Annotated in this window: 52 protein-coding genes, 2 tRNA genes and 1 pseudogene (1 of these 55 running past the window's edge); 37 read left to right on the top strand and 18 right to left on the bottom strand. The window is 67.0% G+C overall.

From position 1 onward, the window contains the following. Window positions 1-399: 399 nt before the first annotated feature. The 4 genes from ileS to ndk all read left to right on the top strand — a co-directional run bounded on the left by ileS (window position 400) and on the right by ndk (window position 6,070). Window positions 400-3,681 (top strand): isoleucine--tRNA ligase, encoded by a 3,282-nt coding sequence (ileS, locus tag AC5RVG_RS12780; protein ID WP_494014098.1) that lies wholly within the window; start codon window positions 400-402, stop codon window positions 3,679-3,681. Window positions 3,682-3,695: 14 nt separating this feature from the next. Beyond that, window positions 3,696-5,048 (top strand): bifunctional folylpolyglutamate synthase/dihydrofolate synthase, encoded by a 1,353-nt coding sequence (locus tag AC5RVG_RS12775; protein ID WP_494014097.1) that lies wholly within the window; start codon window positions 3,696-3,698, stop codon window positions 5,046-5,048. Between the two features lie 8 nt (window positions 5,049-5,056). Further along, window positions 5,057-5,578: a DUF4233 domain-containing protein gene (locus tag AC5RVG_RS12770; RefSeq protein WP_494014096.1), complete on the top strand. Its 522-nt coding sequence runs from the start codon at window positions 5,057-5,059 to the stop codon at window positions 5,576-5,578. Window positions 5,579-5,653: 75 nt separating this feature from the next. Next, window positions 5,654-6,070, top strand: a complete 417-nt coding sequence (gene ndk / locus AC5RVG_RS12765) for a nucleoside-diphosphate kinase (RefSeq protein WP_493977451.1) — start codon at window positions 5,654-5,656, stop codon at window positions 6,068-6,070. A gap of 126 nt (window positions 6,071-6,196) precedes the next feature. On the opposite strand, the gene AC5RVG_RS12760 is transcribed toward ndk, so the two are convergent. Further along, window positions 6,197-6,871, bottom strand: a complete 675-nt coding sequence (locus AC5RVG_RS12760) for a vitamin K epoxide reductase family protein (protein WP_494014095.1) — start codon at window positions 6,869-6,871, stop codon at window positions 6,197-6,199. Window positions 6,872-7,265: 394 nt separating this feature from the next. Between AC5RVG_RS12760 and AC5RVG_RS12755 the strand changes: the two genes are divergently transcribed. From AC5RVG_RS12755 to AC5RVG_RS12700, 12 genes are all read left to right on the top strand, one after another. Beyond that, window positions 7,266-11,099, top strand: coding sequence for an Rne/Rng family ribonuclease (locus tag AC5RVG_RS12755; protein ID WP_494014094.1), 3,834 nt, complete (start codon window positions 7,266-7,268; stop codon window positions 11,097-11,099). Window positions 11,100-11,585: 486 nt separating this feature from the next. Beyond that, window positions 11,586-11,894: a 50S ribosomal protein L21 gene (gene rplU / locus AC5RVG_RS12750; RefSeq protein ID WP_493977453.1), complete on the top strand. Its 309-nt coding sequence runs from the start codon at window positions 11,586-11,588 to the stop codon at window positions 11,892-11,894. Window positions 11,895-11,949: 55 nt separating this feature from the next. Beyond that, a complete protein-coding gene (gene rpmA, locus AC5RVG_RS12745; protein ID WP_136785451.1) occupies window positions 11,950-12,210 on the top strand; it encodes a 50S ribosomal protein L27 in 261 nt (86 codons plus the stop codon). A 125-nt stretch (window positions 12,211-12,335) separates the two neighbouring features. Beyond that, window positions 12,336-13,886: a GTPase ObgE gene (gene obgE, locus AC5RVG_RS12740; RefSeq protein WP_494014093.1), complete on the top strand. Its 1,551-nt coding sequence runs from the start codon at window positions 12,336-12,338 to the stop codon at window positions 13,884-13,886. Further along, on the top strand, window positions 13,876-15,009 hold the full coding sequence (proB, locus tag AC5RVG_RS12735; RefSeq protein WP_494014138.1) for a glutamate 5-kinase: 1,134 nt from the start codon (window positions 13,876-13,878) through the stop codon (window positions 15,007-15,009). Before obgE ends, proB begins: the two co-directional genes overlap by 11 nt. Before the next feature lie 82 nt (window positions 15,010-15,091). Beyond that, window positions 15,092-16,408, top strand: a complete 1,317-nt coding sequence (locus AC5RVG_RS12730) for a glutamate-5-semialdehyde dehydrogenase (protein ID WP_494014092.1) — start codon at window positions 15,092-15,094, stop codon at window positions 16,406-16,408. A 123-nt stretch (window positions 16,409-16,531) separates the two neighbouring features. Then, on the top strand, window positions 16,532-16,765 hold the full coding sequence (locus AC5RVG_RS12725; protein WP_493999865.1) for a hypothetical protein: 234 nt from the start codon (window positions 16,532-16,534) through the stop codon (window positions 16,763-16,765). A gap of 45 nt (window positions 16,766-16,810) precedes the next feature. Continuing rightward, window positions 16,811-17,455 (top strand): nicotinate-nucleotide adenylyltransferase, encoded by a 645-nt coding sequence (gene nadD / locus AC5RVG_RS12720; protein ID WP_494001261.1) that lies wholly within the window; start codon window positions 16,811-16,813, stop codon window positions 17,453-17,455. 34 nt (window positions 17,456-17,489) lie between these two features. Then, window positions 17,490-18,953 (top strand): hypothetical protein, encoded by a 1,464-nt coding sequence (locus tag AC5RVG_RS12715; RefSeq protein ID WP_494014091.1) that lies wholly within the window; start codon window positions 17,490-17,492, stop codon window positions 18,951-18,953. A gap of 40 nt (window positions 18,954-18,993) precedes the next feature. Beyond that, a complete protein-coding gene (rsfS, locus tag AC5RVG_RS12710; protein ID WP_493999863.1) occupies window positions 18,994-19,380 on the top strand; it encodes a ribosome silencing factor in 387 nt (128 codons plus the stop codon). 142 nt (window positions 19,381-19,522) lie between these two features. After that, a tRNA-Ala gene (locus AC5RVG_RS12705) sits at window positions 19,523-19,595 on the top strand. A 71-nt stretch (window positions 19,596-19,666) separates the two neighbouring features. Beyond that, window positions 19,667-19,739, top strand: a tRNA-Ala gene (locus tag AC5RVG_RS12700). 229 nt (window positions 19,740-19,968) lie between these two features. Here the strand turns inward: AC5RVG_RS12700 and AC5RVG_RS12695 are convergent. Continuing rightward, entirely contained in the window at window positions 19,969-20,892 is a 924-nt protein-coding gene (locus tag AC5RVG_RS12695) for a LysR family transcriptional regulator (RefSeq protein ID WP_493999862.1), read from the bottom strand. A 633-nt stretch (window positions 20,893-21,525) separates the two neighbouring features. Here AC5RVG_RS12695 and nrdH point away from each other — a divergent pair. The 5 genes from nrdH to AC5RVG_RS12670 all read left to right on the top strand — a co-directional run bounded on the left by nrdH (window position 21,526) and on the right by AC5RVG_RS12670 (window position 26,359). Beyond that, a complete protein-coding gene (gene nrdH, locus AC5RVG_RS12690) occupies window positions 21,526-21,768 on the top strand; it encodes a glutaredoxin-like protein NrdH (protein ID WP_127513743.1) in 243 nt (80 codons plus the stop codon). Between the two features lie 31 nt (window positions 21,769-21,799). Next, window positions 21,800-22,282, top strand: a complete 483-nt coding sequence (gene nrdI / locus AC5RVG_RS12685) for a class Ib ribonucleoside-diphosphate reductase assembly flavoprotein NrdI (protein WP_494014090.1) — start codon at window positions 21,800-21,802, stop codon at window positions 22,280-22,282. Between the two features lie 17 nt (window positions 22,283-22,299). Then, the gene (gene nrdE, locus AC5RVG_RS12680; protein ID WP_494014137.1) at window positions 22,300-24,420 is read left to right on the top strand and encodes a class 1b ribonucleoside-diphosphate reductase subunit alpha; all 2,121 of its coding nucleotides are present in this window, start codon (window positions 22,300-22,302) and stop codon (window positions 24,418-24,420) included. A 166-nt stretch (window positions 24,421-24,586) separates the two neighbouring features. Beyond that, window positions 24,587-25,564, top strand: coding sequence for a class 1b ribonucleoside-diphosphate reductase subunit beta (gene nrdF, locus AC5RVG_RS12675; RefSeq protein ID WP_493999860.1), 978 nt, complete (start codon window positions 24,587-24,589; stop codon window positions 25,562-25,564). A gap of 225 nt (window positions 25,565-25,789) precedes the next feature. Then, entirely contained in the window at window positions 25,790-26,359 is a 570-nt protein-coding gene (locus AC5RVG_RS12670; protein ID WP_494014089.1) for a hypothetical protein, read from the top strand. Between the two features lie 76 nt (window positions 26,360-26,435). Here the strand turns inward: AC5RVG_RS12670 and AC5RVG_RS12665 are convergent, their stop codons facing one another. Then, on the bottom strand, window positions 26,436-27,068 hold the full coding sequence (locus AC5RVG_RS12665; protein WP_494014088.1) for a hypothetical protein: 633 nt from the start codon (window positions 27,066-27,068) through the stop codon (window positions 26,436-26,438). A gap of 456 nt (window positions 27,069-27,524) precedes the next feature. Here AC5RVG_RS12665 and AC5RVG_RS12660 point away from each other — a divergent pair, with 456 nt between their 5' ends. Next, window positions 27,525-28,145, top strand: coding sequence for a hypothetical protein (locus AC5RVG_RS12660; RefSeq protein ID WP_494014087.1), 621 nt, complete (start codon window positions 27,525-27,527; stop codon window positions 28,143-28,145). 44 nt (window positions 28,146-28,189) lie between these two features. Here AC5RVG_RS12660 and AC5RVG_RS12655 read toward each other — a convergent pair whose 3' ends face one another. From AC5RVG_RS12655 to AC5RVG_RS12645, 3 genes are read right to left on the bottom strand one after another with little or no spacing between them, the layout of a single operon-like run. Continuing rightward, window positions 28,190-28,477 carry a hypothetical protein gene (locus tag AC5RVG_RS12655; protein WP_494014086.1) on the bottom strand — a complete coding sequence of 96 codons (288 nt, stop codon included), beginning with the start codon at window positions 28,475-28,477 and terminating at the stop codon, window positions 28,190-28,192. 34 nt (window positions 28,478-28,511) lie between these two features. Beyond that, window positions 28,512-28,934: an arsenate reductase ArsC gene (locus tag AC5RVG_RS12650; RefSeq protein ID WP_494014085.1), complete on the bottom strand. Its 423-nt coding sequence runs from the start codon at window positions 28,932-28,934 to the stop codon at window positions 28,512-28,514. Between the two features lie 34 nt (window positions 28,935-28,968). Continuing rightward, on the bottom strand, window positions 28,969-29,643 hold the full coding sequence (locus AC5RVG_RS12645; RefSeq protein ID WP_494014084.1) for an arsenate reductase/protein-tyrosine-phosphatase family protein: 675 nt from the start codon (window positions 29,641-29,643) through the stop codon (window positions 28,969-28,971). A 46-nt stretch (window positions 29,644-29,689) separates the two neighbouring features. Between AC5RVG_RS12645 and AC5RVG_RS12640 the strand changes: the two genes are divergently transcribed. Both AC5RVG_RS12640 and AC5RVG_RS12635 read left to right on the top strand, forming a co-directional pair. After that, window positions 29,690-30,430: an aquaporin gene (locus tag AC5RVG_RS12640; RefSeq protein ID WP_494014083.1), complete on the top strand. Its 741-nt coding sequence runs from the start codon at window positions 29,690-29,692 to the stop codon at window positions 30,428-30,430. A 38-nt stretch (window positions 30,431-30,468) separates the two neighbouring features. After that, window positions 30,469-30,653: pseudogene (locus AC5RVG_RS12635) on the top strand (ArsR/SmtB family transcription factor); the annotation flags it as partial. Between the two features lie 28 nt (window positions 30,654-30,681). Here AC5RVG_RS12635 and AC5RVG_RS12630 read toward each other — a convergent pair. From AC5RVG_RS12630 to cmtR, 3 genes are read right to left on the bottom strand one after another with little or no spacing between them, the layout of a single operon-like run. Then, window positions 30,682-32,937 (bottom strand): PEP/pyruvate-binding domain-containing protein, encoded by a 2,256-nt coding sequence (locus AC5RVG_RS12630; protein WP_494014082.1) that lies wholly within the window; start codon window positions 32,935-32,937, stop codon window positions 30,682-30,684. Between the two features lie 29 nt (window positions 32,938-32,966). Continuing rightward, the gene (locus AC5RVG_RS12625) at window positions 32,967-33,635 is read right to left on the bottom strand and encodes a cation efflux transmembrane domain-containing protein (RefSeq protein WP_493999854.1); all 669 of its coding nucleotides are present in this window, start codon (window positions 33,633-33,635) and stop codon (window positions 32,967-32,969) included. Beyond that, on the bottom strand, window positions 33,632-33,985 hold the full coding sequence (gene cmtR, locus AC5RVG_RS12620; RefSeq protein WP_493999853.1) for a Cd(II)/Pb(II)-sensing metalloregulatory transcriptional regulator CmtR: 354 nt from the start codon (window positions 33,983-33,985) through the stop codon (window positions 33,632-33,634). The genes AC5RVG_RS12625 and cmtR overlap by 4 nt, the downstream gene beginning before the upstream one ends. A 432-nt stretch (window positions 33,986-34,417) precedes the next feature. Between cmtR and AC5RVG_RS12615 the strand changes: the two genes are divergently transcribed. After that, window positions 34,418-35,035, top strand: coding sequence for a hypothetical protein (locus tag AC5RVG_RS12615; protein WP_494014081.1), 618 nt, complete (start codon window positions 34,418-34,420; stop codon window positions 35,033-35,035). Between the two features lie 93 nt (window positions 35,036-35,128). Here the strand turns inward: AC5RVG_RS12615 and AC5RVG_RS12610 are convergent, their stop codons facing one another. Both AC5RVG_RS12610 and AC5RVG_RS12605 read right to left on the bottom strand, forming a co-directional pair. Continuing rightward, window positions 35,129-35,497 carry a cupin domain-containing protein gene (locus AC5RVG_RS12610; protein ID WP_493999851.1) on the bottom strand — a complete coding sequence of 123 codons (369 nt, stop codon included), beginning with the start codon at window positions 35,495-35,497 and terminating at the stop codon, window positions 35,129-35,131. Between the two features lie 92 nt (window positions 35,498-35,589). Then, entirely contained in the window at window positions 35,590-36,663 is a 1,074-nt protein-coding gene (locus tag AC5RVG_RS12605) for a DNA polymerase IV (RefSeq protein ID WP_493999850.1), read from the bottom strand. A 249-nt stretch (window positions 36,664-36,912) separates the two neighbouring features. Between AC5RVG_RS12605 and AC5RVG_RS12600 the strand changes: the two genes are divergently transcribed. Beyond that, a complete protein-coding gene (locus AC5RVG_RS12600) occupies window positions 36,913-37,101 on the top strand; it encodes a hypothetical protein (RefSeq protein WP_494014080.1) in 189 nt (62 codons plus the stop codon). 57 nt (window positions 37,102-37,158) lie between these two features. Here AC5RVG_RS12600 and AC5RVG_RS12595 read toward each other — a convergent pair whose 3' ends face one another. Together AC5RVG_RS12595 and AC5RVG_RS12590 are read right to left on the bottom strand one after the other, a co-directional pair. Further along, entirely contained in the window at window positions 37,159-37,413 is a 255-nt protein-coding gene (locus AC5RVG_RS12595; protein ID WP_493999848.1) for a hypothetical protein, read from the bottom strand. Between the two features lie 107 nt (window positions 37,414-37,520). Beyond that, the gene (locus AC5RVG_RS12590) at window positions 37,521-38,420 is read right to left on the bottom strand and encodes a ribonuclease Z (RefSeq protein WP_493999847.1); all 900 of its coding nucleotides are present in this window, start codon (window positions 38,418-38,420) and stop codon (window positions 37,521-37,523) included. Between the two features lie 194 nt (window positions 38,421-38,614). On the opposite strand from AC5RVG_RS12590, the gene AC5RVG_RS12585 reads away from it, so the two are divergent. Continuing rightward, on the top strand, window positions 38,615-39,220 hold the full coding sequence (locus AC5RVG_RS12585; protein ID WP_493999846.1) for a DnaJ family domain-containing protein: 606 nt from the start codon (window positions 38,615-38,617) through the stop codon (window positions 39,218-39,220). Window positions 39,221-39,227: 7 nt separating this feature from the next. On the opposite strand, the gene AC5RVG_RS12580 is transcribed toward AC5RVG_RS12585, so the two are convergent. Continuing rightward, window positions 39,228-39,851: a uridine kinase family protein gene (locus AC5RVG_RS12580; RefSeq protein WP_494014079.1), complete on the bottom strand. Its 624-nt coding sequence runs from the start codon at window positions 39,849-39,851 to the stop codon at window positions 39,228-39,230. A 152-nt stretch (window positions 39,852-40,003) separates the two neighbouring features. On the opposite strand from AC5RVG_RS12580, the gene AC5RVG_RS12575 reads away from it, so the two are divergent. Together AC5RVG_RS12575 and moaA are read left to right on the top strand one after the other, a co-directional pair. Further along, window positions 40,004-40,783, top strand: coding sequence for a lipoate--protein ligase family protein (locus tag AC5RVG_RS12575; protein ID WP_494014136.1), 780 nt, complete (start codon window positions 40,004-40,006; stop codon window positions 40,781-40,783). Between the two features lie 59 nt (window positions 40,784-40,842). Beyond that, window positions 40,843-41,952, top strand: coding sequence for a GTP 3',8-cyclase MoaA (moaA, locus tag AC5RVG_RS12570; protein WP_493999843.1), 1,110 nt, complete (start codon window positions 40,843-40,845; stop codon window positions 41,950-41,952). 141 nt (window positions 41,953-42,093) lie between these two features. Here moaA and AC5RVG_RS12565 read toward each other — a convergent pair whose 3' ends face one another. The 3 genes from AC5RVG_RS12565 to AC5RVG_RS12555 all read right to left on the bottom strand — a co-directional run bounded on the left by AC5RVG_RS12565 (window position 42,094) and on the right by AC5RVG_RS12555 (window position 44,230). Next, entirely contained in the window at window positions 42,094-42,723 is a 630-nt protein-coding gene (locus AC5RVG_RS12565; protein WP_494014078.1) for an MBL fold metallo-hydrolase, read from the bottom strand. Then, the gene (locus tag AC5RVG_RS12560; protein WP_493999841.1) at window positions 42,720-43,808 is read right to left on the bottom strand and encodes an S-(hydroxymethyl)mycothiol dehydrogenase; all 1,089 of its coding nucleotides are present in this window, start codon (window positions 43,806-43,808) and stop codon (window positions 42,720-42,722) included. Before AC5RVG_RS12560 ends, AC5RVG_RS12565 begins: the two co-directional genes overlap by 4 nt. Before the next feature lie 164 nt (window positions 43,809-43,972). Next, window positions 43,973-44,230: a glutaredoxin domain-containing protein gene (locus AC5RVG_RS12555; protein ID WP_127512700.1), complete on the bottom strand. Its 258-nt coding sequence runs from the start codon at window positions 44,228-44,230 to the stop codon at window positions 43,973-43,975. A gap of 169 nt (window positions 44,231-44,399) precedes the next feature. Between AC5RVG_RS12555 and AC5RVG_RS12550 the strand changes: the two genes are divergently transcribed. The 8 genes from AC5RVG_RS12550 to pdxS all read left to right on the top strand — a co-directional run bounded on the left by AC5RVG_RS12550 (window position 44,400) and on the right by pdxS (window position 54,356). Beyond that, the gene (locus tag AC5RVG_RS12550) at window positions 44,400-45,107 is read left to right on the top strand and encodes an SOS response-associated peptidase (protein ID WP_494014077.1); all 708 of its coding nucleotides are present in this window, start codon (window positions 44,400-44,402) and stop codon (window positions 45,105-45,107) included. Between the two features lie 140 nt (window positions 45,108-45,247). Further along, window positions 45,248-45,682, top strand: a complete 435-nt coding sequence (locus AC5RVG_RS12545) for an SRPBCC domain-containing protein (protein ID WP_494014076.1) — start codon at window positions 45,248-45,250, stop codon at window positions 45,680-45,682. A 258-nt stretch (window positions 45,683-45,940) separates the two neighbouring features. Continuing rightward, entirely contained in the window at window positions 45,941-46,255 is a 315-nt protein-coding gene (locus AC5RVG_RS12540; protein ID WP_493977563.1) for a DUF6504 family protein, read from the top strand. 99 nt (window positions 46,256-46,354) lie between these two features. Then, window positions 46,355-49,948, top strand: coding sequence for a DNA polymerase III subunit alpha (locus AC5RVG_RS12535; protein ID WP_494014075.1), 3,594 nt, complete (start codon window positions 46,355-46,357; stop codon window positions 49,946-49,948). Window positions 49,949-50,104: 156 nt separating this feature from the next. Further along, on the top strand, window positions 50,105-52,117 hold the full coding sequence (gene thrS / locus AC5RVG_RS12530) for a threonine--tRNA ligase (protein WP_493999837.1): 2,013 nt from the start codon (window positions 50,105-50,107) through the stop codon (window positions 52,115-52,117). 2 nt (window positions 52,118-52,119) lie between these two features. After that, window positions 52,120-52,698 (top strand): HIT family protein, encoded by a 579-nt coding sequence (locus AC5RVG_RS12525; RefSeq protein WP_493999836.1) that lies wholly within the window; start codon window positions 52,120-52,122, stop codon window positions 52,696-52,698. A gap of 7 nt (window positions 52,699-52,705) precedes the next feature. Then, window positions 52,706-53,317, top strand: a complete 612-nt coding sequence (gene pgsA / locus AC5RVG_RS12520; protein ID WP_493999835.1) for a phosphatidylinositol phosphate synthase — start codon at window positions 52,706-52,708, stop codon at window positions 53,315-53,317. Between the two features lie 124 nt (window positions 53,318-53,441). Then, window positions 53,442-54,356, top strand: coding sequence for a pyridoxal 5'-phosphate synthase lyase subunit PdxS (gene pdxS / locus AC5RVG_RS12515; RefSeq protein WP_494014074.1), 915 nt, complete (start codon window positions 53,442-53,444; stop codon window positions 54,354-54,356). A gap of 88 nt (window positions 54,357-54,444) precedes the next feature. On the opposite strand, the gene AC5RVG_RS12510 is transcribed toward pdxS, so the two are convergent. After that, window positions 54,445-56,298, bottom strand: the 3' portion of a protein-coding gene (locus AC5RVG_RS12510) for a M3 family metallopeptidase (protein ID WP_494014073.1). It continues 195 nt past the right edge of the window; the window shows 1,854 of its 2,049 coding nt (coding positions 196-2,049); the start codon falls outside the window, past its right edge; it ends in the stop codon at window positions 54,445-54,447.

Below are 56,298 nucleotides of genomic sequence, written 5' to 3'. Positions count from 1 at the left end.
GCGCATGAGGGGCGCAAAGGCGCGTCGGCCAACCACGGGACGAATACGACATCCGCGAACAAAGCCGGCTTTTCGCCCGCGTTTCGACAGCCGCGCCGCCGGGGCCGTAAACTTGAGTCATCAGCGCTGACCCGGCCATCACCGGTGAGCTTCCGGAAGAACAGCCCAGGCCAACATCTTGGGCCCAGTAGAACCGGACGGGTATGCCCGTCACAGCAGCGAATGAGTGGCTGTCCCTTTGCGCCGGTTCCGGCGTATCAGGCCGGCAAGTGAGGTGGTACCGCGGGTTCCGCCCCGGCAGCACGGTGAGGCTTTTCAGCCGCACCGGAGGCACCGGAGCAGGGCACGTCCTCGCAGAAGTACCCACACTTGCCGAGCTGTCTTTCCAGGATGACGAACATGCCACAGATCTATCCCAAGGCTTCCACCGCCGGCGCTGCCGCTGCCGAAAGCTCGCCTAAGTTCCCCGAGATCGAGGAGCTGGTGCTCAAATACTGGCAGCAGGACGGCACCTTCCAGGCCTCCGTCGATGCCCGCGACGCCGGCAGCGACGGCAGCAACGAGTTCGTCTTCTACGACGGCCCGCCCTTCGCCAACGGCCTGCCGCACTACGGCCACCTGCTCACCGGGTACGTCAAGGACCTGGTGGCCCGTTACCAGACCCAGCGCGGCCACAAGGTGGAGCGCCGCTTCGGTTGGGACACGCACGGGCTGCCGGCCGAGCTGGAAGCCATGAAGCAGCTGGGCATGACGGACAAGCAGCAGATCCTGTCCATGGGCATCGACAAGTTCAACGACGCCTGCCGCACCTCCGTGATGAAGTACGCCGACGAATGGCAGAACTACGTCACCCGCCAGGCCCGCTGGGTGGATTTCGAGAACGACTACAAGACGCTCAACGTCGAGTACATGGAGTCGGTCCTCTGGGCCTTCAAGCAGCTGCACGAAAAGGGCCTGACCTACCAGGGCTTCCGCGTGCTGCCGTACTGCTGGCGGGACGAGACGCCGCTGTCCAACCACGAGCTGCGGATGGACGACGACGTCTACAAGATGCGCCAGGACCAGACGGTCACGGTCACCTTCCCGATCCGCGCCGACGGGTCGGACAACGCGCTGGCGGCGGAGCTTGCCGGCGTCAACGCGCTCGCCTGGACCACCACGCCGTGGACGCTGCCCACCAACGCAGCCCTCGCCGTCGGGCCCGAGATCAGCTACGCGGTGCTGCCGGCCGGCCCCAACGGGACGCAGGCCGCGGGGGAGAAGTTCCTGGTCGCGGAGGACCTGCTGGGCTCCTACGCCAAGGACCTGGGGTACGACGACGCCGCTGCCGCCACCGAGGCGGTGGCGGCCCGGTACGTGGGGGCCCAGCTGGCCGGGCTGCGCTACGAGCCGCTCTGGGACCACTACGCGGACGCCGCGAAGTGGGGCACCGGCAACGCCTGGCAGATCGTCGTGGCCGACTACGTGACCACCACCGACGGCACGGGCTTGGTCCACCAGGCGCCGGCGTTCGGCGAAGACGACCAGAAGGTCTGCGAAGACAACGGCATCCCCGTGATCGTCTCCGTGGACGAGGGCGCCAAGTTCCTGCCCTACTTCGCCGAGGGCCCGCTGGCCGAAATCGCCGGCGTGCAGGTGTTCGAGGCGAACAAACCGATCACCCGGGTGCTGAAGTCCGACGGCCGGCTGGTCCGCCAGGCCAGCTACGAGCACAGCTACCCGCATTGCTGGCGCTGCCGCACGCCGCTGATCTACCGCGCCATCTCCTCCTGGTACGTGGAGGTCACCAAGTTCAAGGACCGCATGGTCGAGCTGAACCAGCAGATCAATTGGATCCCGGAAAACGTCAAGGACGGCCAGTTCGGCAAGTGGCTGGAGAACGCCCGCGACTGGTCCATCAGCCGCAACCGCTTCTGGGGTTCGCCCATCCCGGTGTGGGAATCGGACAACCCGGACTACCCGCGCCGCGAGGTGTACGGCTCGCTGGCCGAGCTGGAGGAAGCGTTCGGCACCCTGCCGCGCAACCACGACGGCGAGGTCGACCTGCACCGCCCGTACATCGATGAGCTGGTCCGGCCCAACCCGGACGACCCGACCGGCCAGTCCATGATGCGCCGCGTGGAGGACGTGCTCGACGTCTGGTTCGACTCCGGTTCGATGCCCTACGCCCAGGTGCACTACCCGATGGAGAACAAGGACTGGTTCGACAGCCACAACCCGGCCGACTTCATCGTGGAGTACATCGGCCAGACGCGTGGCTGGTTCTACACCATGCACGTGCTCGCGACCGCGCTGTTCGACCGCCCGGCCTTCCGCAACGTGATCAGCCACGGCATCGTGCTCGGCTCCGACGGGCAGAAGATGTCCAAGAGCCTGCGCAACTACCCGGACGTGTCCGAGGTCCTGGACCGCGACGGCTCCGACGCCATGCGCTGGTTCCTGATGGCCTCCCCGATCCTGCGCGGCGGCAACCTGATCGTCACCGAGCAGGGCATCCGCGACGGCGTCCGCCAGGTGATGCTGCCGCTGTGGAACGTGTGGCACTTCTTCAAGCTCTACACCAACTCCGCGAACAACGGGGCAGGCCATGACGCCGTCTCCGTCCTCGGCGATACCGAACGGATCAAGGGCATGGAGTCCCTGGACCAGTTCATCCTGGCCAACACCGGGGACCTGGTCCGCGACATGACGGTCGCCCTCGATGCCTACGACGTCTCCGGCGCCTGCGACGCGCTGCGCGAGTACCTGGACACCCTGACCAACTGGTACGTCCGCCGCTCCCGCCAGCGGTTCTTCGACGAGGACCGCGACGCGTTCGACGTGCTCTACACCGCGCTGGAGGCAGTCTGCCGCGTGGCGGCCCCGCTGCTGCCGCTGGTCACCGAGGAGATCTGGCGCGGGCTGACCGGCGGGCGTTCGGTCCACCTGACCGACCTGCCCGACGCCGGCGAGTTCCCGCAGCTGGCCGAACTCGTGGAACTGATGGACGCCACCCGGCAGATCTGCTCCTCCGGCTCGAGCCTGCGCAAGGCCGCGAACCTGCGCGTGCGGCTGCCGCTGGCCTCGCTGACCGTGGTGGTGCCGGGCGCCGAGCGGCTCTCCGGCCAGTACGCCGTGATGATCCAGGACGAGCTGAACATCAAGTCGGTCCGGTTGATCGACGCCGCCGACGCCGCCCCGGAAGAGTTCGGCATCTCGCAGAAGCTGGTGGTCAACGCCCGTGCGGCCGGCCCGCGGCTGGGCAAGAACGTGCAGCAGGCCATCAAGGCCGCCAAGTCCGGTGACTGGTCGGTGGACGACGCCGGCGCCGTCACCGCCGGGGGACTGCTGCTCGAGCCGTCGGAGTACTCCCTGGAAACCGTCGTATCCGGGGACGCCGCGGCCGGCGCGGCGGTCACCATGCTGCCCGGCGGCGGGTTCCTGGTGCTGGATACCACCGTGACCGCCGAACTGGAGGCCGAAGGCGTGGCCCGCGACTACGTGCGCACCATCCAGCAGGCACGCAAGGATGCCGGATTGGTGGTCAGCGACCGCATCCGCACCACGGTGACGGCGGACCAGTCCGTCCTGGACGCGCTGACCCTGCACCAGGGGTTGGTCACGCAGGAAACCCTCACCGTGGACCTGGTCCTGGTGGCCGGGGACGGCGACGCCGTGTCCGTGGAAAAAGCCGGATCCTGAAGGGACACCAAACCATGAGTGATGAATTCGGCGTCGAGAGCGTCTACGCGGAACTGCTGGGCCGCGCCCCGGAAAACAAGATGGAACCGCGCATGGAACCGCTGTTCCGGGCGATGGACATCCTCGGCGAACCGAACAAGGCCTTCGCCAGCATCCACCTGACCGGCACGAACGGCAAGACGTCCACGGCCCGGATCATCGAGGCCGGGCTGCGGGCGCACGGACTGCGGACCGGCCGCTACACCAGCCCGCACCTGTCCAAGGTGACCGAACGGATCAGCATCGACGGCGAGCCCGTTGCCGACGAGACGTTCGTGCGGGTCTGGGACGAAATCCGGCCGTACCTGGAAATCGTCGACCAGGAACTGGACGCCGAGGGCGCGCCCCGGTTGACCTATTTCGAGTGCGTGACCATCCTGGCCATCGCCATCTTTGCCGACGAGCCGGTGGAGGTGGCGGTGATCGAGGTTGGCCTGGGCGGCATCACCGACGCCACGAACGTGGTGGACGGCCAGGTCTCGGTGATCACCCCGATCTCGCTGGACCACACCGACCTGCTCGGCGACACCACCGAGGACATTGCCCGGGAGAAGGCCGGGATCATCAAGCGCGGCGGCTACCTGGTCAGCGCGGCCCAGCCACTGGACGCAGCCCAGGTGCTGCTGGAACAGGCGCGGGACCTTCAGGTGCCCTTCCGCTTCGAAGGCGTGGAGTTCGGCGTCGAGTCCCGCAAGGTCGCCGTCGGCGGCCAGCAGCTGACCATCAACGGGCTGGCAGGCCGCTACCAGGACCTGCTGCTGCCCCTGCACGGCGCGCACCAGGCCCAGAACGCGGCGGTCGCCGTGGCCGCGCTGGAAGCGTTCCTCGGCGGCGGCGAAAAGGAACTCAACGTGGAAGTCCTGCGCGAGGCGTTCCTGGAGGTGACCTCGCCGGGCCGGCTGGAAGTAGTGCGCACAGCGCCGACGATCATCGTGGATGCCGCCCACAACCCCGACGGGATGAAGGCCAGCGCGCAGGCCATCCTGGAGGCGTTCAACTTCACGAAGCTCATCCCGGTGGTCGGCGTCCTGCAGGAAAAGGACGCCGTCGGCCTGCTGGCACAGCTGCGCGAGCAGCTCAGCGACCTCACCGACGAAATCTGCGTCACCGAGTCCAACTCACCGCGGGCCATTCCCGCCGAGCAACTGGCCGAGGATGCCATGGCCGCCGGTTTCGCCGAGGACGCCGTGCACATCGCGCCCCGGCTCGACGACGCGATCGAATGGGCCGTCGGGCGGGCCGAAGCCGACAACGACCTCGCCGGCGGCGTGCTGATCACCGGGTCCATCACCCTGGTCGCCGACGCCCGCATCCTGCTAGGAAAGTAACAAGATCCATGGCCAAACTGACCAAAGCCCAGCGCGAGTGGCGTCCGGACATGCCGAAGAAACGGCGCTCGATCAAGACGATGTTCGCCTCCACCGTGCTGCTGCTGGAAGCCTTCGTCGCCTTCTTCGCCACGCTGGTGGTGTTCGGGCTCTACCGGGACGACGTGCCGCCGGCGCTGATCCTCGGGCTCGGGATCGGCCTGAGCGTCCTGCTCGTGCTCTGCTGTGCCCTGCTCCGCCGCCCGTCCGGCTACGCCATCGGCTGGGCGATGCAGGTGCTCCTGATCGCCACCGGCATCGTCGAACCGGTGATGTTCGTCGTCGGCGTGCTGTTCGCGCTGTCCTGGTGGTACGCCGTGCGCACGGGCGGCCGGCTGGACCGTGAGAACGCGCAGCGCGACGCGGAACAGGCGGAATGGGAACGCCGGCATGGCACGGGGGCCGGCACCGGGGACGCCTCCGCGGCCGGCGCCGCGGAGGGAACCGCCGGTGGCCCGGAGGCCGGCACCGCGGACGACGCCGGGCGCTGACCTGCGCTGCCCGCGCGTCCCGTTAGGATTGAACGGGGTTTTCGGAGCTAATCGTGAAGCGAATGAGGAGAAATTGTGAGCGTTGAACGCACACTGGTACTGGTCAAGCCTGACGGCGTGTCCCGCGGTCTCACTGGCAGCATCCTGGCCCGCATCGAGGCCAAGGGCTACACGCTGGTCGAACTGAAGCTGGTCAACGCCACCCGCGAACTGCTGGAGCAGCATTACGAAGAGCATGTCGGCAAGCCGTTCTACGAGCCGCTGGTCGAGTTTATGCTCTCCGGCCCGGTCGCCGCCGCCGTGTTCGAGGGACACCGGGTGATCGAGGGCTTCCGGTCGCTGGCCGGGACCACCGACCCCACCACCGCCGCCCCCGGGACGATCCGCGGCGACTTCGGCCGCGACTGGGGCGTGAAGGTGCAGCAAAACCTCGTGCACGGCTCCGACTCGCCCGAGTCCGCCGCGCGCGAGATCGGGATCTGGTTCTCCTAGACCCCCCTGAAGCAGCAGAGGCCGCGGCCCCCGACGGGGACGCGGCCTCTGGTTTATCCGGGTTCAGCCCTGGAAGGCAATCGCGGCGAGTCCAGGCTGTCCGGCAGCCAGGGAAGGCCGTCCCGGTCAGCCCAAAAAGGCGTCGATGAAGGCCAGGAAGATCGACCCGGCGGTCACGATCCACAGCAGGGCGGTCAGGGTCCAGGCCCAGCTGCCGGCGAAACGGACCACCGCCGCGGGCGCCTTGATCACGCCGTGCGCCAGGTTCCGCGCCGTCGTGTGCACCAGCATCGGGATCATGGCGGCCCACACGCCCATGCAGTACAGGCACAGGATGTGGATGTCGTAGAGCGCCTGGCTCCACAACCAGACGACGAAGACGAAGCCCAGCGTGACGCCGGCCTGCAGTCCCATCCAGTACCACCGGCGGAACCGCGCCCCCGCAAGGATTGCCACCGCCGTCGTGATGGGAACCGCGAAGGCGACGATCCCGATCAGCGGGTTGGGGAAGCCGAAAAGCCCGGCCTGCCAGTGCAGGAACACCTTGCCGCAGGAGACCCACGGGTTGATGTCGCAGCTGGTCACATGGCCCGGATTTTCGTAGGTGGCCAGCCGCTCCAAAACCAGGATGCCGGACATGATCCAGCCGACAACACCGGTGGCCAGCAGCAGCCACGCGAAGGGTTTCTCCCGGGCAACGCCGGGAACCCCGCTGTCCGGGAGTTGGCCGGGCGCTGTCGCGGCCGGGGGTGTGGAGGTCTGCGCGTGGGTCTGCACCGTGTTCCTCGGGCTAGGGGGCATGTGGCTCGATTCTACGCCGGAGAGAACGCCCATTACTCACTAAATCGCACCCGGTGTGAGAGAATGATCGTGGCTAACAGCAGCCCCACATGCTGCTGTTGGTCCAGCGACAGGCTTCCAGGTCCGTCGGCGACGCTTCCCGAACAAGGAGCCCATCAATCCGGATGGGCGCTGGGAATCCGCCGGGCGGCCCTGCCGGTGAAGAGAAGGTTACGGCAGACGGAAAAGCGCCGCTGGTCCCCGGGTGTGCCGCGCCCCACGTGATGGCGCGAGCTCGGGTGATACCAAGACGACTTTCGGTGTCGGGCAGCCCAAGGCACCCGTATACCCGGCTACATGCCCCCAAGGGCACCGGGATGTGGCCGGTGCCGCAAGGGTTGGAGCACAACTTTAAATGGACAATGAACAGGTAATTCCCGCTACCTCCTCTCCGGTCGACGCGCCGGAGGTACCAGCCAAAAAACCGCCGCGGCCCCGCCGCAAGCCCACTGTGTCCGCACCGTCGCAGGACCAGTTGGACGTTGAACTGCCCGCAGCGGCGCACACCGGCCCCAACAACGACGGCGATGCCTCCGCCGCTTCCCCCGCGGCCACGGCGTCCGACGCCGCGATAGCCGCCGGGGAACAGCCGGCAGGGGAGCAGCCCGCAGGCCAGGACTCCGCAGGCGGCCAGCCCGCCGAGGCCGCTCCGGCGACCACCCGGGCCCGCCGGCCGCGCAAGACAGCCGCCCAAAAGGTTGCCGAAGCGGCGGCCGCCCAGGACGCTCCGACGGAAGATGCCGCCGCGGCGGAGGCGGGCACCGTCCCCGCAGCCGCCGGTGAACCCGACGCCGACCAGCCGGGCGAAGAAGCGCCGCCCGCCAAGACCCGCACGCGCCGGCCGCGCAAGACCGCCGCCGACAAGGCCGCCGAAGCCGCCGCACAGGAAAGCGTTCAGCAGGACGGCGCCGATGCGCAGCCGGCCGCCGAACCCGCCGAAGTCGAAGGCGTCTTGGCCGCCGAACCCGCCGAAGCCGAAGGCGTCCTGGCCGCCGGAGAAGCGGCCGAGCCCGCCGAACAGCTGGCCGGCCGACGTCGCACCGCCGCCACCCGCACCCGCCGCAGCACCAAGGCCCAGGCCACCGCGGCAGCAGCCGCCGAACTGACCGTCGCCGAAGGCGAAGCCCCGGCCACTACCCCCGCCACCACCGCACCCGCCGCCACGCAGGGCACCCCGGTGGCGGCCGACGGAGACGCCGCCCAGGCCGTCGCCGGACACACCGCCGGGACGGAAACCGAAGCCGGAAGCACGGCAGGGGAGCAGCCCGCAAAGGCGCCCGCCCGCCGTCGTCGTTCCACCGCGGCCGCCGCCCCTGCTGTTGAGGAAGCCCCTGCTGTTGAGGAAGCCCCTGCTGTTGAGGAAGCCCCCGCCGCCACGGAGACGGCGCAGGCCGCGCCCGAAGCGGAGCAGTCCGCCGCCGGGGGAGACCCGGCCGAAGAAGCCTCCGCCGAGGCGGGACTCGGCGCCGATCCCTTCACAATCCCCTCCTCGCCGGTTTCCCTGCTCTTCCACGCCCCGGACCTGTCCGCCGTCGCTGCCAAGCCCGAACCGGCCGCCGCCGCCGGCGAGTCGGACGAGGACGACGAGGACGGCGGGCGTCGCCGCAGCCGACGCAACCGCCGCGGCCGCACCCGCAACCGCTCCGAGGCCGAAACCGGCAGCGACGAGGCCGGCAGCACCGAAGAAAGCGACGCGGCCGCCGAAGCCGCTGACGAGGGTGCCGCAGGGGAGAAGGACGGCGTGACCTCGCGTCGCCGCCGCCGTCGCCGCCGCGGGGATGCCGATCTTGAACTCACCGGCGGTGCCGACGACGACCCGCCCAACACGGTCACCCGGGTCCGGGCACCGCGGCCGATCACCGAGACCGCCCCCAGCAACAAGGTGGCCTCGGTCAAGGGGTCCACCCGGCTGGAGGCCAAGAAGCAGCGCCGGCGCGAATCGCGCGAGACGGGCCGCCGCCGCCAGGTCATCACCGAGGCCGAATTCCTGGCCCGCCGCGAATCCGTCGACCGCCAGATGGTGGTCCGCCAGCGCGATGACAGGATCCAGATCGGCGTGCTCGAAGACGGCGTGCTGGCCGAGCACTTCGTGTCCAAGACCCAGCAGGACTCGTTGATCGGCAACGTCTACGTGGGCAAGGTGCAGAACGTGCTGCCCAGCATGGAGGCGGCCTTCATCGACATCGGCCGCGGCCGCAACGCCGTGCTCTACGCCGGCGAGGTCAACTGGGACGCGGCACACCTCGACGGGCAGCCGCGCCGGATCGAACTCGCGCTCAAGTCCGGCGACTCGGTCCTGGTGCAGGTCACCAAGGACCCGGTGGGCCACAAGGGCGCCCGCCTGACCAGCCAGATTTCGCTGCCGGGCCGCTTCCTGGTCTACGTGCCCGGCGGCTCCATGACCGGCATTTCCCGGAAACTGCCCGACGTGGAACGCAACCGGCTGAAGAAGATCCTGAAGGAACATGTTCCCGACGGCGCCGGCGTGATCGTCCGCACCGCGGCCGAAGGCGCCAGCGAAGAAGAGCTGATGAACGACATCAACCGGCTGCGGGCGCAGTGGGAGGGCATCGAATCGCGTGCCGGGTCCACCAAGACGCTGGCACCGGAGCTGCTCTACGCCGAGCCGGACCTGACCATCAAGGTGGTCCGCGACGTGTTCAACGAGGACTTCTCCAAGCTGGTCGTCTCCGGCGAAGAAGCCTGGGACACGATCGAGGCCTACGTGACCTATGTGGCCCCCGACCTGGTGGACCGGTTGGAGAAGTGGACGTCGGAGACGGACATTTTCGCCGCCCAGCGGATCGACGAGCAGATCCACAAGGCGCTGGACCGGAAGGTCTTCCTGCCCTCCGGCGGTTCCCTCGTGATCGACCGCACCGAGGCCATGACCGTGGTGGACGTCAACACCGGCAAGTTCACCGGCTCCGGCGGCAACCTGGAAGAAACCGTCACCAAGAACAACCTGGAAGCGGCCGAAGAGGTGGTCCGCCAGCTGCGGCTGCGTGACATCGGCGGCATCATCGTCATCGACTTCATCGACATGGTGCTGGAGTCCAACCGCGACCTGGTGCTGCGCCGGCTGGTGGAATGCCTGGGCCGCGACCGGACCAAGCACCAGGTGGCCGAAGTGACCTCGCTGGGCCTGGTCCAGATGACGCGCAAGCGCATGGGCACAGGGCTGCTGGAAGTCTTCGGCGAGCAGTGCGAGCATTGCGCCGGCCGCGGCGTGATCACCCACGATGAGCCGGTGGAACACCGCCGCCCCGCCGCGGCTACCGAGCACCACCAGGTCCGCATCGAGAAGCGCTCCGAACGGCAGTCGCGCAGCGAGAAGCGCCGCAACCGCGGCCAGGGCGGGCAGGAGACTGCCGCCGAAGCCCCGGCCGCCGTGGGCCATGACGACGACGCCGAGCGCCGGGCCAAGGCCGAGGCCGCCCGCGCGGCACTGGCCACGATCGCCGCCGCCGCGCACGCCGCCCACGAGGCGGAAGAGCACCCGGAGACGGCCAAGGCCAAGCAGCAGGGCGGCGAACAACCCGCCGGCGCCGGCAAGCCCGAAGCGGCGGCGGCCGGTACGCCCGCCGGAGCGTCGGGCCAGCCCTCCGGGCGCAAGCGCAGGTCGCGCCGCGCCGACGATCCCGGCGTGGCACCCGCCGTGCCCGCGGCCCCGGCCGGCGACGGACCAGAAACCGCCGTGCTCGAGATCAACGGAGAGACGGTGGCCATCCCGCGCGCCGTGCACAGCCCGGCGACCGCCCCGGAAGAGCCGTCGCTGACCTTGGAGAGCCTCACCGAGGCCTTCAACAAGGTAGCGCCGGTGGAGAAACCGGAGCCCAAGGTTGCTCCGGTGGAGAAACCGGAGCCGGCCGCGGCGGAGACATCCGGCGCTGCTGCCGAACCACAGGCCGCACAAGGCGACGCCCGGCCCGCGGTGGCCGCCGAACCGCAGGCGCCTGCGCCGGCCGCCGTCCGCAAGCCGCGTCGCCGTCGTGCCGCCAGCAGCCCCCAGGGTGCCGCCGACGCTCCCGTCCAGACGGTGGACGCTATCCCGGCGGAGAACGACGGCGGCCACCGCCACGCCGCCACGGCCCCGGCCGCGTCCGCACTGGCCGAAGCGGCAGCGGACAAGAACGAAGCCGCCGCTCCGGTGGTGCTGGGTGTAGGAGTACCGGCCTCGGAACTGTAGGCAGGGTCGTATGCCCGGGCAGGCCGCGGACCGCATCGGTTCCGCGGCCTGCCTGCGTCTGGTGCGGCTGTGCCTGGTTCCGTGCCTGGTTCCGGCTGGGCTGCCCGGTGCCCGCCACCGCTGGCCGGCCGGCAGGTGCGGACACCGTCTTCAGCCCACTTCCCGCCGCGGAATCCAGGCACGCCGTGTCGCGGCGGCGAAATGCACGTGCCTGGCCGGCTCGGCCGGTAGTATTGTCAGGTGCGCCCGAGCGGATTGCAGTCCGCCCGTGCCAGGAGAAGATGACGCCAGAGCCCGTCCCGGCACCCCCGGAGCCCGCTGGTTTGCGGCTGATAGCCGTAATAGCGTAATCTAGATCTTCGGTGCGTACGCCTTCGAAGGGTTTCCACCCGCAGGCGCGGATGCACAGTGCTTTCCAGGCCGTCATGTCGTGCCTGCGTATTCGAGCAAAAACTGTAATAAACGTCTAGAGAAGTGAGTTCCCAAGTGGTGTACGCGATTGTCCGCGCCGGCGGCCGCCAAGAAAAGGTTTCCGTTGGAGACCTCGTGACCCTTGACCGCGTCCCCGGCGAGGCCGGTAGCACCATCGAGCTGCCTGCTCTGCTCCTGGTCGACGGCGACAAGGTCACCTCTGCTGCCGATGCTTTGGCCAACGTCAAGGTCACCGCCGAGATTGTCGAAAATCTCCGCGGCCCGAAGATCGTTATCCAGAAGTACAAGAACAAGACCGGCTACAAGAAGCGCCAGGGCTACCGTTCTGCACTGACCAAGGTCAAGGTCACCGACATCGCGTAAGCGGTCGGCTGACTTTTAGTAAACGTTCCTTCAGAAACAAAGGTAGGCAAATCAGATGGCACATAAGAAGGGTGCGAGCTCCACTCGCAATGGTCGCGATTCCAACGCACAGCGCCTTGGCGTGAAGCGCTTCGGTGGCCAGGTAGTTTCCGCCGGCGAGATCATCGTCCGCCAGCGCGGCACGCACTTCCACCCCGGCGCCAACGTCGGCCGTGGCGGCGACGACACGCTGTTCGCCCTTGAGGCCGGTGCCGTTGAGTTCGGTACCCGCCGCGGACGCCGCGTCGTGAACATCGTCGCTGCCGCTGCGGAGTAATCCAAGCAGCTAACAGCTTTCCAGTGAGGCGGGCCGTCGGTCCGCCTCACTGGTGTTTTAACCAGACTAGAATCACTGGTGGGCCGTTTCGGTTCGCGCCCACCGGCACAGAGGAGATCGATCACGTGGCAACATTCGTTGACCGGGTAGTCCTGCATGTATCCGGCGGATCCGGTGGCCACGGTTGCGTCTCCGTCAAGCGCGAAAAGTTCAAGCCGCTGGGCGGGCCCGACGGCGGCAACGGCGGCAACGGCGGCGACGTGATCCTTCGCGTGGACCCCCAGACCACCACGCTGCTGGACTACCACCACGCCCCGCACCGGCACGCCACCAACGGCGGCCCGGGGATGGGGGACTGGCGCGGCGGCAAGAACGGCGCCACGCTGGTGCTGCCCGTCCCCGACGGCACCGTGGTCAAGACCAAGAACGGTGACGTTCTCGCCGACCTCGTGGGCGATGGCGCCGAGTTCGTCGCCGCCGCCGGCGGCCAGGGCGGGCTGGGCAACGCCGCGCTGGCATCGGCCAAGCGCAAGGCACCCGGATTCGCCTTGCTGGGCATTCCGGGCGACGAGCGGGACATCGTCCTGGAGCTGAAGTCCATCGCCGATGTGGCGCTGGTCGGCTTCCCGTCCGCGGGCAAATCGAGCCTGATCGCGGCCATGTCCGCCGCCCGCCCCAAGATCGCCGAGTACCCGTTCACCACGCTGGTGCCGAACCTGGGCGTGGTCCAGGCGGGCGATATCCGTTTCACCATTGCCGACGTGCCGGGCCTGATCGAGGGCGCCAGCGAAGGCAAGGGACTGGGCCACAACTTCCTGCGCCACGTGGAGCGCTGCGCCGCACTGGTGCATGTGCTGGACTGCGCGGCGCTGGAAGCCGACCGCAACCCCCTCTCCGACCTCGAGATCATCGAGCGGGAACTGGAACAGTACACCGTGGACATGAGCTACGCCGGCGCCGACGGGGACGTGGTCCCGCTGAACCAGCGGCCCAAGCTGGTGGTGCTGAACAAGGTGGACGTGCCCGACGGCCGCGACATGGCCGAATTCGTGCGCCCCGAACTGGAAAAGCGCGGCTACCAGGTGTTCGAAGTCTCCGCGGCCACCCACGAGGGGCTGCGCCAGCTCGGCTTTGCCATGGCCGGGATCGTCGCCGCCGCCCGCGCCGAAGCGAAGGCCGCCCCGCCGAAGGTGGCCCCCGCCGTCCTGCGCCCGCGCTCGGTGAACGAGCGGGGCTTCATCATCCGGCGCGAGGAAAAGAACCTGGAACCGCTGTTCCGGGTGCTCGGAGACAAGCCGGAACGCTGGGTCAAGCAAACCGACTTCAACAACGACGAAGCCGTCGGCTACCTCTCCGACCGGCTGGCCAAGCTGGGCGTCGAGGACCAGCTGTTCAAGTCCGGCGCCCGCCCGGGCGACACGGTGGTGATCGGCGAAGACGACGCCGTGGTCTTCGACTGGGAGCCCACCATGGCCGCCGGCGCCGAACTGCTGTCCTCCCCCCGCGGCACGGACCTGCGCCTGATGGAGTACATCCGGCCCACCCGCGAAGAGAAGCGCGAGCAGTACCAGGAGCGGAAGGAAGCCAGGGCCGCCACCCGCGCCGAGCTCGAGGCCGAACGCAAGTCCGGCATCTGGACCGCAGAGGAAGACAGTGACGACGACGATGCGCGCTGAGCCGGCCACGGCGGCCGACCGGACCCTGCTGGCCACGGCCGGACGCCTGGTGGTCAAGGTCGGCTCGTCGTCGTTGACCTCGGTGGCGGGAGGCATCTCCGAAGAGGCCCTGCTGTCCCTGGTGCAGGTGCTGGCCGCCCGCCGGAACGCCGGCAGCGAAGTCATCCTGGTGTCCTCGGGCGCCATCTCCGCCGGACTGGCCCCGCTGGGTCTGGCCCGCCGGCCGCGGGACCTGGCGACCCAGCAGGCCGCCGCCAGCGTGGGGCAGGGCCTGCTGATGGCCCGCTACACGCAGGCCTTCGGCGCCCGCGGCATTACCGTCAGCCAGGTGCTCCTGACCGCCGAGGACCTGATGCGGCGCCAGCACTACGCCAACGCCTACCGCGCGCTGCATCGGTTGCTCCACCTCGGCGTCGTGCCCGTGGTTAACGAGAACGACACCGTGGCCACCCATGAGATCCGCTTCGGCGACAACGACCGGCTGGCCGCCCTGGTGGCCCACCTGGTCAAGGCCGACGCGCTGGTGCTGCTCTCGGACGTGGACGCGCTCTACGACGGCCCGCCCAAGGACGGCGCGCGGCGGATCCCGCTGGTGGCCCGGCCCCAGGACCTGGACGGCGTGAACATCGGCCGCACCGGCGCCGCTGGCGTGGGCACCGGCGGCATGGTCACCAAGGTGGAGGCCGCCGGGATCGCCGCCGGCTCGGGCATCCCGGCCTTGGTCACCTCCACGCCGAACGCGGCGCGGGCCCTGGCCGGCGAGGACGTGGGCACGTGGTTCGCGGCCAGCGGCACCCGCCGGCCCCCGCGGCTGCTCTGGCTGGCACATCTGGCCTCCGTGCAGGGCAGGCTGGTGCTGGACGACGGCGCCGTGCAGGCCGTGCGCGAGAAGCACCGGTCGCTGCTGCCGGCCGGCGTCGTCTCGGTCAAGGGCGACTTCGAACCGGGGGATCCGGTGGAGCTGGCCGACGGCGACGGCCGCGTGGTCGCCCGCGGCCTCGTCAACTTCTCCTCCTATGAGCTCCCGCGCATGCTGGGCCGCTCCACCCGGGAGCTGGCCGCGTCGCTCGGCCGGCAGTACGAGCGCGAAGTCATCCACGTGGACGACCTCGTCCTGCTCTGAACCACCGCGCCGGTCCGGGGCGGCAGCGTAACGTGACCTCCGTCGTCGTGCTGTGCCGCACCCACGGGCTAAAATCGAGGGTATGACCCAGACAGCCTCTTCCCAGTCCCCGGCCGACGAGCTCGAAGACGGCCGGAAACCGGACGCCGCGGCCGCCGTCGCGGCGATCGCCGGACGGTCCCGGACCGCGGCGCGCCGCATGGCCCGCGCCAACCGGGCCTGGAAGGACAAGGCGCTGCAGGAGATCGCCGACTCGCTGATCGCCCGGCGCGACCTGGTGCTGCAGGCCAACCGCCAGGACCTGGACGAGGGCAAGTCGAACGGCACCAGCGCCGCACTGCTGGACCGGCTGACCCTGGACACCAAGCGCATCGACGGCCTGGCCGCTGCCCTGCAGAACCTGGCCGCGCTGCCGGACCCGGTGGGGACCGTCATGCGCGGGCAGACCTTGCCGAACGGGCTGCGGCTGCGCCAGGTCCACGTCCCCATGGGCGTGGTCGCCGCCATTTACGAGGCGCGCCCGAACGTCACCGTCGACATTGCCGGCCTGGCCCTCAAGAGCGGCAACGCCGTGATCCTGCGCGGCGGCAGCGCGGCGCGTCACACCAATGTGGCGCTGCTGGGCATCATCCGCGACGCGCTGGACCGGGTGGGCTTGCCCTCCGACGCGGTGCAGAGCGTGGACGACTACGGCCGCGACGGCGCCACCGCGCTGATGCAGGCGCGCGGCCTCGTGGACGTGCTGATTCCGCGCGGCGGCCGCGAGCTGATCCAGTCCGTGGTGAACAACGCGAAGGTGCCGGTGATCGAGACCGGTGAGGGCAACGTCCACATCTACCTGGACGAATCGGCCGGTACGGAGATGGCCGTGGACATCCTGCTCAACGCCAAGACCCAGCGGCCGTCGGTCTGCAACACCGTCGAGACCCTGCTGGTGCACCGCGACGCGGCCGCCTCGGCCGACGTGCTCGCGGCGCTGGCCGGTGCCGGCGTGCGGCTGCATGTGGACCAGCGGGTGGCCGGCATCCTGCCGTCCGGCGTCGAGGCCCAGACCGCGACCGACGAGGACTGGGGCCGCGAGTACATGGACCTGGACCTGGCGGTGGCGATGGTGGACTCCGTGGACGATGCGGTCAAGCACATCCGCACCTGGACGACCGGCCACACCGAGGCCATCATCACCAACGACCTGCGCAACGCCGAGAAGTTCATCGCCGAGATCGACTCCGCGGCAGTGATCGTCAACGCTTCCACCCGGTTCACCGACGGCGGGGAGCTGGGCCTGGGCGCGGAGGTGGGCATCTCCACGCAGAAGATGCACGCCCGCGGGCCGATGGGGCTGCGCGAACTCACCACCACCAAGTGGATCGTCCAGGGCGACGGACAGGTCCGCGACTAGGCATGTGCCGGCCGGCCCGCTCCGGCCGAATCACGGTTCCGCGCCCGGAACGCGTACCATAAGTAGGAAGCCATATCCCGTCCGCCTGCGCGCGGCCGGGCTGAAGAACCGCAAGGGAGAATCATGCTGTCTCAGGTCCTCGACGCCGCACTCGTGGCCAGCGAAGCCGCCCACGTCGAACTACCGGTCCCCGCCTGGGCGATCGGCGCCGGTTTCATGGCCGCCTTCCTGATCATGATGTTCGCGACCATCGCGTTCACCAGCGTCGGACAGCGCCACTCGGCGGTCGAGGAGCACGTTGACCCGCACCGCCAGCATCCGAACAAGCACGATCACGGCCAGGCCGCGCGCCGCTAGCCGTTCGTGTCCGCGCTGCCCGTCAAAGCCCCGCACGCCGGAGACCTGCACCTCACTTACCCGGGGCGCAAGCTCCGGCTGGGCGTCATGGGCGGAACGTTTGACCCGATCCACCACGGGCACCTCGTGGCGGCCAGCGAAGTGGCGTCGGTCTTCGGTCTGGACGAGGTGGTCTTCGTGCCCACCGGCCAGCCCTGGCAGAAGAGCGGACGCGAGGTCAGTCCGGCCGAGCACCGCTACCTGATGACGGTGATCGCCACCGCATCGAATCCGCAGTTCACGGTGAGCAGGGTGGACATTGAACGCCCGGGCCTGACCTACACCATCGACACGCTGCGGGACCTGCGCGCGAGGCGTCCCGACGCGGAACTGTTCTTCATCACCGGCGCGGACGCGCTGGCGCAGATCATGTCCTGGAAGGACATTGACGAGCTGTGGTCGTTGGCGCACTTCGTCGGAGTGACCCGGCCGGGCCACGAGCTGCACGATTTGGGCCGCAAGGATGTGAGCCTGTTGGAGGTTCCGGCGATGGCCATTTCCTCCACGGACTGCCGGGAGCGCGTGGCCGAGAACCAGCCGGTCTGGTACCTGGTGCCGGACGGCGTAGTACAGTACATAGCCAAGTATGGTCTCTACCGGCGCGCGCCGGACGGCGCCGTCGCCCTGAGCCAACTGCAACCAAGCCAATGAAATCAGTCGTTTACTTCTGGGTGATCAGCAAAGCATGAGCAATCAATCCCAGCCGCCGCCCAGCCGCCGGGACATCCGGCGGCAGCGCGACGGCGCCGGTACGGGTCCGGAGAACGCCTCCGGGGACGTCTCCCAGGCACCGGATGCCCAGGCAGCTGCCACGGCCGATGGCGGGGGAGAAGTTGCCCAGGCGCCGGCCGGCGACAGCCGGACGGAGTCCCGCGAACGCCAGGGCGAGCGGTCTTCGCAGACCCGCGCCCGCGAGCGTGAGGCCCGCCGTGCGCTCAAGACCCTGACCGAGGCGCTGCCCAAGATCCCGGCGCCCGAGCAGGAACAGATTCCCACCCGGCGCCAGCTGCGCCAACAGCAGTTGGAGCGCGAGAACCGCCTCCCCACGTCCGGCGCCCCGACCGGGGACCGGCCCGGGGACCGGCCCGGGAACCCCACCGTCGCCGCCGCCCCGGCGGGCAGCCCCGCGCGCACGTCGGGCGCTCCGGCCGGCGCGCGGGCACGGACATCTGGTGCCCCGGCCGGCGCGGCAGACGCGCGCGCCCGGACCTCGGACGCGCCGGCGGATGTCCCGTATGAGCCGCAGCGACCGCCGATCGAGGGCGGGCGACGGGCCCGGCGCAGCGGGGACACCGGCCGGCATCCGGTCCAGTCTCCTGCCTCCGCGCCGGACAAGCCGCTCTCGGAGGCCGCGCGCGAGGCCGTCGACGCCGGCGAGATGACCGTTGAGCAGGCGCTGGCCGCCCGCGATCTGCTGATGGGCCAGGCCAAGAACATGGTGGCCATGATGGAATCCCGGCAGGAGCAGGACCCGCATGACGTGGACCTGGAACTGCTGGCCCAGCAAAAGGCCCTCGCCGAGCGTGCCGCCGTCCTGAACCGCAGGGCCGCGGACAAGAAGCGGCTCAGCGACGAAAACGAACAGCGCCGGCACACGGCCATGGAGCGGCCGGCGGCGGACATTGCCTCCGCACCGATGGAATTCGTGGCCGTCCCGGGGACCGACCGGCACGTGCTCCGGCCGTCGTCGACATCCTACGTTCCGGTGGTGACGACACCCGCTCCAAACCAAGCACCGTCCGCTCCGGCGCAGGCCCCGCCCGGCCGGCAGCAGGTTCCCGCCCGCCGGAAGCCGGCACCCGAAACGGTCAAGCCGCAACCGCCGGCGGCGACCCAGGCTGTGCCGGCAGGATCAGGGAAGCCGGCGGGGCAGGACCGGAAACCCGTTCCGACGCCGGTGGACACGGCCGCGTCGGCACCGCCGCGATCGAAGATCCTGGCCCAGGCCGAAGCGCTGGCCGAAGGGCGCGGTGCCACCATCCATCCGCTCAAGGCCAGCAGCGCCTACGGGCTGGACCCCCTCGACGCCCGGACGGCAGGGCTCGACCGGGTCCGCCGGGTGAGGCTCGCAGTCGGTGGTGCGCTGGTGCTCGGCGCCGCTGCGTTCGCGGCGGGCATCGCCATGATGCTCGGTATTTTTGGCGGCTAAGGCCGCCGCTCAATCGCTGGTTCACATTCCAAGGAGACACATGACCGCACCCGAGAGCTCAATCGCCATCGCGCGCACTGCCGCGAAGGCAGCCAGCGACAAAATCGCCGAAGACATCGTCGCCATCGACGTCAGCGAACGGCTGGCGATCACCGACGTGTTCCTCATCGCCTCGGCACCCACCGAGCGGCAGGTCAACGCCATCGTCGACGGCATCGAAGAGGAGCTGCACAAGCAGGACCTGCGACCGGTCCGCCGCGAAGGCCGGTCCGAGGGGCGCTGGGTGCTGCTCGACTACGCAGGCGTGGTCATCCACGTCCAGCATCAGGAAGACCGTGTCTTCTATGCCCTGGAGCGTCTGTGGAAGGATTGCCCGTTCATCGACTTGCAGTTGGACGCGAAGGCCGCATCGACGGACACGGAGTAGCCGGGGCGGATGGGTGCTGCCGGCCGGAACCGATCCTCCGCCGGCCGCCCGGAACCATCCGCTGATTTGGAATCCGTGCGAGTCTCTGCATAGAATATTCAAGTTGCTTCGAAGGAAGCGGCGCGGAATCCGCGAGGATAACGGGGCTGTGGCGCAGCTGGTAGCGCACCTGCATGGCATGCAGGGGGTCAGGGGTTCGAGTCCCCTCAGCTCCACTCCGTGAAGCACCATCGGTGATATTCACGCAGCGGAATATATCGCCGGTTCGGCGAATCATTCCATTCCAGGGGCTGTGGCGCAGCTGGTAGCGCACCTGCATGGCATGCAGGGGGTCAGGGGTTCGAGTCCCCTCAGCTCCACCCATCAGCGAAGGTCCGGTGCAAACAAACTGTTTGCACCGGACCTTTTCGTATCCGCCAAGCGCCACAACTCCTTCAAACCCCCGGTACTTCAAGGCGAAAGCGCTGTGCTCCTACCTTTTCCTGCGGATCTTCGCACAGATTCAGCTGTGGGCGAACGCGCCGTTGCTCCGGTTGGGAAAGAAACAACCCGTGGCGGGGACCGGCGGCGCCTGCCCTGGCGAAGCCCTCAGGTGCGTCTGGTCGTGATGCTCATGTCGCGCAGGATCACCGACAGCTGGTCCATGAAGAGGCCGAGCTGGGCGTTCTGCCGGTCGTTGATCAGCAGCGCAAAGATGTTCCGTGCCAGCCGGATTTCCGGGACGTCCAGCACCACGATGCCGTCGGGCCCGTTGTGCATGGCGAGCTCCGGAACCAGCGCGGCGCCCAGACCCGCGGCGGCCATGGCGAGGCTGGCGTTGAAGTCGTCGCAGTAGGCGACCACCCGCGGGTGGAGGTTGCAGCTGGCGAAGAGGCGCTCGATCACGGTGGCGTCCGCCGTGCCGGGATGGTGCATGATCCAGGGCATCTCCGCCAACTGGGAGGCCGTCACCGAAGCCCCGGGCCGAATGCCCCATGATTCGGGCAGTACCACCCTGAAATTGTCGTCGCCGATCCATTGCCGGCTCACCGTGTTGGGCCAGGCCAGCCCGCCCTGGCCGACCTGGAACACCAGGGCGACGTCGAGTCCGCCGCCGGCCCGCAACCCCTGGATCGTCTGGCCCGGTTCGGCGACGGATACCTTGAGGTTGATCCCCAGGCCCGGCCATCCGGGGGCCTGCAGCAACCGGGGGAGTACGTAGGTGGCCAGGCTGGGAAAGATCCCGAGCCTGACCTCCTGCGTGCTGGTGTCCTGGCTGCGGGCGGTGGCAGCCAGCAGCGCATCGATGTCCGTGAGGACCTTGGCCGCGTGCCGGGACATCACCATCGCCGTTTCGGTCGGCTGCACGCTGCGCGCCGAGCGCTCGAACAGCTTGGCGCCCGTCTCGCGCTCCAGCGCGGACATCTGCTGCGAAACGGCCGAGGCCGTATAGCCCAGGTTGGCCGCGGCCGCGGCAAACGACCCGCGCCGGGTCACTTCGAGCAAGGTGCGCAGGTGCACCGTGTTGACCATCAGCCCTCCTGTGGCTCATTCACCCTTGCGCTAAGCCTACCTTGGGCTCTGCGAGAGCCGCGGGCCGCACTTGGAGGAATGCCGCGGGCCGCCACAGCGTTGTGTTAAGGGTGCCGCATTCACGCGAGGAGTGGTTCGAACCCCGGGACGCGCTGCACGGGCAGTCACGGGGTGAAAGCCCGCCCCACCACGGAGCATGGAACCGGCCGTATCGTCCGGCCGATTGTCCGAGGCGGCCGCTAAGGTCCCGAGTACGGGAGCGGCAGCAGAATAAACGACGGGAAGCCGGGGACCACAACATCTAGTGGTCCCGGAACTAGGGGCGACACGCCGACGAAACGGCGACACGAGACTTTCCGGAGTTGTGGGTAGCCCATCCACAGGCTGTGGATGGCGCCCTGGAAAGGCCGGAATATCAACTGTTTAACCCCCGAAAATATCCCCATGGGCTGTGGACGAAGGTGGGCACGGAATGACATACTTGTAATACATCATCTTGGGGTTCCGAACGGCCGAGTCCACTAGATGTAGTATTGGAACCGCTGGCGGACAGCGAGCGCGGGTTCTTCTCAGGGACAGCCGCACAGCCAGAAAACAGCAGAACGCCGTACCGAGAATTAGGGGAGAAGGACCATGACTGTAACGGTTTACACCAAGCCAGCATGCGTGCAGTGCAATGCCACGTACCGGGCTCTGGACAAGAAGGGCATCGCCTACCAGAGCGTTGACCTGTCCCAGGATCCGGAAGCGCTGGAGCGTGTCCGTTCCCTTGGTTACATGCAGGCGCCCGTCGTCGTCACCGAGCAGGACCACTGGTCCGGGTTCCGCCCGGACAAGATCGAGGAGCTGGCCCAGGCCGCTGCCTCGGTAGCCTGAGCGGATTCGTTCGGAACCAGAACCAAACGCCATGACCGAGCTGCTGATGAGTGAGGCCGCCAGGCGTGAGGCGGGTCCGGCAACCGGCGGGACCGCCGAGACGGACCTGATCTATTTCTCCTCCGCCTCCGGCTACACCGACCGCTTCATGCAAAAGCTGGGGCTGCCGGCGGCACGGATCCCGCTGCGCACCCAGCAGGAGACGCTGCACGCGCTCCGGCCGTTCGTCCTGGTACTGCCGACGTACGGCGGCGAATCCGGCCGGAACTCGATTCCGCCACAGGTCATCAAATTCCTCAACCGCGAGGAGAACCGGCGCCTGCTCCGTGGAGTGATCGGCTCCGGCAACACGAACTTCGGCACAACGTACTGCCTGGCGGCGGAGAAGATCGCCGCAAAGTGCCAGGTGCCCCTTCTCTATCGATTCGAACTCATGGGCACGTCCGAGGACGTCGACCGGGTCAAGCAAGGATTGGAACACTTTTGGAAACGACAGTTGCACCCGCAGCCGTAGCCGATGCCAAGGCAGAATTGCCGGCGGCATTTAAGGGACTGGGCTACCACGAACTCAATGCCATGCTCAACCTTTACGGTCCGGACGGGAAGATCCAGTTCGAGGCCGACCGCGAAGCTGCCCGCCAGTACTTCCTGCAGCACGTTAACAACAACACCGTGTTCTTCCATGACCTGGAAGAAAAACTCGACTACCTGATCAAGAACGACTACTACGAGCGCGAGACGCTCGACCAGTACACGATGAACTTTGTCCGGTCGCTCTACGACCGGGCCTACAAGAAAAAGTTCCGCTTCGAGACTTTCCTGGGCGCGTTCAAGTTCTACACGTCCTACACGCTCAAGACCTTCGACGGCAAGCGTTTCCTGGAGCGCTACGAAGACCGTGTCTGCATGGTGGCCCTTCACCTGGCCAGGGGCGACGAGGAACTGGCGAACCGCCTGGTGGACGAGATCATCGACGGCCGCTTCCAGCCGGCCACGCCCACGTTCCTGAACGCGGGCAAGAAACAGCGCGGCGAGCTGGTCTCCTGCTTCCTGCTGCGCATCGAAGACAACATGGAGTCGATCGCCCGCGGCATCAACTCCGCCCTGCAGCTGTCCAAGCGCGGCGGCGGCGTCGCGCTGTCGCTGACCAACATCCGCGAGCACGGCGCGCCGATCAAGCAGATCGAGAACCAGTCCTCCGGCGTCATCCCGGTCATGAAGCTGCTCGAAGACAGCTTCTCCTACGCCAACCAGCTCGGCGCCCGCCAGGGTGCCGGCGCGGTGTACCTGCATGCCCACCACCCGGACATCTACCGCTTCCTGGACACCAAGCGCGAGAACGCCGACGAAAAGATCCGGATCAAGACGCTCTCGCTGGGCGTTGTCGTCCCGGACATCACGTTCGAGCTGGCGAAGAAGAACGAGGACATGTACCTGTTCTCCCCGTACGACGTCGAACGCGTCTACGGGGTGCCGTTCTCGGATATCTCCGTCTCCGAGAAGTACTACGAGATGGTCGACGACAGCCGGATCAAGAAGACCAAGATCAGCGCCCGCGAGTTCTTCCAGACGCTGGCCGAGATCCAGTTCGAATCGGGCTACCCGTACATCATGTTCGAGGACACGGTGAACCGCGCCAACCCGATCCACGGCAAGATCATCATGTCCAACCTCTGCTCGGAGATCCTGCAGGTTTCCTCGCCGTCGCTGTACAACGAGGACCTCACCTACGCCGAAATCGGCAAGGACATTTCCTGCAACCTCGGCTCGATGAACATCGCCAAGACCATGGACTCGCCCGACTTCGGCACCTCCATCGAGACCGCCATCCGCGCGCTCACCGCGGTGTCGGACATGTCCTACATCAACTCGGTGCCCTCGATCGCCAAAGGCAACCTGCAGTCGCACGCCATCGGCCTGGGCCAGATGAACCTGCACGGCTACCTGGCCCGCGAGCGGGTCCATTACGGTTCCGAGGAAGGCCTGGACTTCACCAACATCTACTTTTACACGGTGCTGTTCCACGCGTTGCGTGCCTCGAACAAGCTCGCGATCGAACACCGCCAGACCTTCGGCGGGTTCGAGAAGTCCAAGTACGCCTCGGGCGAGTTCTTCGACAAGTACACCGAGCAGGAATGGGTGCCGCAGACCGACCGGGTCAAGGAGCTCTTCGCCCACGTGGAAATCCCCACCCAGGCCGACTGGCGGGAGCTGAAGGCCTCCGTCATGGAGCACGGGATCTACAACCAGAACCTGCAGGCCGTCCCGCCCACCGGTTCGATCTCCTACATCAACAACTCCACGTCCTCGATCCACCCGGTGGCCTCCAAGATCGAGATCCGCAAGGAAGGCAAGCTGGGCCGCGTGTACTACCCGGCCCCGTACCTGACCAACGACAACCTGGAGTACTACCAGGACGCCTACGAAATCGGCTACGAGAAGATCATCGACACCTACGCCGCGGCCACCCAGCACGTGGACCAGGGCCTGTCGCTGACGCTGTTCTTTAAGGACACCGCCACCACCCGCGATATCAACAAGGCGCAGATCTACGCCTGGCGCAAGGGCATCAAGACCATCTACTACATCCGGCTCCGCCAGCTCGCGCTGGAGGGGACCGAGGTAGAGGGCTGCGTCAGCTGCATGCTGTAGCAGACCCGGACAACTGAAAAGTACGACGGCGGGTGCCCGCCCGCCGTCGTACGGGCGCCGACGGGAAGCCGGACATCCGGCCACCACCCGCTGGCCCAGCCGGCCGCACCGCGGCCGGCATTCGGGCACTATGGAACAAGACAGACTTTGGGAAGAAGGGGACGCGATGTCAGCCGAGAAGGTCAAGCTTCTGCACCACGTGGAAGCGATCAACTGGAACCGGATCGAGGACGAGAAGGACGTTGAGGTCTGGAACCGGCTCTGCAACAACTTCTGGCTGCCCGAAAAGGTCCCGCTGTCCAATGATGTGCAGTCCTGGGGCACGTTGACCGAAGACGAAAAGCTGCTCACCATGCGCGTCTTCACCGGCCTGACCCTGCTGGACACGCTCCAGGGAACAGTCGGCGCCGTCAGCCTGATCCCGGATGCGCTGACTCCGCATGAGGAAGCCGTCTACACGAACATCGCGTTCATGGAGTCGGTGCATGCCAAGAGCTATTCGTCGATCTTCTCCACCTTGTGCTCCACCAAGGAGATCGACGAGGCGTTCCGGTGGTCCACCGAGAACGAGAACCTGCAGAAGAAGGCCCGGATCATCGAGGGCTACTACTACGGCGATGACCCGCTCAAGCGCAAGGTCGCCTCCACGCTGCTGGAGTCCTTCCTGTTCTACTCAGGCTTCTACCTGCCGATGTACTGGTCCTCACGGGCCAAGCTGACCAACACCGCGGACCTGATCCGGCTGATCATCCGCGACGAGGCGGTGCACGGTTACTACATCGGCTACAAGTTCCAGAAGGGCGTCGAGGGGGAGTCCGAGGCGCGCAAGCAGGAGCTGAAGGACTACACCTTCGAGCTGCTCTACGAGCTGTACGAGAACGAGGTGCAGTACACCCACGACCTCTACGACGCCGTCGGCCTGTCCGAGGACGTCAAGAAGTTCCTGAACTACAACGCCAACAAGGCGCTGATGAACCTGGGCTACGAGGCCATGTTCCCGTCCACCGTGACCGACGTGAACCCGGCCATCCTCTCCGCCCTGAGCCCCAACGCGGACGAGAACCACGACTTCTTCTCCGGCTCCGGCTCCTCCTACGTGATCGGCAAGGCCGTCAACACCGAAGACGAAGACTGGGACTTCTAGGTCCTCCTCCCTCCCTCTTTCTTCCATTGGGGGATCGCGGCCGTCCCAGCAAGATGGTCGCCTCCGGGTAATATGAACGGCCTATCTGAGCAACGCTCAGGTAGGCCGTTCCTTTAGCTGCCTTCGGGAACGGCCGGAAGTGACTGGGACAGGCGCGCTTGTAACCGGAACAACCATCGATTCCAACTGTGAGGGGCGGAGAATATCTTGGATCTCTTGGGCGGGATGAGCCGCGACGAACTCCGCGTCTTTTCCTGGTGTGCGGCCGCCGTCTTTGCGCTAGTGGCCGGCGCGTGGCGTCCCCGCAGGCTTCATTGGACTGTTCTTGGTTCCGTCCTCCTCTTCGCGGCCCTTAATGCGGTTGCCGGGATCTACGTCCTGAACCATTTCCGTGATTCACGCTGGTCCACAGGGGGAGAACCGCCGCTGAGCGCTCCGTCGCTTTCCGGGACGCCTGTCGTGGGGGAGTTTCTGGGCCCGCTGGACACCGCTCTTGATGGAGTCGTCGGTGGCGTGAACGAGTTCCTGGCCTTCAGGCATGCGCTTCCCGTAGCGCTCGAGTTCCTTGCCGCGTCCGGCTGGGCCCTGATGGTGGCGTTCCCGCTGGGCATCCTCGCGGCCGGCATCAGTTACTCCGTGGCCAGGCGCCGGACGGCGCAGTTCGACCAGTATCGCGTCACCGTTGATCTGCTCAAAGATGAGCTCGAGCAGATCAAGCGGCAAATATCGGCAGGGGCATCGGTCGACACGGCACGCCCTGCCGGGGACGGGGTCACTGTCGTGCGGCCTGACTAACCCGCTCCGTTGGGCTTAAGTCCGCCCGTGACCCATCATGCAACTCCGGACACGCGGCTTCCCATCTCGGTTTTGGTCAGCCTTCGACTCGTATGTCGGTTTGCAGATCACGGAGCGAGAGTCGGTCGGTCGCAGTGCGGAAGTCGGTAATCACACTATGCTGCGGATTGAACATTGCTTCCGCCGTGTACTCTGCATCGTCGATGTAAACCATCGAGAGACGAATGCCACCTTCTTGCCGTTCCACGCCCGTGATGCGCTGGTTGTCTTGGTGCCCGCCCCAGATGCGCATGCTGAGGGGATAAAAGAGCTGGATTTCATCAGGAAGCCAGTCCGGTCGTTGGAATCCGATCGTTTCGACTCTGTTGCCGGTCCTGATGACGCGGCCGTCGGAGGGATTGAACGTGATGCTGCCGCCATCGCCTTCGACGCTCCAGCTGTGCTCGCCATCGCTGATGCGGACTTTCGTGCTAACAATGTTTCCTTCGTGGTCGGTCCTGTCCACAACGCCCGACATGGGGTACCGCAGGACCGAATTGCGCACCGCTGACAACAATTCCAGCAATGCTTCGAACTCCTCGCGCCCGCTCACAACCACCTGCTCTCGACCGCAGACGCGGCACGTAAGTATTGAACCGGATAATCCCAACTTAGGCGCTGCGACCCCTTCATGCCAGACGTTGCCCTTGCTAGTTGAAAGCTGGTTCACTCTGGCTCTTTTGGTTCACTTGATCATTTTGATAAAGACGAGGGCAGAGGTGAGTCGCGTTCGATCTGTCAACGATTGGCGCCTTGGCAACCGGTGGAAGAGTTAGGTGCGGGAAAACCTTAACATGAGCATCGACATTGCTTCCGCCCCTAATGTACACCTTTGGGTGTGACGTTCTCGCCTGCCTCCTGATTTCCCATTCGCACGTGGGAGAAAAGGATGCATTTGATCTTGAGCGGTTCTAATTCACCCTCTATTCAAGAGGGTGGTGAAACTGCCCCGGAACCCATTGACACTCGGAAAACCGCAGACGTACGTTGGGCGCACTGTGCGCCTGGCTGGGGGAAGGAACGCAGGGACCGTGGTTCTCTCAACGGACCTGTCGCCATTACGGCATCCAACGGATATCCGTGCAGGACGAGCGAGCAGCCCTCCTGCCACGCCAGGAGTCTCATCATGATCATCAAGAAAACACTGCGCCTGCCCATTTTCATTGCCCTCGCGCTCGTTGCGGGGACCGCGCCGGCCGTTGCAACGCCCCAGGAGGAAGCCCCCACGCCTTGGCCGCCCGAGGACACCGGGGGGCAGTACTTGCCAGTCCCCGACGACTACTACGCTCCTATAGAGTTCGAGGCGTGCGGCACCACCGTCACCATGGAAGCCGGAGACGTCCGGGATGTTCACTACAAGTCCCGGGTGAAGCAGAACGGGTCCACGGTGCTGAAGTTCAAAGGAGATGCCACCGTGGACCTAACCCGTGCCTCGGATGGCGCCTTCATCGACGAACTCGACATTTCCGGATTGGCTTATCAATACATCTCAGCCGATGAGCTGACCGTTGTTGATCTCCTGGGAGGGCGCTCGATTGTGGCAGCAGCGAGCCCTGAAGAAGCCGAATCGATGGCCGAGGAAGGTTTGCCGGAGTTTGCCTACTACACACGGGGGTGGTTAGGTTTCTACAGCCAATTCTCTGAGGACCCCGAGATGATGGAGCCGATCGCTTCGGATATTGTGCTGAACACCACCCGGCATGTGCACGATGTGTGCGAAATGCTCGACGAGGCGGCCTGGGAGTGACGCCACCACCCGCCTCCTAAGGCTACAAAGGAGATGAGACGAGCTCAGGTTGCGCAGGACGCTGCCTTGGCGCCGACGGAGGCAAGGGCACCCAGCCCGACCGCCATTCCCTTGCAGGGACTGCAAGCCAAAACCGGCCTCTTCGAACTGACGGGTTTGGGCTTCTCAGCTCTCTTGTCGACGCCACGCCCAGCCAGAGAATCGGCCGAAAACGCGTTGATCGCGCTGCCGGGTTTGGTCCCGGCCGAGTGCACGGCCGAGATCGCGGCGGTGTAGCCGGCGGGGCCGGAGCCGATGATGATCAGCTGTTCGATGCGGATGTCGGTGCTCACGAAAGTCTCCCCTGATGCTCTAAGTCGGGTTGGTCTAATTGGTGGCCGGGATCAGGGATTCGATCAATCCCTCGATGCGGGTCTTGATCTCGTCGCGGATGGGGCGGACAGCGTCCACACCCTGCCCGGCCGGGTCCTCCAAGACCCAGTCCTCGTAGCGCTTGCAGGGGAAATAGGGGCACTCGTCGCCGCAGCCCATGGTGATCACGACGTCCGACTCCTTCACTGCCTCGGTGGTGAGGACCTTCGGGATCTCGGCGGACATGTCGATGCCGAGTTCAGCCATGGCCTCCACTGCGGCCGGGTTGACCTTGTCAGCGGGCTGGGAGCCGGCGGAGCGGACTTCGATAGCGCCCTCGGACAAGCTGGTCAGGAACGCCGCCGCCATCTGCGAACGCCCTGCGTTGTGGACGCAGACGAAGAGGACGGATGGCTTTTTGGTGGTATTGGTGCTCACGGGTTTCTCCTGCGCTAGTCTTGCCCCAGGCCGGTCAGGCGGCGCGCAAGCGTGGCGCGAGATCGCTGATGCGGGTGGAGATGTCGAGGAAGGCGTGTTCGAAAGCGTCCCTGGTGTTCACTCGGAGCGGGTCCGGAACAGACCAGTGAATTCCCTCCAGGTTCGGGAGTTCCTCGTGCGCGTTGTCGCACACAGTGACGATGAAATCGGCACTCGTTGCAACCTCAGCCAGCTGACGCGGCGTCGCGTTCCCGAGGGCGACGCCGTGGCGATGCGCGACGTCGACGGCCCCTTGGGCGACGCGGTCTGCCGGGCGCGTGCCCGCCGACGTCGCAGGGATTTCACTGACGCGCCGCCACAGGGCGGTCGCGAGCTGAGACCGTGCACTGTTGCGCGTGCAGACGAAGAGGACGCGGCGCACGCCGTGTTCACGCCGGGGCGACAGCCACTCCAGCGCCCCGGAGGTGAGTCTGATGTAGCTGCGCCGCTTATCCGCCTCCGAGCGGCGGCGGGTCGCGAGGCCGGCAGCTTCCAAGGTGCGCAGGTGGTGGGACAGCAGGTTGGAGGGGATGCCGAGCTCCGCCTGAAGCTCCGTCGGTGAGTAGTCTCCGAGCGTCAGCAGATCGACAATCCGCAGGCGGGCAGGGTCTGCGAGGGCGGCATGTTTTGCAACTCGCGCCTGAAAGTCCCCGTTTAGCTCAATAGTCATTGATTCAATTTTGACTGAGTTAATTTATTCGGTCAAGCTGGATCTCATGACTTCACAGCAGCCGCCCTTGTGGCGCCGCGCAATCGCCGAGCTGCTCGGGACGGCCCTGCTTGTTTGCATCGTCGTCGGCTCGGGCATTGCCGCGCAGCAACTGTCCCCGAACGATGTGGGACTGCAGCTGCTGCAGAACAGTACCGCCACGGTGCTGGGTCTCACGGTGCTGATCCTCATGTTCGGGCCGGTCAGCGGCGCTCACTTCAATCCCATGGTTTCGCTCGCGGACTGGCTTCTGGGCCGGCGCAGCCGCACCGGCTTGACCCTTGCGGAATTGAGTACGTATCTGGTGGCGCAGATGGTCGGCGGGATCGGCGGCAGCGTACTCGCCAACGCCATGTTTGAGGTGGGTACGACCGTCTCGACCAAGGATCGAGCCACTGAGGGAACGTTGCTGGGCGAGGTGGTTGCGACGGCCGGGCTCATTCTGCTGATCTTCTCCCTGGCTGCCACTCGAAGGGGTATCCTTGCGGCTCCCGCTGTGGGTGCGTACATTGGCGCGGCGTACTGGTTCACGTCCTCGACGTCTTTCGCCAACCCTGCGGTAACGGTCGGCCGAATCTTCAGCGACACGTTTGCCGGCATCGCTCCGAGCTCCGTCCCCGGATTCGTGCTGGCGCAGATCATCGGTGCGGCATTGGGTATCGGCCTCCTTGTGCTCCTCTTCCCTGCGGCGTCGCGCATGGCCGACGACGTTGTTGTCCCGCACCCTTCCCAGAAGGACGGATCCTGACCCTCAGAGCATGAGTTGCGCGCCCGCCGGAATCGGCCTCCGGCGAATCGTGCGTTTTGATCTCACCGAACCCTTGGACCTCGGCCAGCCCACCGTCTCCCACCACCTGAAAATCCTGGTGGATGCCGGCCTGCTAAACCGCGAAAAGCGGGGCACCTGGGCCTACTACTCGCTGGCACCCGGAGCCCTGGACAAAGCCGCGGGCTTCCTGACCGACCTCTGAGCGCCACAGTAGCGTGCCCACGGCTGGGTCAGGGGTCCGTCTGAATCGGCAGGACGATGCCGGCACCGCCGTCGACGGTGACGCGTTGTCCTGTCCGAAGCAGGAGGGTCGCGTCTCCCGTTCCGACGACAGCCGGTATGCCGAATTCCCGGGCGACCAGAGAGGCGTGAGCAGCCAGGGTGCCGCCGTCCGTGACGACCGCTGCCGCACGGGCGAAGAGGGGTGTCCACGCGGGCGCCGTCGACTTAGCGACCAGTACCTCGCCGTCGAGGAAGGTGTCGAAGTCCTCCGGCCCATGCATGACACGGACGATAGCTGTGATCCGGCCAATGCTCGCCGGTTGGCCTACGATGGCCCCTTCCGGCAGGTGAGGAGAACTTCTTGCTGCTTCCACTGCGCGGGCGATCGGATCGCCGATGAACTTGCCGGGATTGCCCAAGGTCAGCGGTGCAACGAGTTTCCGCTGCCGTTGCCAAGCGCCGCGTCGGCTGGCCACGGGCGGCCGCGCACCCGCAGACGGTCGGGTGACCTCATCCAACCTCAGGAAATGCAGGTACGATGCGTCTTCGATGATGCCGCTGGCGGCCGACAGTTCGCCGAGGCGGCGGGCGCAGCGGCGCAGCACCGGCCATCCCAGGCTTAGGTCGCGAGACTGTTCTTCCCGCAGAACCGCGTAGTGTTGGGCCACTTCAACGAGGGCATTGAATCGTGCGAGTACTTTTGGTTGATCCTGGAGTGCCTTGCGTGCTGTTGCTTCGGTCTGGGCACGCTGAACGCGAAGAGCTTTGGTCTTCCCGGTAGCCGGCAGTTGTTCAACGCTCCGGTGCTGGGGCATTGCTTCTCCGGCGGTGGGGTGGTACCAGTCCAGGGAGTAGACCGCGTGGGAAACCTGTGCTGATGCGGTCCCCGCCAGACCGCGAAGGAGCGCCTGATGTCCGGTTTCTCCTGCCGCCGTCCCGTGGAGAGGCGCGGCCAGATGCTTCTGCCAGAACCGGGCGAGTGCGGTTTCCATCTTCCAAGCAGATCCGCCGACGACGGCAAGTGACCAAAGATAGATTCCGGCCCGGTGACACACGGCATCCACGAGTTCGACAATCCCGGCTCGGGATGCTGAATCGACCTCCTGTTCAGCCTTCCGCACGAGCTCGCGGTAATCGGGCAGCAGCTGGTTGCGCCATCGCAGTTCCAGGCCATGGAGAACTGCGTGATGCGCTGCGGCAGGATTGGTGGAGACGCGGATGAGAGTGTTGAACAGGAACCAGGGTGCCCGGCCGTGGCTGTCGAAAATTGCTTGTGCTAGAAGCCTTAGCGACGGCACCGGCGGGGAGTTGTAGTACCACCCGTTGACGGAGGCATATCGGAAAGGCACCCGCACGCGGGCGTCGGCCTGCATGCCGTCAAGGTATCCGGACTCAATCCGGGGCAGGAGCCAGTCCTGGAACAGCGGCGTCATCGGTTCCGGCAGCCATTCACCGAGGCGGAAGTTTCGTGACCACAGGCCTTTGCCTGGCGCCACCCAATCGACAACCTCCGGCATGGCCGTCATCGGGCGGGCCTGCAGAAGGAACAGCACGCCCGCCGGGTCGATGGCCCATTCAATGTCCTGCGGGACTCCGGCACGGGCCGCGACATTGCGGGCCAGCTCCGCTACTTCCCGTGCCTGAACTCGAGTGAGGGTGCCGGCGTTCCGCGTACAGACGGCGTCCTGAGCCCGGACAGTCCATTGTTCCCCGACGGCGTCGCCGGCCACGAGGGATTCCCCGAGTCCTTGGACGGCAGTGATGATGGTTTCGTCTCTCTCCCCGGTGAGGGGATTGGAGGTGAATGCGACGCCGGCGGCCAGCGGCTGGACCATCTGTTGAACGAGCACCGCCATGGAAGCGGCCGCCGGTTGTGGCTGACCTGACGCTCCGCGTGCTGACTCATATGCCGCCACCCGATAGTGCGCAGCGGACGCCAGGCAGCGCCTGATTGCACCCTCGAGATCATCCCGTGCGACGTTAAGGTACGTCTCGTAAAGGCCCGCATACGAGGCGCCGGGCAGGTCCTCGGCAGGCGCGGAGGACCTGACCGCAAAGGGCCCCGGACCAATCAGGTCGGCGGCGTCCTGCAAGGCGTTGGCGATGTCGTTCCGGTCGGAGGCCTCTGAGGTAACCACGAAGCCCGGCGGAACATTGAATCCCTCCGCCGAGAGGGCATCGAGCACGGCCGCTTTGGTGCCCAGCACTGCCGGCCCCGCGCTGACTGCACCAAGCCGCGGAAACGTTTCGTTGATCCCCATCATCGGCCTTCTCCATGAGCCCCTCATCCTGGTTATTCTCGGTCTGCTTCTTCGTCGTCGCGGAGTTCTTCGAAGACCTCGAATGGCGACTCGACATCTCCCCTCCATGCCTCGATGCCTTCGCGGACGGCAAGGGCTGCAACCACGAGAGCCGCGATCGAATCTGCCCAGGTCCACCCGAACAAGGTGTTCAGAAGTAGACCAATCAGCACAGTCCCGGACAAGTAGATGCAGAGCAATAGTTGTTTGGCATCTGCCTGAACGCTCTTCGAGTTCAACTCACGCCCGGTCCGGAACTCGAACCACGCGAGCACGGGCATCACGATGAGACTCAGTGAAGCGATACCGATGCCGAGGGGGCTGTGCTCGACCTTTTCAATGCCCGAGAGAGCCAGTACTGCGTCTATGGTGACGTAGGCCGCTAAGGCGAAAAAGGCAATCCCGATTGCGCGGACAGTCACTTTCTCCCAACGTTCGGGATCTTTGCGTGTGAACTGCCAGGCGACCGCTGCCGCGGAGAGAACCTCGATGATGGAATCGAGGCCGAAGCCGATGAGCGCGGCAGACGAAGCCATGGAGCCGGCCCAGATCGCGACAATGGCTTCGATCAGGTTGTACGTGATGGTGGAAGCGACAATGAGTCGCACACGGCGGTGCAGTACTAAACGCCGCTCGGCAGAGAGCGCAGTTGGTGCTGTCATCGGGACCCCTCGCAGCACCCGGGCAGCGGGCATGCAGGGTCGGCGCAGGGTTTGTTTTCGTCCACCATCAGTGTCACTTCAACGAGGGCCCGTAGAGCGTTCGCCAGGTGGGGGTCGGCGATCTCGTACCGGGTTTGCCGACCTTCAGGTTCGGCAATGACGATGCCGCAATCACGAAGGCACGTCAGGTGATTGGAAACATTCGAACGCGTCAAGTTCAGGCTGCGCGCGAGGACGGCAGGGTAGCTTGGCCCCTTGAGCAGGGTCATGAGGATGGATGCTCGGCTTGAATCGGCCATGGCCCGCCCTAGGCGATTCATGACATCCAGCCTCGAAGTTATAGTCAGCATGGACTGACTATACAGTTGTTGCTGAACTATCGCACAACCAAAAGGGGTGCCTCTGCTCGGATGGGCAATAACTCGAAGAATCTGGTGCGGGAAATAACCTTAATTCGGGCATCGACATCGCTTCCGCCCCTAATGCTCACCTTTGGATGTGACGTTATCGCCTGCCTCCTGATATCCCATTCGCAACTGGGAGAAACGGTGCATTTCTTTTTGCACGGTTTTATACACCCTTAATGAGAGAGGGTAGTGGGACTGCGTCAGAACTCGTTGACAGTCGCAGAACCGCAGGCGTAGGTTGACCGCACTGTGCGCCTGGCTGGGGGAGGAACGCAGGGACCGTGGTTCACTCAACGGACCTGTCGCCACTACGGCATCCAACGCATCTCCCTGCAGGATGAGCGAGAAGCCTCCTGCCCGCCCAGGAGCCCCATCATGATCACCAAGAAGACACTGCGCCTGCCCATTTTCATTGCTCTTGCCCTCGCCGCGGGGACCGCGCCGGCCATTGCAACGCCCCAGGAGGAAACCCCCGCCCCTTGGCTGCCCGAGGACACTGGGGGGCACTACCTGCCCGTCCCCGACGATTACTACGCTCCAATAGAGATTGAGGTGTGCGGCACGACCGTCACCCTGGAAGCTGGAGACGTCCGGGATGTCCACTACAAGGCCTGGGTAAAAGAGAACGGGTCAACGGTGGTGAAGTTCCGGGGCGGGTCCACCGTGGACCTGACGCGCGCCTCGGACGATGCCTTCATCGATGAACTCGACGTCTCCGGTCGTATGGTTCAACATTTCTCGGCCGATCGGCTGACCGTCACGGATTCACTCAGGGGTCCCTCGATTATTTACCCCTTAAGCGACGTTGACGCCGCGGCTCTGGCCGAAGAAGGCTTCCCGGAGTTTTTCTATTATGACCGGGGGTGGCTGAGTATTCAGGCCCACCTGTCCGAGGACCCCGAAGAAGAGCCAACATCGGTGGATATCCTGCTGAACACCACGCGGCACGTGCACGATCTGTGCGAAATGCTCGACGAGGCGGCCGGGAAGTAATACGTTCTCCTCCCCGGGCCGGGGAGGAGGAACCGAGGATGGCGCCTTAGAGGGCGTCAGTCGTGCCAGCTGCGGGGACGCGAGGCGGCGCTCTTAGTCCTGTCGCTTGGCGTAGTCACTGTATCCGTGCCAATCAAGGACCACGCACTGCTCATCGCCTACGACCCAGGCATCGTGACCGGGCGGAACCGACATAAGGTCGCCGACAGCGAACTCGTTTTCCTCGCCGTCGTCCATGACGATCTTGAGTCGTCCGGACAACACATAGCCGGTATGGGCCACCTGACAGCTGTCCGTCTTAGCGATGGGTTTCACGTGCTTGGACCACTGCCAACCGGGTTCGAAAACCGCTCGCCCGACGGGGCCTGACTCGAGATTGATCAGATCCAGCTTCCCCTTACCGTCCTCGAAAGGCCGGGTTTCTTCGGGCTCGTCCAGACTCTTGCGGATCATGGGTGACATGAGGGTCTCCTTTGAACCAACCTGCCCTGCACACACAAGTGTGGCAGCACGCCGGGAACAGGGTCAACGCGTGTCGGCATGGCCAGGGGCCGTCACCAACCGCCGCGCGTCGGCGTATGTCCCTGTCGGGCGTCATCGGGCATCGCCATTTCGGCACGCAGGCCCAAGAGCCGGATGGGACGACCCCCTTCGATTCCGGCTGCGAGGTCCAGGGCCCGCGCGAGGATTTCGTTCCGGTCGAATGTCTCGGGAATCTTCCTAGCGTGGGTCTTGGTGAAGAAGGGTGCGTACCGGACCTTCAGCGTCAGCCCGACAACGGGCCGTCCCTCGGCCACAACGTCCTCAAGGACCCGCGCTGTCAGCTCCCTGACGGCGCCGTCGACCTCGGCGGGCTCAGTCAGGTCCCGCTGGAAGGTGGTCTCCCGGCTGTGCCCCCGGGCAACCCACGGGGTGTCGTCCACGACGCTGGCGCCGTCCCCGCGTCCGAGTTCCGCGTACCAGGGCCCCATCTTAGGGCCGAACTCCGGCACCAGCTCTTGGGGGTCGGACGCGGCGAGCTCGGCAACGGTGTTAATGCCGAGCTTGGCCAGCCGGCCCGACACCTTGGTGCCGACGCCCCACAGGTCCTTGGTGGGCCGGCCGCCCATGACGTCAAGCCAGTTCCCGGCGGTGAGACGAAAGACGCCGGCCGGCTTGCCGAAACCGGTGGCGACCTTGGCGCGGACCAGAGTGTCGCCGATGCCCACGCTGCAATGCAGCTGCGTTCGCTCCAGTACGGCGGCCTGCACCTGCCGGGCGTAGGCTTCCGGATTCTCTGTCTCGACGCCGACAAAGGCTTCATCCCAGCCCAGCACCTGCACGGTGGCGCCTGGCTGCGCTCGCAGCGTATTCATCACCGCTTCTGACGCCGCGAGGTACGCCTCGTGATCGACGGGGAGGATGACGGCGTCGGGCACTTTCCGTGCCGCCGTGCGCAAGGGCATTCCGGAACCGACGCCGAACGCCCGGGCTTCGTAGGATGCGGTCGACACCACAGCCCGTTCCGTGGGGTCGCCCCGGCCGCCGACAATGATCGGTTTGCCCGCAAGCTCCGGCCGTCGGAGCACTTCGACCGCAGCGATGAACTGGTCGAGATCGACGTGCAGCACCCACGGGATTCCGCTCACGCCACCAGTCTGCCCTAAACGCCCTTGGCAAGCATCGGCCTGCCACCGGTATGGCCGTCTCCTTGGCCTTCTCCCTTGTCATCGGTTACGGCGCCCCAGCAATCTTCAGCCCGCCCAAAGTCCTCGACGTCATCGTCGAATTGCGATGACGGAGGGCGGACCCTCAGCGTGCATGAATCCGCGCGAAAACGGCCCTTGGCATCCGCCGCTGACCGGAGGACGATTAAAGGACCGACACGAAGGAGGTTCGTGATGTGCTACGCCTCGAATAGGGACTCCCGCTGGGGCTTCCGCAAGGAAGCCGCGACCACGCCGGAAACCCGCCGCGAAGACAAGGACACCGGGCGCGAAACCTGGACGAAGACTGATGACTCCGAAGTGATTGCCTTCCTTGACAAGTCAACAGTGGAAGAGCCAGCCAGCGACCGAACCACGTAGCCGAAACCGTACGGGACATGTGAAGCCCCGCAGTAACTCTGCGGGGCTTCACTGCGCCTACTGGCTCGGCGATTCATCCGGGTCGAAGTCCTCCAGCGGGGCTCCCAACCGGTCGTCCGCCATGCCGCCCTCGAGCGGATCGGACAGGGTTTCGTCCACGGGACGCTCGGAGTCCGTATCGATCCCGGCGTCCACCAGTTCCGGCGGCACCGCGTCGGCGCCCTCATCCGGGATGACTGGGTCTTCACCTTGGACGTTCAGTTCGGGATCCGGCAGGTTCTGTTCGTCCTCCGGGCGGTTCTGCTCGCTCATTGCAGCCTCCTTCGATCGTGATCCACCTTGCGTTGAGATTGCCACCGTAACCCGGACGAGCCCTGAGGGAAACAGGCAGGGCAGCCGGAAAAGCGGCCGGTGCGTGCTTACCGCCCGAAGCCGGACCGCCGGCGTTGCGGAAACGGGATCAGGTCCAGGTCCCGGGCGGCAACCACCTCGGCCCCTCCTGCCCGCGCCCTGGCCTGTTCCTCGAGCGGGGCCAGGTTGGGATAGCGCGAGGAGAAATGGGTCAGCACCAGCGTGCCCACACCGCCGCCGGCGGCGAGTCCGCCGGCCTGACCGGCGGTGAGGTGGCGGTGCCGGACGGCAAGAGCCCCGTCGTCGTCGCTGAAGGTGGACTCGGCCACGAGCAGGTCGGCGCCGTCGGCCAGTTCCTCCGCCCCGGCGCAGACCGCGGTGTCCATTACGAAGGCGAAGCGCTGTCCCGGGCGGGCCACGCTGACATCCTGCAGCCGCACCCCCTTCCAGGTTTCTTCCCGCTGCAGGCGGCCCACGTCGGGGCCGGAAATCCCGGCGGCAGCCAGCCGGTCGGGCAGCAGGGTCCGGCCGTCGGGTTCGACCAGCCGGTAGCCGTAGGCCTCGATCCGGTGGTCCAGGGGTCGCACCTCGAGGCCGTCCGCGATGGCCCCGGCGCCGCCGTGCGGGTGCAGGCGCAGGTCAAGTCCCGGGGAGGCGAGTGAGACCAGGGCCCGGACCACGTCCCCGCCGGAGGCCGGGTAGTGCAGATGAACCGGATGCTCAACGCCGTCCAGGACCATGCGCGAGAGCACGCCGGGCAATCCGTAGCAGTGGTCGCCGTGCACATGCGTCAGACAGATACGCGTGATCCGGCTGGCCGAAACTCCGGCGAGGATCATTTGCCGCTGCGTTCCCTCACCCGGGTCGAACAGCACTCCCTCGCCGTCCCAGCGCAGCAGGTAGCCGTTGTGGTTGCGGCTCCGGGTAGGAACCTGCGAGGCGGTGCCCAGGACGACAAATTCGCGCATGCGGCCGAGTCTGCCATCGCGGATGCGCCGGCGGCCACCGCTGAAGCGCGCCGGCGCGGCCGGACGGGGAACCTGCGATCGGCGCATGAACGACGGCGACGCATTGCTGGCTCGCAACGGGGCTGGGAAAATGTCAGGAAAAGCCCGGTGGCCGAGCATCGGGCCCAAGTCGTACCGGAGGCGGTGTCTGACGAGTGAACAGCAGGGCAGCGGGTGACAACGGCCGGCGGCTGGAACGCGCCGCGGAGCTGCGGGCGTCACGCGAACGCGGGCCGGCCGACGCGGAGGAAGAGGAGCGGGCGGAGGCCGAAGAGGAGAAGCACCGGAAAATCCGGGAGCTGGACACCTCCCGGCGCGCGGACTACCTGATCCGGGATGCCATGGCCCGCGGGGATTTCGATGACCTGAAATACGCCGGAAAACCGATACCCAACCTGGGCAACGGGTATGACCCCGACTGGTGGCTTAAGGGGCTGATCGAGCGCGAGAACCTTACGGGGCTGGGCCCCGAAGCCCTGCTGCTGCGGACCGAGGACGCCGAGCTGGACGGACGCCTGGACCAGCAGATCTCTGACCGGCGGGTGCGCGAAATCCTGGAGGACTTCAACGCCCGGGTGGTCAACGCGCGGCGACAGTTACAGGGCGGCCCGCCGGTGATCACCAAGACCCGGGACGTGGAGTATGAACTGGAACGCTGGCGGGAACGCCGGGCGGCCAGGGCGGCCGCGGCGGCACGCGAGGAACCGGAGCCCGAGCCCAAGCGGCCATGGTGGCGCCGGATGTGGGACGTGACCGAATAGCCGGGCGCTACTTCCGCTGGGCGGCCGGTGTCCGGCGCAGGGCGGCCAGCTCCCTCTTCACCTGCCGCTTGGCGACAGGGCGAAATCCCGCCGCCACATAACGGTCGCGCACGGCGCGCTCGGAACGGAAGATTGCCCAGCCCCGCTTGAGCAGGAACGGCAGTGGCTTGCGGTGCTCCCGCAGGTCGCGCACCAGGCGGCGCACCGCCGTCGTGATGGGGGAGACCCTTATGAAGATGGGGTCAACCTCCGCCCCGAGGCCGCGCAGCCGACCGAGCACGGCGTCGGCGAAGATCCCCTCGGCAATTACCGGCCCCTCCGCGAGTTCCACGGTGCGGTGCCCGCTGTAGCTGGAGGTGGCGATGGAGTAGTTGGGGATCCGGGTGCTGCCAGTCTCCAGCAGGTCCATTATGGCGCCGGCCGCGGCGCCGCTGTTCCAGGTGTCGGCATGGTCCCAGTCGATTTCCCCGTACGGGGTGAGCGGCATGGGGGACGCGCCGGTGTGCTCGGTGATCTCCCGGTAAAACGCGTCGAGCTCCACATGCGGACGGCCGAACCGCGCTGCCAGGTAGGACTTACCGGAGCCGGAGACGCCGCCGAGCAGCACGAGCGGTGTTTGGGGAGAAGTCACATGGCTATTATTCCGTGTCCGGCACGGTGGCAAGGTCCCCGAATGCCCGGACCCGGAACGGACGGCACTTTATGGCCCCGGGCCGTAAAATGGCAGGGGCATCCGCCGCGACCGGCGGCGCGGATCAGCAAGTTCAGGAAGCAGGCGACATTTTGGAGCACTCAGCGCAGGGCCCTGGCGGGCTCGACTGGGTCCGCCAGCCGGAGTCGTTCGGCGCGGAGGCGGACCTGCAGTTTGGACTGGAACTGCTGGCCGCGGCCAAGCAGGGACGGCTCGGCGCTACCGTGCGCCTGTACCGTCCGGCACCCACGGTGGCGTTCGGGCAGCGGGACGCTCATCTGCCCGGCTTTCAGGAGGCGGCCCGCCGCTGCCGCGAACGTGGATTCGAACCGCTGGTGCGCAAGGCGGGCGGCCGCGCGGCCGCATACCACGAAGGCTGCCTGGTGCTGGACCATGTGGAGCCGCTGGCCGATGCCATTGCCGGCGCGAAAAAGCGTTTCGGCCGGTTCGGGGAGCTCATCGCCGGCGGCTTGCGGGCCACCGGGCTGGAGGCAGGCGTGGGCGAAATCCCCGGGGAGTATTGCCCGGGCGAGTTCAGCATCCACGGCGCGTACCCGGTCGAGCCCCAGCGCCGGATCAAGCTGGTGGGCACCGCGCAGCGGGTCGTCGCCGGTGCCTGGCTGTTTTCCTCCGTCGTGGTGGTCGAGGATGCGGCGCCGCTGCGCGAGGTGCTCACGGCCAGTTATGACGCACTCGGCCTGGACTGGGATCCGGCAACGGCCGGCGCGGCCGAGGACCTGCTGCCCGGCCTCGGCGTGGGCTCGGTGGAGCGGGCGCTGCGCACGGCGTACGCCGGCTACGCCGACGTGGCGGAGGGGTCTTTTGCCGACCTGCTGGCCCGCGTGCAGGTCCCGGAACCGGCCCCGTTGTAGTCGACGCCCGGCCCGCCTAGTCTGGAGGGGACTTCGAGTCCCGGCAGCGGAGGCACACCATGGACGGGCCAGCGCAGCACGGTCCGGATACCCTCGACGACGCACTGGGCCGGCCCCTGCGGGATCTGCGGATCTCCGTCACCGACCGGTGCAACTTCCGCTGCGTCTACTGCATGCCCAGGGAAGTATTCGGCCGCGACTTCGTGTTCCTGCCCAAGGACCAGCTGCTGACCTTCGACGAAATCGTCCGGGTGGCCCGGATCGCCGCCGCCGAAGGGGTGGAAAAGCTGCGGCTGACCGGCGGCGAACCGCTGCTGCGGCGGGGAATCGAGGACCTGGTCACCGGGCTGGCCGGGCTCCGCACGCCCGAAGGCCGTCCGCTGGACCTGGCGATGACGACCAACGGCTCGGCGTTGGCCCGCAAGGCCGAGGCGCTCAAGGCGGCCGGGCTGTCCCGGGTGACCGTCTCGCTGGATTCGGTTGACGACGCCACCTTCCGCGCGATGAACGACGTCGACTATCCCGTCGCCGCGGTGCTGGAGGCCATCGAGGCCGCGGCCGCGGTCGGGCTGGGCCCGGTCAAGGTCAACATGGTGGTCAAGCGCGGCCAGAACGACGGCGGCGTCCCGGCCATGGCGCGCCACTTCCACGGCACGCCCCACATCGTCCGGTTCATCGAATACATGGATGTGGGCACGACCAACGGCTGGAACCTGGCGCAGGTCGTCCCGTCGGCCGAGATCGTGCGGCGGATCGATGCCGACCTGCCGCTGGAACCGCTGGCCCCCCGGTACCCCGGCGAGACGGCCACACGCTTCAGATACCGCGACGGCGGCGGCGAAATCGGGACCATCTCCAGCGTCACGCAGGCGTTCTGCCACGGCTGCACCCGCGCCCGGCTGAGCACCGACGGGAAGCTTTTCACCTGCCTGTTCGGCACCGGCGGGACGGATCTGCGCGCCCTGCTGCGCGGCGGCGCGGACGACGGCGAACTGACGCGCGTGCTCTCCGGCGTCTGGCGGGGCCGCTCGGACCGCTACTCGGAACTGCGCAGCGCCGAGACCGCGGGCGTGGCCGCCGGAAACGGGACCGGTCGGGCGCCGCGCGAGGCGCCCCCGGCCACCGGCTGGCCAGGGCAAAGGGTCGAGATGCACTACATCGGCGGCTGATCGGACGGCCGCACCGCAGCCGCGCGTGGAACCGATGGCGCCACCGCCGGCAAGCCGGATCCGGCCCCGGACAGCACACCGCCCGCACCCGAACCGGAATACGGTCGGACGCGGGCGGTGCGGGACTGGGCCCGGACTTACTCAGTGGCCGCGGGCAATCCACTCGTCGAGCTGCGGCGCTTCGGCGCCGATGCTGGTGGAATCGCCGTGACCGGTCTTCACCATGGTCTCGGGCGGCAGCGTCAGCAGCCTGCCCTTGATCGACTCGATGATCGTTTCGAAGCTGGAATAGCTGCGGCCGGTGGCTCCCGGACCGCCGTTGAACAACGTGTCCCCGCTGAACAGCACGTTCTGCGATGCCAGGTGGAAGCAGACCGATCCGGGGGAGTGGCCCGGAGTGTGGATGGCCTGCAGCCGCGCTCCCGCGATCTCGAAGGTGTCGCCGTCCTCGATTGCGTGGTCGGGTGCGCTGTCCGGGAAGACCGCGTCCCAGAGCATCCGGTCGGCGTCGTGCAGGTAAACAGGTGCCTTCACCAGGTCCCGGAATGCACCGACGGCGCGGATGTGGTCGTCGTGACCGTGCGTGAGCAGGATGGCCTTCACGCTCCGGGAGCCGACGGCGTTGGCAATGGCCTGCGGATCATGTGCCGGATCGATGACGATGACCTCGGTGGCATCGCCGACGATCCACACATTGTTGTCCACGTCCCAGGTGCCGCCGTCCAGCGAGAACGTGCCCGAGGTGACCAGGTTTTCGATTGCGGCGCTCATGCGACCTCCACCACCGAACGCAGCACCTTGCCCTCGTGCATCTTGTCGAACGCGGCCTCAACCTCGTCGAGCTTGATCCGCTCGGTGACGAAGGCGTCCAGGTCCAGGTTGCCCTGCTTATAGTGGCTGACCAGCATCGGGAAGTCGCGGGACGGCAGGCAATCGCCGTACCAGGAGGACTTCAGCGAGCCGCCGCGACCGAACACGTCCAGCAGCGGCAGTTCGATCTTCATGTCCGGCGTCGGGACTCCCACCAGGACCACGCGCCCGGCCAGGTCGCGGGCGTAGAACGCCTGCTTGTAGGTTTCCGGACGTCCGACCGCTTCAATCACGACGTCGGCGCCGTTGCCGCCGGTGAGCGCCCGGATGGCCTCCACCGGGTCCTGTTGCTTCGAGTTGATCCCGTGCGTGGCACCCAGCGACTTGGCCAGCTCCACCTTGTTGTCATCGATGTCGACGGCGATGATCGTGGTGGCGCCGGCCAGCTTTGCGCCGGCGATGGCGGCGATGCCCACGCCGCCGCAGCCGATCACGGCCACGGATTCGCCGCGCTTGACCTCGCCGGTGTTGATCGCCGCGCCGATGCCGGCCATGACGCCGCAGCCGAGCAGTCCGACCGCCGCCGGGTCGACGTCGTCGTCCACCTTGGTGCACTGGCCGGCGGCCACCAGGGTCTTCTCGGCAAAGGCACCGATGCCCAGGGCGGGGGAGAGCTCGGTGCCGTCCTCGAGGGTCATCTTCTGGGTGGCGTTGTGCGTGTTGAAGCAGTACTGGGCTTCACCGCGCCGGCAGGCCCGGCACTCGCCGCACACTGCGCGCCAGTTCAGGATGACGCGGTCGCCGGGCTCAAGATCGGTCACGTCGGGGCCGACGGCGCTGACCACGCCGGTGGCTTCGTGGCCGAGCAGGAACGGGAAGTCGTCGTTGATCCCGCCCTGCTTGTAGTGCAGATCGGTATGGCAGACGCCGCAGGTGAGGATGTCCACCAGCGCCTCGCCCGGGCCCGGATCGGGAACCAGGATGGTTTCGATGGAGACCGGAGCATTCTTTTCCAGGGCCACTACTGCCCGAACCTTGTGAACCATGCGGGAGTGATTCCTTCCTAGCGAAGTCTGGCGAGGCCGTCGTCGGCCGTCCTGCCCCATCCTAGGAACAAAACAGGGGCGCCACAATTTCCAAAACGATTGTTATGGAAACTGCGGCGCCCCATGGCCCGCGGTCCGGATTCCGCCGGTGGAGCCTGCCGCTGCTAGACGCCCAGGCGTTCCTTGACCAGGGAGAGCGGCGGGTTCGTGGCGCTGCTGCCATCCGGGAAGAGCAGGGTGGGAACCGTCTGGTTTCCGTCGTTGAGCTTCTCGACGAGCTCCGCGGTGCCGGGGACCTCTTCGATATTAATCTCGGTGTAGCCGATGCCCTGCGCATCGAACTGGGTCTTCAGGCGGCGGCAGTACCCGCACCAGGTGGTGGAGAACATGGTGACGGTTCCGGCAGCAGGTGTGTAATCCAAGATGGCTCCTTCTGGTCTGAAAGCTTGTGTACATGTCAACGTCTCACCGGGCGCGGTCATTCCCGGCGCCGGCCGCGGCGGCTGCCGGGCGGGGAGTACCGCCGGGGTGCGAGGCCGTTTAAGGGCCGCGCGCCGGGCTTCCGCCGCGCGGCTGGACCATAATGGAGGCATGTGCGGCAGATACGTCATGGCCCGGAGCACCGGCGACCTCGTGGCTTCCTTCGACGTCGATGAGTCCTATGTCGAAGAGATCCAGCCTTCCTACAACGTGGCTCCGACCGACGAGGTCCCCTTGATCATCGACCGCAAGCAGGCCGACGGCGAGGGAGTGTCCAGGAAACTCATCCTGGCCCGGTGGGGCCTCGTGCCGCCGTGGGCCAAGGACCCCCGCTCCGGCGCCCGCCTGATCAACGCGCGGATGGAGACCGTGACGGAGAAACCCTCGTTCCGCAAGGCGGCGGCCAGGAAGCGCGGATTGCTTGTTGCCGACGGGTATTTCGAATGGCAGAAAACCGAGGACGGCAAGATCCCGACCTACCTGCACGGCGAAGGCGACGAGGCGCTGGCTTTCGCGGCTTTGTTCGAGAACTGGCCCGACCCGGCCCTGCCCGAAGACCACCCGGAGAAGTGGCTGCGCACCTGCACCATCATCACCACCCAGGCGGCCGATGCGCTCGGGCATATCCATGACCGGACGCCGCTGATCGTTCCGCCCGGCCTCTATGCGGACTGGCTGGATCCGGAAACAACATCCGAGGCCGACGTGCGGCAGCTGCTGGAGGCCATGCCCGAACCGCATCTTGTCCCGCGGCGGGTCAGTTCGAAGGTCAACAACGTGCGCAACAACGGGCCCGATCTCATCGACGAAGCAGCATGAGCGCCGCCGGGCGCCCCGGAATCGGGGATCGTTCCCTGAGCGGCATCCCTGCAGCCATTGTGCGCCGGCCCCGGCTGCCGGAAGCTGGGATGGAGTAACCGCGCCCGCGCCGCCACGGCGGGAACCAGGGGAGGAAGCCAATGTCCGGACGGTACGTGGCCAGTTCGACGGCGACCATTGCGGCGCCGCCGGACCGTGTCTGGTCCGTGATCACGGACCCCGAGGCCATCAGGGGATTCATGTTCGGCACCGAGGTGCAGACCGATTGGAGCGTTGGCGGGCCTATCCGATGGCGGGGCGAGTGGGAGGGCGAGGCGTACGAGGACAAGGGCCAGGTGCTGGAGTTCGAACCCGGACGGCGGCTGGTCGTCACGCATTTCAGCCCGCTGTCCGGCCGGGAGGACGTGCCCGAGAACTACCACCGTCTCGTCTGGACGCTGGAGGCAGTTCCGGGCGGCACGGAGTTCACGCTGTCGCAGGACAACAACGAGACGGCCGAGGCGGCGGAACACTCCAAGCTGATGTGGGACAAGCTGGTCCACGACGTGAAGTACCTCGCCGAGCACGACGGCTAGGCTCCTTGGCCGCCGCACGGCGCGCGCCTGGCCGTCCTGCTGCAGTAGGCAGTGCTGCTGCGCTTGGCCGCCGTGCGGCTGCGCGCTGAGCCGCCGTTGGCGGGCGGCCCGATTTTGTCAGTGCCCGAACCTACGCTTGATCTTGGATTCGAATACATATTCGAATAGAATAAGAGGGTCAAGTTCTTCGGTGGGCGTGTTGGCAGGGGCGCTCGCCGGGGATTATGACCCGTTGTCCAGATGAAAGGCGACTGGGACATGGGTGTTTTCAGCGAAGCAGTTGACGTTGTGTGTTCCCCTGCCGGACAGCCGCTCCGGCTGCGCTGGCAGGGCAGGAGCTACCGCATCGTCGCGGAACCGGTGCGTTGGTACGAACGCCGCAAATGGTGGGCGGAGGAACTGCGTGCGGAACGGGGCCGGGGCGCGGGACTGGTGGACCATGAGATCTGGCGGGTGCAGGCGCGGCTGAATGGCCGGTCGCAGATCCGCACCCTGGACCTATCCCATCAGGTGGATACCGGACGCTGGCGCCTGATCCGCGTCCATGATGCCGTCCGGGAGTTGAGCGCCTGACCGCGCTACGGTTCCCGCCGGCCTTTCTGTCAGCCCCCGGTTCGCCTCGGCAGTCCGCCGGATGCCGATCCCGAGACCCGACCGTTGTTTGGAATGTCCATGAGCTTTACCCACCTGCACGTATCCACGGCGTACAGTGCCCACTACGGTGTCTCCTGGCCGGAGGAACTGGCCGCAGCGGCCGCTTCCTTCGGTGCCGACGCCTTGGCCTGCACCGACCGGGACGGTCTCTACGGCACGGTCAAGCACCTGAAGGCATGCCTGGCGACGGGGATGGATCCGATAGTCGGCGTGGACCTGGCCGTCCAAGACGGCGGCGGTCGGGACACCGGCCGCGTTGTGGTGCTGGCCCATGGCGGGAACCAGGGCAGCGGTTACCATGCGCTCTGCCGCCTGGTCTCGGAAGCCCACGCCGGCACGGCTGCCCGCGGGCGTTCCGCCAGCCGCCGGACGCCCGGCGTGACGGTGGATCAACTCGCCCGGCATGCGGGCATTCCGGACGGCGGACCGGCCCTGACGGTGCTGGTGGGTCCTTTTTCCGACGTCGGACAGGCGCTGCGCCGCCGTAGCTACGCCGAAGCCCGCCGGCTGGCCGGACGCTGGCGCAGCGGACTGCCGGCCGGGGCGCTCGCAGTGGAAATTGTCTCCCACCTGAGTGCCCCGGGGGAGAATCTCAGTACCGCCCACGCGGTGCGGATGCTTAACCTGGCCGGGGAGTTGAATCTTCCCGCAGTGCTGACCAACGCCGTGCGCTACTGCGAAGAGGACGGCGCCGCCACTGCAGATGTGCTGGACTCGGCGAGGGCGCTGACAGCCTTGTCCAAGCTGCCGGATCTGCAGCCGAGCGCCCAGGGCTGGTTGAAATCCCCCGACCGGATGCAGGCCCTGGCGCGGGAAATCGTGCAGGCAGCCGGCGGCGGAAGCAAGGACGTCATCCGCCTGCTGGCCACGACGGAAGCGGTGGCCGACCGGTGCCGCATGGATCCTTACCGGGACATGGGGTTCAAGCGCCCGGTGGTCCCCGAAGCCTCCGTCATCGGGATCGACGGGGATCCCGTGGCCGAGCTGGTCCAGCGCTGCGAAACCGGCATCGCCGAACGGTTTGGCGGAATGTCCGGACGGGCGGAGAAGGAACTGCGGGACCGGCTGGCCCATGAGCTGGGCATCATCTCGCGGCTGGGCTTCGCCTCCTACTTCCTGACGGTGGCCGAAGTGTCGCGCATGATCACCGGGATGGGCGTGCGCGCCGCGGCCCGGGGATCGGGTGCCTCGAGCCTGGTGAACTATCTGCTCTACATCAGCCACGTGAACCCCCTGGACCACGGGCTGATCTTCGAGCGCTTCCTCTCCCAGGACCGTTCCACCCTGCCGGACATCGACATCGATGTGGAAAGTGCAGAGCGGCACAACGTCTACCAAAAAATCTTCGACCGTTTCGGCAGCCAGCGGGTCACCCTGATGAGCATGCAGAACGGTTACCGTGCCCGCGGGGCGGTCCGCGACGCCGGCTTGGCGCTGGGCCTGCCGGAGGAGGAGATTTCGGGCATCGCCAAACAGCTCTGGCGGTTCTCCGCGCGCCAGTTCCGTGAGGCGATGGCGGAGAAGCCGGAGCTGCGCGCGTTTTCCGCCCAGGTGGAGCAGGACCAGCAACTGGACCTGCTGGTGGATTTGACCGAACGGCTGGACCGGCTGCCCCGGCATATCTCCATGCACCCCTGCGGCGTGATCCTGGGCGACAGCTCGCTGTTGGACCGCACCCCTACCCAGCCAAGCGGGCTGGGTCTGCCGATGAGCCAGTTCGACAAACACGACATGGACCCGATGGGCATGCTCAAGCTGGACGTGCTGGGCGTGCGGATGCAGAGTTCCATCGCCTACGCGCTCAAGGAAATAGCCCGCATACATCCGGGCAAGGACGCCGTGACGGCAGCCGGCCGGCATCCGGTGGGCGAGGACGGAACCGGGCCCGACTACATTGCCGCGGACGGGACCATCAACCTGGAACAGGTCCCGCTGGACGACGAGCCGACCTATGAGCTGATCCGCAGCACCCACACCCTGGGATGCTTCCAGATTGAATCGCCGGGCCAGCGCGAGCTGGTGGGCAAGATGGCCCCGCGGGACTTCAACGACCTGATTATCGACATTTCGCTGTTCCGTCCGGGGCCGATGCAATCGGATATGGTCCGGCCGTTCCTGGAACACCGCCATGGCTGGGCGCCGGAGCGCTTCCCGCACCCGGATTTGATTCCGGTCCTCAAGGAAACCCACGGCGTCACGATCTTCCACGAACAGGTCCTGCGGACCTTCGACGTCTTCACCGGTTGCGGACTGGCCAAGGCGGACGAATTCCGCCGGCTGCTGGGCAACGAGGAAGCCGAACCCGCGGTGGAGGAATACTTCCGCAACGCCTCGCTGGACCGGGGGTATCCGCCGGAGGTGGTCGACACGGTGTGGGGCACGCTGAAGTCCTTCGGCAGCTTTGGCTTCTGCAAAGCCCACGGGGCCGCCTTCGCGGTGCCCACCTACCAGACGGCCTGGCTGAAGGCCCACCACCCCGAGGCGTTCCTGGCCGGGCTGTGGCAGCACGATCCGGGAATGTACCCGCTGCGCCTGCTGGTGGCCGAAGCGCGGCGGCTGGGCATCCCGATCCTGCCGCTGGACATCAACCGCAGCACCGACCGCTACCAGGTGGAACGCGTTCCCTCCGGCAGCGGCGAAAAGCTGGGGATCCGGCTGAGCCTGACCGGCATCTACGGGCTCTCGGCGGCCGAGCTCAAACGCATCGTCGTCGGCCAGCCGTACGAATCGCTGGCCGACCTGCGCGCGCGGGCCAAGGTCGGCAAACCCGCGCTCAAACGCCTGGCCCAGCTGGGCGCCTTCGACGAGCTGAACCGCCGGACCGGCCAGCGCGGCGGCCGGGCGGCCAGCCGGACGGATTTGGTCTACCATCTGGACCAGCCGGACAGCCGCCCGGTTCCCCAGCGCTACCAGCCCACCGAGGGCCAGCTGTCCCTGCCGCTGGGGGACTTGGAGCTGCGCCATCTGGTCCCGGTCTTCCCGGAACCGACCACGGTGGACAAGGTGCGCACCGAACTGGACCTGCTCTCGATCGACGCCAGCTCCCACCTGATGGAGAGCTACGCTCCGCTGCTGGCCCAACTCGGAGTCACCCAGGCCAAGGACCTGCTGCAGATGCGCAACGGGAGCGAAGTAATGGTGGCCGGCATCCGTGTGGCCACCCAGACACCGCCCATGCGCGGCGGACGTCGGGTGGTTTTCATCAGCGTGGACGACGGCACCGGCTGCGTGGACGCCACCTTCTTCCAGGAAGCCCAGGAACGCTCCGGCCCGTTGCTGTTCGGCACCGAGATGCTGCTCATCCGCGGCCTCACCCGGCGGACCGGCCCCAGGGGAATCGGGCTGCAGGCGCTGGAGGCGTGGGACCTTTCGGACACCGCCAGCCTGCCGCTGCCGGGGCACCCTGTTCCTTCCGGGGCCGCGGCAGGACGGGGGCCGGCAACACCGGAGGCCGGACGAGGGCCGGCAACACCGGCGGCCGGCAGGGACGCCGCCCGCCAGGAAAAGCCTGGCACTGGCGAACTTGCCCGCCGCATGGCCGCAGAAGGACTGGATCACCGCGTTCCGGCCGGGTCCTGGCTGGCCGGTAGCCACGGGAACCGGGCAGGATGATGCGCGGCCAGAGGCGGCTCGCCGGCCCCAGCGGGCGCGTAGCCCCGCCGCGGCGGTGTTGGTCGGGCTTCGCGTCAGCGGATACGATCGTAGAGGCTTGCAGCGCCCAAGTATGTCGCTGCAGTAACGGCTTACATCCACCATAAGGAGACCTCTGTGTCAGCGCCCCAGAACATCACCCTCATCGTCGACGGCGAAGAGAACCAGGTGACCGAGGGCACGACGGGAGCCGACCTTTACGGCGCCCGGCGGGAGGTCGTCGTCGTCCGCGTCGACGGCGAACTGAAGGACCTGGACCAGCCGATCCCGGCCGGGGCCAAGGTCGAAGCCGTGACTATCGACTCTCCCGACGGGCTCAACGTGCTGCGCCACTCCACCGCGCACGTCATGGCCCAGGCGGTCCAGCAGCTGCGGAAGGACTCCAAGCTCGGGATCGGCCCGTACATCACCGACGGTTTCTACTTCGACTTCGACGTCGATGAGCCCTTCACCCCGGAGGACCTGAAGCAGCTGGAGAAGATGATGCTCAAGATCGTCAACTCCAACCAGCGCTTCGTCCGCCGCACCGTCTCCGAGACCGAAGCGCTCGCCGAGATGGCGGGGGAGCCGTACAAGGAAGAGCTGATCGGGCTCAAGGGTCACTCCGACGAGGCCGGCGAGGGCGCCAGCATCGAAGTGGGCGCCGGCGAACTGACCATCTACGACAACGTGGACGCCAAGAGCGGCGAAGTGGTCTGGAAGGACCTCTGCCGCGGGCCGCACCTGCCCAACACCAAGCTGATTTCCAACGCCTATGCGCTGACCCGCTCGGCCGCCGCCTACTGGCGGGGCAACGAAAAGAACAAGCAGCTGCAGCGCATCTACGGCACCGCCTGGCCCACCAAGGAAGACCTGAAGGCCTACCAGGAGCGGCTGGCCGAGGCAGAGCGCCGCGACCACCGCCGGGTGGGCGCCGAACTGGACCTGTTCTCCTTCCCGGATGAACTCGGCTCCGGCTTGCCCGTCTTCCACCCGAAGGGCGGCATCGTCCGCAAGGCGATGGAGGACTACTCGCGGCAGCGGCACACCGAGGCGGGCTACGAGTTCGTCTACACCCCGCACATCACCAAGAGCAACCTGTACGAGGTCTCCGGCCACCTGGACTGGTACCGGGACGGGATGTTCCCTCCCATGCATGTGGACGAGACCCGCGACCCCGAAACCAACGAGGTCGTCAAGCCCGGCCAGGACTACTACCTGAAGCCGATGAACTGCCCGATGCACAACCTGATTTTCCGCTCGCGCGGCCGGTCATACCGCGAGCTGCCGCTCCGGATGTTCGAATTCGGCTCCGTCTACCGCTACGAAAAGTCCGGCGTAGTCCACGGCCTGACCCGCGTGCGCGGCATGACCCAGGACGACGCCCATATCTACTGCACCCGCGAGCAGATGAAGGACGAGCTGACCACCACGCTCAACTTCGTGCTGGACCTGCTCAAGGACTATGGGCTCGACGACTTCTTCCTGGAGCTCTCCACCAAGGACCCGGAAAAGTACGTGGGCGCCGATGAGGTCTGGGACGAGGCCACCCGCACCCTGGCCGAGGTCGCCGAGGCATCCGGCCTGGAACTGGTGCCGGACCCGGGTGGAGCGGCCTTCTACGGCCCCAAGATTTCGGTACAGGCCCGCGACGCGATCGGCCGCAGCTGGCAGATGTCCACCATCCAGCTGGACTTCAACCTGCCCGAACGGTTCGAACTCGAATACCAGGCAGCCGACGGCAGCCGCCAGCGCCCGGTCATGATCCACCGCGCCCTGTTCGGGTCGGTAGAGCGCTTCATGGGCCTGCTGATCGAACATTACGCCGGCGCCTTCCCGGCGTGGCTCGCCCCGGTCCAGGTGGTCGGCATCCCGGTGGCGGAGGCGTTCAACGACTACATGCTGGAGATCGTGGCCAAGCTGCGCGCTCAGGGCATCCGCGCCGAGGCCGACCTGGGTTCGGACCGCTTCCCGAAGAAGATCCGGACCGCCAGCAAGGACAAGGTTCCGTTCGTGCTGATCGCAGGCGGCGAGGACGCCGAGGCCGGAGCCGTCTCCTTCCGCTTCCGCGACGGCAGCCAGGACAACGGCATCCCGGTGGACGAGGCCGTGTCCCGGATCGTGCAGGCCGCCGCCAGGCGCGGCAACTGACGATGGCCGAGACGACCGAAGCCATGACCGACCGGACCGGCGACGAGGTGACGGACGGCTTTGAGCTGCCCGGCGTGCCGGATGCCTTCCAGCGGCTCTGGACGCCGCATCGCATGGCCTACGTCAAGGGCGGCCAGGGCCAGTTCAAGAACAAGGACGAGTGCCCGTTCTGTGTGGCTCCGGCCCGCCCCGACGAGGAATCGCTGATCGTCCACCGCGGCGAGTTCGCCTACGTGGTGCTCAACCTGTTTCCTTACAACCCCGGGCACCTGCTGGTCTGCCCGTACCGCCACGTGCCCGACTACACCGACATCACCGCGGAGGAGACCGCCGAGTTCGCCGAGCTGACCCAGACGGCGATGCGGGTCCTGCGGAAGGTGGCCAACCCCAGCGGCTTCAACCTGGGCATGAACCAGGGCGAAGCCGGGGGCGCCGGGGTGGCGGCGCACCTGCACCAGCATGTGGTGCCCCGGTGGGGCGGCGACGGGAACTTCTTCCCGATCATTGCCCAGACCAAGGCGATCACCGAGACCCTGGACGAGGTCCGCAAGCAGGTATCCCAAGCCTGGCCGGCACGGTAGCGCGGCGATGCTCAACAAGTACGCGCGCGGGTTCTTCGGAAAACTGTTCTCGCCGCTGGCCCGTGCCCTGATCCGGATGGGCGTCTCGCCCGACGCCGTCACCATCGTGGGCACCCTCGGGGTCTCCGTGGGGGCGCTCGTGTTCTACCCGCTGGGGGAGCTGTTCTGGGGAACGGTCTTCATCACGGCGTTCGTCTTCTCCGACATGGTGGACGGCCTGATGGCGCGCATGCTGGAGCGCAACAGCCGGTGGGGCAACTTTCTGGATTCCACCCTCGACCGGCTGGCCGACGGCGCGGTGTTCGCCGGCGTGGCCATCTGGTTCTTCACCGGCGGAGAGAACACCGCCATCGCCGTCTCCGCGCTCGTATGCCTGCTGCTCGGGTCGTTGGTCTCCTACGCCAGGGCCAAGGCCGAGTCGCTGGGCTGTACCGCCGCGGTGGGCCTGGCCGAACGCTCCGAGCGCCTGGTTTCCGTCCTGGTTTTCACCGGCCTGACCGGACTGGGCCTGCCGGAGGTGGTCCTGCTGGTGGTCCTGGTGCTGCTGGCCGCCGCCAGCCTGCTGACCGTGGCCCAGCGGATCATGGCCGTCTACCGTCAGACACAGCAAACCGCCTGATCCGCCCCGGACCGCCCAGGCCCCCGGTTAGGGCCCCGAGGAAGGTTACGTCATCGGTGACCCAGCGCACCGGGCCGGACGTATGATGAGGTGTACGTTTCCTACCGACTCCTAGGGGCTTTTAGTGTCCAGCAGTGAAGAAACTTCAACTCACGCGCCCGTGACCGGCAGCAGCCGCGTCAAGCGGGGCATGGCCGAAATGTTGAAGGGCGGCGTCATCATGGACGTCGTGACTCCCGAACAGGCCCGCATCGCCGAAGACGCCGGTGCGGTGGCCGTGATGGCCCTTGAACGCGTTCCGGCGGATATCCGCGCCCAGGGCGGCGTGTCCCGGATGAGCGATCCGGACATGGTGGACGGCATCATCGACGCCGTCTCCATCCCGGTGATGGCCAAGGCCCGCATCGGCCACTTCGTCGAGGCGCAGGTGCTGCAGTCCCTCGGCGTGGATTACATCGACGAGTCCGAGGTGCTGACCCCGGCCGACTACACCAACCACATCGACAAGTGGAACTTCACCGTTCCCTTCGTCTGCGGCGCCACCAACCTGGGCGAGGCCCTGCGCCGCATCAACGAGGGCGCGGCCATGATCCGTTCCAAGGGCGAAGCCGGCACCGGCGACGTCTCCAACGCCACCGGCCACATGCGCCAGATCCGCTCCGAGATCAAGCGCCTGTCGGCAATGCCCGAAGACGAACTGTACGTGGCCGCGAAGGAACTGCAGGCCCCGTACGAGCTGGTCAAGGAAATCGCCGCCACCGGCAAGCTGCCCGTGGTGCTGTTTACCGCCGGCGGCATCGCCACCCCGGCCGACGCCGCGATGATGATGCAGCTGGGCGCCGACGGCGTGTTCGTCGGCTCCGGCATCTTCAAGTCCGGCAACCCGGCCGAGCGCGCCGCCGCGATCGTCAAGGCCACCACCTTCCACGACGACCCGGATGTCATCGCCAAGGTCTCGCGCGGGCTGGGCGAGGCCATGGTCGGCATCAACGTGGACGAGATCCCGCAGCCGCACCGCCTCGCCGAGCGCGGCTGGTAAATACCGACGACGGCGAACGCCCGGTCCCGCACGACAGTGCGGTACCGGGCGTTCGCCGTTTCCGGGGGCCGCCCTTACGGGGCCGCCGTTACCGGACGTCCCAGCGGCCGGCCGGGGCGCTGCTGTCCCGGTCGAGGCCGCGCCTGGCCAGCAGCGGCGCGAGGTCGGCGTCCCGTCCGCGGAAGCTCCGGTAGGCCTGCAGCGGGTCGATGCTGTTGCCCCGTGAGAGCAGTTCGCGGCGGAAACGGTCTCCGTTGCTGCGCCGGAGTCCGCCGTTTTCGGCGAACCAGGCGACCGTGTCGGCGTCGAGGATTTCGCTCCACAGGTAGGAGTAGTAGCCCGCCGCGTAGCCGCCGGCGAAGATGTGCTTAAAGTAGCCGGTGCGGTAGCGCGGCGGGACCAGGGGCAGGTCAATTCCGGCGTCGGCCAGTGCCTGCCGTTCGAAGGCCGGCGGATCCTCGACCCGCTGCCCGGCGGGCAGGCTGTGCCAGGCCAGGTCGAGCACGCACGCGGCCAGGTACTCGGTGGTGGCAAAGCCTTCGCCCCACAGCTGCGCAGCCTTGATGCGGTCCACCACCTCCCGCGGCAGCGGCTCGCCGGTCAGGTGGTGCCTGGCGTAGTTGCCGGCGACCTCCGGCTCCAGCATCCACATCTCGTTGACCTGCGACGGGTACTCCACGAAGTCCCGGGGCACGTTGGTGCCCGAGAGGCCGGGGTACTCCACCCGGGACAGCAGGCCGTGCAGCGCATGGCCGAACTCGTGGAAAAGCGTCACCACGTTGTCGTAGCTGAGCAGGGCCGGCTCGCCGGGAGCGGGCTTCGGGATGTTCAGGTTGTTCATCACGACGGCGCGCTGTCCCAGCAGGTGGGACTGCTCGACCAGCGAATCCATCCAGGCACCGCCGTTCTTCGTGTCCCGGGTATGGAAGTCGCCGATGAACAGGCCCAGCCGGGCACCGTCGTCGTCCATCACTTCCCAGATCCGGGCCTGCGGATGATAGGCGGCGAGGTCCGGCCTGGCCTCGAACCGCAGCCCGTACAACCGGTTGGCGGCGAAGAAGACGCCGTCGGCGAGCACGCGTTCGAGCTCGAAGTACTGCCGCAGTCCGGCCAGGTCCACGCTGTAGTCGCGGCGGCGCACAACCTCCGCATAGTAGGCCCAGTCCCACGGCTCGAGGGGGTGGCCGGCCGCCTCGGCGAGGATCTCCGCCTCGGCGCGGGCGTTGGCGACGGACGGCGGGACGAGCCGCGCCAGCATGTCCTGCACGGCCGCGAGCGAGGGCGCCGTCTGCCCGTCCAGCACATACTCGGCATGATTGGCGAAGCCGAGCAGCGCGGCCCGCTCGGCCCGCAGCTCCGCCGTGCGGGCCGCCAGCTCCAGCGTCCGGTGGCCCGCTTCGCCGCGGCCCACCGATGCCTCATGCAGGCGGCGGCGGGTGCCGCGGTCGGTGAGGGTTTCCAGCGCCGGCTGGGCGGTTGGCAGGGTCAGGACCAGTAGCCATCCGTCGTCGTAACCGGCGTCCCGCGCCGCGAGTTCGGCGGCGGTCAGGTCGTCGTCGGCGAGCCCGGCCAGTTGTGCGCGGTCGGTGACATGTACCGCGGCGGCATTGCCGGCGGTTAGCAATTCCCGCGAGTACTCCGCGTCCAGCTCCGACAGCTCCACGTTCATGGCGCGCAGCCGCTCCTGGTCTGCCGGAGGGAGCTGGGCGCCGGCCCGGCGGAACTTCTTGCGCAGCTCGGTGAGAAGGCGCAGGTCTTCGCCCTCGAGGCCTTCGGCGGCTTCGTCGACCGCCGAGACCCGCCGGTAGAGCGCCGCATGCAGGTAGATGTTGTCACGGTGGGCGGCCCGCTGCGGGGCCATCCGTTGCTGCAGCTCCATCACGTCGTCGGTGGCGTCGGCGGCGGCGAAGTTGTCCAGCACGGCGCTCACCCGGTACAGCGT

The sequence above is a fragment of the Arthrobacter senegalensis genome (assembly GCF_059091765.1).
Note: the sequence above shows the minus strand (reverse complement) of the source record. Positions and strands in the feature narration are given on the sequence as shown.

Coding starts and splice junctions, on each gene's coding strand:
- AC5RVG_RS12545 (WP_494014076.1), top strand. CDS start 45,248: ATGTCCGGACGGTACGTGGCCAGTTCGACGGCGACCATTGCGGCGCCG.
- nrdF (WP_493999860.1), top strand. CDS start 24,587: ATGTCAGCCGAGAAGGTCAAGCTTCTGCACCACGTGGAAGCGATCAAC.
- AC5RVG_RS12590 (WP_493999847.1), bottom strand. CDS start 38,420: ATGCGCGAATTTGTCGTCCTGGGCACCGCCTCGCAGGTTCCTACCCGG.
- AC5RVG_RS12760 (WP_494014095.1), bottom strand. CDS start 6,871: ATGCCCCCTAGCCCGAGGAACACGGTGCAGACCCACGCGCAGACCTCC.
- AC5RVG_RS12695 (WP_493999862.1), bottom strand. CDS start 20,892: ATGGTCAACACGGTGCACCTGCGCACCTTGCTCGAAGTGACCCGGCGC.
- pgsA (WP_493999835.1), top strand. CDS start 52,706: ATGCTCAACAAGTACGCGCGCGGGTTCTTCGGAAAACTGTTCTCGCCG.
- moaA (WP_493999843.1), top strand. CDS start 40,843: ATGGACGGGCCAGCGCAGCACGGTCCGGATACCCTCGACGACGCACTG.
- AC5RVG_RS12660 (WP_494014087.1), top strand. CDS start 27,525: ATGATCATCAAGAAAACACTGCGCCTGCCCATTTTCATTGCCCTCGCG.
- AC5RVG_RS12610 (WP_493999851.1), bottom strand. CDS start 35,497: ATGTCACCCATGATCCGCAAGAGTCTGGACGAGCCCGAAGAAACCCGG.
- AC5RVG_RS12725 (WP_493999865.1), top strand. CDS start 16,532: ATGCTGTCTCAGGTCCTCGACGCCGCACTCGTGGCCAGCGAAGCCGCC.
- AC5RVG_RS12540 (WP_493977563.1), top strand. CDS start 45,941: ATGGGTGTTTTCAGCGAAGCAGTTGACGTTGTGTGTTCCCCTGCCGGA.
- AC5RVG_RS12755 (WP_494014094.1), top strand. CDS start 7,266: ATGGACAATGAACAGGTAATTCCCGCTACCTCCTCTCCGGTCGACGCG.
- AC5RVG_RS12535 (WP_494014075.1), top strand. CDS start 46,355: ATGAGCTTTACCCACCTGCACGTATCCACGGCGTACAGTGCCCACTAC.
- proB (WP_494014138.1), top strand. CDS start 13,876: ATGCGCGCTGAGCCGGCCACGGCGGCCGACCGGACCCTGCTGGCCACG.
- AC5RVG_RS12715 (WP_494014091.1), top strand. CDS start 17,490: ATGAGCAATCAATCCCAGCCGCCGCCCAGCCGCCGGGACATCCGGCGG.
- ileS (WP_494014098.1), top strand. CDS start 400: ATGCCACAGATCTATCCCAAGGCTTCCACCGCCGGCGCTGCCGCTGCC.
- AC5RVG_RS12525 (WP_493999836.1), top strand. CDS start 52,120: ATGGCCGAGACGACCGAAGCCATGACCGACCGGACCGGCGACGAGGTG.
- AC5RVG_RS12775 (WP_494014097.1), top strand. CDS start 3,696: ATGAGTGATGAATTCGGCGTCGAGAGCGTCTACGCGGAACTGCTGGGC.
- AC5RVG_RS12560 (WP_493999841.1), bottom strand. CDS start 43,808: ATGGTTCACAAGGTTCGGGCAGTAGTGGCCCTGGAAAAGAATGCTCCG.
- AC5RVG_RS12550 (WP_494014077.1), top strand. CDS start 44,400: ATGTGCGGCAGATACGTCATGGCCCGGAGCACCGGCGACCTCGTGGCT.
- nrdI (WP_494014090.1), top strand. CDS start 21,800: ATGACCGAGCTGCTGATGAGTGAGGCCGCCAGGCGTGAGGCGGGTCCG.
- AC5RVG_RS12645 (WP_494014084.1), bottom strand. CDS start 29,643: ATGACTATTGAGCTAAACGGGGACTTTCAGGCGCGAGTTGCAAAACAT.
- AC5RVG_RS12770 (WP_494014096.1), top strand. CDS start 5,057: ATGGCCAAACTGACCAAAGCCCAGCGCGAGTGGCGTCCGGACATGCCG.
- AC5RVG_RS12640 (WP_494014083.1), top strand. CDS start 29,690: ATGACTTCACAGCAGCCGCCCTTGTGGCGCCGCGCAATCGCCGAGCTG.
- AC5RVG_RS12625 (WP_493999854.1), bottom strand. CDS start 33,635: ATGACAGCACCAACTGCGCTCTCTGCCGAGCGGCGTTTAGTACTGCAC.
- AC5RVG_RS12670 (WP_494014089.1), top strand. CDS start 25,790: ATGAGCCGCGACGAACTCCGCGTCTTTTCCTGGTGTGCGGCCGCCGTC.
- AC5RVG_RS12630 (WP_494014082.1), bottom strand. CDS start 32,937: ATGATGGGGATCAACGAAACGTTTCCGCGGCTTGGTGCAGTCAGCGCG.
- AC5RVG_RS12730 (WP_494014092.1), top strand. CDS start 15,092: ATGACCCAGACAGCCTCTTCCCAGTCCCCGGCCGACGAGCTCGAAGAC.
- AC5RVG_RS12615 (WP_494014081.1), top strand. CDS start 34,418: ATGATCACCAAGAAGACACTGCGCCTGCCCATTTTCATTGCTCTTGCC.
- nrdH (WP_127513743.1), top strand. CDS start 21,526: ATGACTGTAACGGTTTACACCAAGCCAGCATGCGTGCAGTGCAATGCC.
- AC5RVG_RS12565 (WP_494014078.1), bottom strand. CDS start 42,723: ATGAGCGCCGCAATCGAAAACCTGGTCACCTCGGGCACGTTCTCGCTG.
- AC5RVG_RS12595 (WP_493999848.1), bottom strand. CDS start 37,413: ATGAGCGAGCAGAACCGCCCGGAGGACGAACAGAACCTGCCGGATCCC.
- rsfS (WP_493999863.1), top strand. CDS start 18,994: ATGACCGCACCCGAGAGCTCAATCGCCATCGCGCGCACTGCCGCGAAG.
- cmtR (WP_493999853.1), bottom strand. CDS start 33,985: ATGCTGACTATAACTTCGAGGCTGGATGTCATGAATCGCCTAGGGCGG.
- rpmA (WP_136785451.1), top strand. CDS start 11,950: ATGGCACATAAGAAGGGTGCGAGCTCCACTCGCAATGGTCGCGATTCC.